At 59.6% G+C, this 56,581-nt stretch carries 54 protein-coding genes and 5 pseudogenes (1 of these 59 cut by a window edge); 46 read left to right on the forward strand and 13 right to left on the reverse strand.

Annotated features, from left to right (window positions below; all coding sequences use genetic code 11):
• The 4 genes and pseudogenes from K289_RS0129865 to K289_RS45580 form a co-directional block, all read left to right on the forward strand.
• Positions 1–349, forward strand: a pseudogene (locus K289_RS0129865) (IS4 family transposase); the annotation flags it as partial.
• Between the two features lie 49 nt (positions 350–398).
• Positions 399–818, forward strand: coding sequence for a M20/M25/M40 family metallo-hydrolase (locus K289_RS45570; RefSeq protein ID WP_371260867.1), 420 nt, complete (start codon positions 399–401; stop codon positions 816–818).
• Between the two features lie 79 nt (positions 819–897).
• Positions 898–2,151 (forward strand): threonine ammonia-lyase, encoded by a 1,254-nt coding sequence (locus K289_RS45575; protein WP_051310935.1) that lies wholly within the window; start codon positions 898–900, stop codon positions 2,149–2,151.
• A 169-nt stretch (positions 2,152–2,320) separates the two neighbouring features.
• A pseudogene (locus K289_RS45580) lies at positions 2,321–2,786 on the forward strand (RidA family protein).
• Positions 2,787–3,017: 231 nt separating this feature from the next.
• On the opposite strand, the gene K289_RS0129885 reads toward K289_RS45580, so the two are convergent.
• The 3 genes from K289_RS0129885 to K289_RS45585 form a co-directional block, all read right to left on the reverse strand.
• Positions 3,018–3,248, reverse strand: a complete 231-nt coding sequence (locus K289_RS0129885) for a hypothetical protein (protein ID WP_027554861.1) — start codon at positions 3,246–3,248, stop codon at positions 3,018–3,020.
• A gap of 464 nt (positions 3,249–3,712) precedes the next feature.
• The gene (locus K289_RS0129890; protein WP_027554862.1) at positions 3,713–4,903 is read right to left on the reverse strand and encodes a 3-hydroxybenzoate 6-monooxygenase; all 1,191 of its coding nucleotides are present in this window, start codon (positions 4,901–4,903) and stop codon (positions 3,713–3,715) included.
• Between the two features lie 28 nt (positions 4,904–4,931).
• Complete coding sequence (locus K289_RS45585; protein WP_051310937.1) at positions 4,932–5,462, reverse strand: MarR family winged helix-turn-helix transcriptional regulator; 531 nt, start codon at positions 5,460–5,462, stop codon at positions 4,932–4,934.
• Between the two features lie 161 nt (positions 5,463–5,623).
• Between K289_RS45585 and K289_RS0129900 the strand changes: the two genes are divergently transcribed.
• The 9 genes and pseudogenes from K289_RS0129900 to K289_RS52480 all read left to right on the forward strand — a co-directional run.
• On the forward strand, positions 5,624–6,691 hold the full coding sequence (locus K289_RS0129900) for an amidohydrolase family protein (RefSeq protein ID WP_027554863.1): 1,068 nt from the start codon (positions 5,624–5,626) through the stop codon (positions 6,689–6,691).
• Entirely contained in the window at positions 6,660–8,021 is a 1,362-nt protein-coding gene (locus K289_RS45590; RefSeq protein WP_035686283.1) for an MFS transporter, read from the forward strand. The genes K289_RS0129900 and K289_RS45590 overlap by 32 nt, the downstream gene beginning before the upstream one ends.
• Positions 8,018–9,106: a maleylacetate reductase gene (locus tag K289_RS0129910; protein ID WP_027554864.1), complete on the forward strand. Its 1,089-nt coding sequence runs from the start codon at positions 8,018–8,020 to the stop codon at positions 9,104–9,106. The genes K289_RS45590 and K289_RS0129910 overlap by 4 nt, the downstream gene beginning before the upstream one ends.
• Positions 9,099–9,947, forward strand: coding sequence for an intradiol ring-cleavage dioxygenase (locus K289_RS0129915; protein ID WP_027554865.1), 849 nt, complete (start codon positions 9,099–9,101; stop codon positions 9,945–9,947). Before K289_RS0129910 ends, K289_RS0129915 begins: the two co-directional genes overlap by 8 nt.
• The gene (locus tag K289_RS45595; RefSeq protein ID WP_051310939.1) at positions 9,944–10,807 is read left to right on the forward strand and encodes a methyl-accepting chemotaxis protein; all 864 of its coding nucleotides are present in this window, start codon (positions 9,944–9,946) and stop codon (positions 10,805–10,807) included. The genes K289_RS0129915 and K289_RS45595 overlap by 4 nt, the downstream gene beginning before the upstream one ends.
• A 26-nt stretch (positions 10,808–10,833) precedes the next feature.
• The gene (locus K289_RS0129925) at positions 10,834–11,277 is read left to right on the forward strand and encodes a DoxX family protein (protein ID WP_063614213.1); all 444 of its coding nucleotides are present in this window, start codon (positions 10,834–10,836) and stop codon (positions 11,275–11,277) included.
• A 33-nt stretch (positions 11,278–11,310) separates the two neighbouring features.
• Positions 11,311–11,436 carry a hypothetical protein gene (locus tag K289_RS52865; RefSeq protein WP_256380020.1) on the forward strand — a complete coding sequence of 42 codons (126 nt, stop codon included), beginning with the start codon at positions 11,311–11,313 and terminating at the stop codon, positions 11,434–11,436.
• Between the two features lie 304 nt (positions 11,437–11,740).
• Positions 11,741–12,589 (forward strand): 3-keto-5-aminohexanoate cleavage protein, encoded by an 849-nt coding sequence (locus tag K289_RS0129935; RefSeq protein ID WP_027554867.1) that lies wholly within the window; start codon positions 11,741–11,743, stop codon positions 12,587–12,589.
• Between the two features lie 246 nt (positions 12,590–12,835).
• A pseudogene (locus K289_RS52480) lies at positions 12,836–12,961 on the forward strand (TetR/AcrR family transcriptional regulator); the annotation flags it as partial.
• Between the two features lie 786 nt (positions 12,962–13,747).
• Here the strand turns inward: K289_RS52480 and K289_RS0129950 are convergent.
• The gene (locus K289_RS0129950) at positions 13,748–14,158 is read right to left on the reverse strand and encodes a DoxX family protein (protein WP_027554868.1); all 411 of its coding nucleotides are present in this window, start codon (positions 14,156–14,158) and stop codon (positions 13,748–13,750) included.
• Positions 14,159–15,054: 896 nt separating this feature from the next.
• Between K289_RS0129950 and K289_RS50785 the strand changes: the two genes are divergently transcribed.
• The 3 genes from K289_RS50785 (at position 15,055) to K289_RS0129965 (ending at position 17,212) form a co-directional block, all read left to right on the forward strand.
• Complete coding sequence (locus tag K289_RS50785) at positions 15,055–15,165, forward strand: hypothetical protein (RefSeq protein ID WP_156918258.1); 111 nt, start codon at positions 15,055–15,057, stop codon at positions 15,163–15,165.
• Positions 15,149–16,078: an alpha/beta fold hydrolase gene (locus K289_RS0129960; protein ID WP_084788770.1), complete on the forward strand. Its 930-nt coding sequence runs from the start codon at positions 15,149–15,151 to the stop codon at positions 16,076–16,078. Before K289_RS50785 ends, K289_RS0129960 begins: the two co-directional genes overlap by 17 nt.
• Positions 16,079–16,387: 309 nt before the next feature.
• The gene (locus tag K289_RS0129965; protein WP_027554870.1) at positions 16,388–17,212 is read left to right on the forward strand and encodes an alpha/beta fold hydrolase; all 825 of its coding nucleotides are present in this window, start codon (positions 16,388–16,390) and stop codon (positions 17,210–17,212) included.
• A gap of 157 nt (positions 17,213–17,369) precedes the next feature.
• Here K289_RS0129965 and K289_RS52490 read toward each other — a convergent pair.
• Positions 17,370–17,634: pseudogene (locus K289_RS52490) on the reverse strand (glutathione S-transferase family protein); the annotation flags it as partial.
• A 199-nt stretch (positions 17,635–17,833) separates the two neighbouring features.
• Here K289_RS52490 and K289_RS45605 point away from each other — a divergent pair.
• From K289_RS45605 to K289_RS0129980, 3 genes are all read left to right on the forward strand, one after another.
• Positions 17,834–18,166 (forward strand): potassium channel family protein, encoded by a 333-nt coding sequence (locus tag K289_RS45605; protein WP_035686288.1) that lies wholly within the window; start codon positions 17,834–17,836, stop codon positions 18,164–18,166.
• A gap of 988 nt (positions 18,167–19,154) precedes the next feature.
• Positions 19,155–19,784 (forward strand): cupin domain-containing protein, encoded by a 630-nt coding sequence (locus K289_RS0129975; RefSeq protein WP_051310943.1) that lies wholly within the window; start codon positions 19,155–19,157, stop codon positions 19,782–19,784.
• Positions 19,785–19,888: 104 nt separating this feature from the next.
• Entirely contained in the window at positions 19,889–21,331 is a 1,443-nt protein-coding gene (locus tag K289_RS0129980; RefSeq protein WP_027554872.1) for an aldehyde dehydrogenase, read from the forward strand.
• A gap of 56 nt (positions 21,332–21,387) precedes the next feature.
• On the opposite strand, the pseudogene K289_RS0129985 reads toward K289_RS0129980, so the two are convergent.
• Positions 21,388–21,801, reverse strand: a pseudogene (locus tag K289_RS0129985) (molybdopterin cofactor-binding domain-containing protein); the annotation flags it as partial.
• Between the two features lie 70 nt (positions 21,802–21,871).
• The gene (locus K289_RS45610) at positions 21,872–22,555 is read right to left on the reverse strand and encodes a TetR/AcrR family transcriptional regulator (protein WP_084788775.1); all 684 of its coding nucleotides are present in this window, start codon (positions 22,553–22,555) and stop codon (positions 21,872–21,874) included.
• Between the two features lie 323 nt (positions 22,556–22,878).
• On the opposite strand from K289_RS45610, the gene K289_RS0129995 reads away from it, so the two are divergent.
• The 12 genes from K289_RS0129995 to K289_RS0130050 all read left to right on the forward strand — a co-directional run bounded on the left by K289_RS0129995 (position 22,879) and on the right by K289_RS0130050 (position 36,259).
• Positions 22,879–24,549, forward strand: coding sequence for an FAD-dependent monooxygenase (locus K289_RS0129995; RefSeq protein WP_084788773.1), 1,671 nt, complete (start codon positions 22,879–22,881; stop codon positions 24,547–24,549).
• A 201-nt stretch (positions 24,550–24,750) separates the two neighbouring features.
• A complete protein-coding gene (locus K289_RS0130000; protein ID WP_027554875.1) occupies positions 24,751–26,478 on the forward strand; it encodes an acetolactate synthase catalytic subunit in 1,728 nt (575 codons plus the stop codon).
• Positions 26,479–26,767: 289 nt separating this feature from the next.
• Entirely contained in the window at positions 26,768–27,319 is a 552-nt protein-coding gene (locus K289_RS0130005) for an NADPH-dependent FMN reductase (protein ID WP_027554876.1), read from the forward strand.
• Positions 27,320–27,413: 94 nt separating this feature from the next.
• On the forward strand, positions 27,414–27,740 hold the full coding sequence (locus K289_RS0130010) for an NIPSNAP family protein (protein ID WP_027554877.1): 327 nt from the start codon (positions 27,414–27,416) through the stop codon (positions 27,738–27,740).
• Positions 27,741–28,249: 509 nt separating this feature from the next.
• The gene (locus K289_RS53140; RefSeq protein ID WP_371260869.1) at positions 28,250–28,660 is read left to right on the forward strand and encodes a helix-turn-helix domain-containing protein; all 411 of its coding nucleotides are present in this window, start codon (positions 28,250–28,252) and stop codon (positions 28,658–28,660) included.
• Positions 28,661–28,967: 307 nt separating this feature from the next.
• Positions 28,968–29,759 (forward strand): alpha/beta fold hydrolase, encoded by a 792-nt coding sequence (locus K289_RS0130020; RefSeq protein ID WP_027554878.1) that lies wholly within the window; start codon positions 28,968–28,970, stop codon positions 29,757–29,759.
• Between the two features lie 128 nt (positions 29,760–29,887).
• Positions 29,888–31,171, forward strand: a complete 1,284-nt coding sequence (locus K289_RS0130025; protein ID WP_027554879.1) for an amino acid ABC transporter substrate-binding protein — start codon at positions 29,888–29,890, stop codon at positions 31,169–31,171.
• Between the two features lie 41 nt (positions 31,172–31,212).
• Positions 31,213–32,076: a branched-chain amino acid ABC transporter permease gene (locus K289_RS0130030; protein WP_198024798.1), complete on the forward strand. Its 864-nt coding sequence runs from the start codon at positions 31,213–31,215 to the stop codon at positions 32,074–32,076.
• Position 32,077: 1 nt separating this feature from the next.
• Positions 32,078–33,061 carry a branched-chain amino acid ABC transporter permease gene (locus K289_RS0130035; RefSeq protein WP_027554881.1) on the forward strand — a complete coding sequence of 328 codons (984 nt, stop codon included), beginning with the start codon at positions 32,078–32,080 and terminating at the stop codon, positions 33,059–33,061.
• Positions 33,019–33,780, forward strand: a complete 762-nt coding sequence (locus K289_RS0130040) for an ABC transporter ATP-binding protein (RefSeq protein WP_051310950.1) — start codon at positions 33,019–33,021, stop codon at positions 33,778–33,780. Before K289_RS0130035 ends, K289_RS0130040 begins: the two co-directional genes overlap by 43 nt.
• A 43-nt stretch (positions 33,781–33,823) precedes the next feature.
• The gene (locus K289_RS0130045; protein WP_245284038.1) at positions 33,824–34,501 is read left to right on the forward strand and encodes an ABC transporter ATP-binding protein; all 678 of its coding nucleotides are present in this window, start codon (positions 33,824–33,826) and stop codon (positions 34,499–34,501) included.
• A 276-nt stretch (positions 34,502–34,777) separates the two neighbouring features.
• Entirely contained in the window at positions 34,778–36,259 is a 1,482-nt protein-coding gene (locus tag K289_RS0130050; protein WP_027554884.1) for an aldehyde dehydrogenase, read from the forward strand.
• 110 nt (positions 36,260–36,369) lie between these two features.
• Here the strand turns inward: K289_RS0130050 and K289_RS45620 are convergent, their stop codons facing one another.
• On the reverse strand, positions 36,370–36,717 hold the full coding sequence (locus K289_RS45620) for a helix-turn-helix transcriptional regulator (protein WP_051310951.1): 348 nt from the start codon (positions 36,715–36,717) through the stop codon (positions 36,370–36,372).
• Positions 36,718–36,802: 85 nt separating this feature from the next.
• Here K289_RS45620 and K289_RS0130060 point away from each other — a divergent pair, with 85 nt between their 5' ends.
• The 10 genes from K289_RS0130060 (at position 36,803) to K289_RS50790 (ending at position 47,342) form a co-directional block, all read left to right on the forward strand.
• Positions 36,803–37,903: an NADH:flavin oxidoreductase/NADH oxidase gene (locus K289_RS0130060; RefSeq protein WP_027554885.1), complete on the forward strand. Its 1,101-nt coding sequence runs from the start codon at positions 36,803–36,805 to the stop codon at positions 37,901–37,903.
• Between the two features lie 120 nt (positions 37,904–38,023).
• Positions 38,024–38,212: a hypothetical protein gene (locus tag K289_RS0130065; protein ID WP_198024799.1), complete on the forward strand. Its 189-nt coding sequence runs from the start codon at positions 38,024–38,026 to the stop codon at positions 38,210–38,212.
• 103 nt (positions 38,213–38,315) lie between these two features.
• Positions 38,316–39,098: a LuxR family transcriptional regulator gene (locus K289_RS0130070; protein ID WP_051310955.1), complete on the forward strand. Its 783-nt coding sequence runs from the start codon at positions 38,316–38,318 to the stop codon at positions 39,096–39,098.
• Between the two features lie 199 nt (positions 39,099–39,297).
• Positions 39,298–39,936 carry an acyl-homoserine-lactone synthase gene (locus K289_RS0130075; protein WP_035686292.1) on the forward strand — a complete coding sequence of 213 codons (639 nt, stop codon included), beginning with the start codon at positions 39,298–39,300 and terminating at the stop codon, positions 39,934–39,936.
• Between the two features lie 59 nt (positions 39,937–39,995).
• Positions 39,996–40,535, forward strand: coding sequence for an isochorismatase family protein (locus tag K289_RS0130080; protein WP_027554889.1), 540 nt, complete (start codon positions 39,996–39,998; stop codon positions 40,533–40,535).
• Positions 40,536–40,662: 127 nt separating this feature from the next.
• On the forward strand, positions 40,663–41,601 hold the full coding sequence (locus K289_RS45625; RefSeq protein ID WP_051310957.1) for an alpha/beta fold hydrolase: 939 nt from the start codon (positions 40,663–40,665) through the stop codon (positions 41,599–41,601).
• Positions 41,598–43,430 carry a nitrate/nitrite transporter gene (locus K289_RS45630; RefSeq protein WP_051310959.1) on the forward strand — a complete coding sequence of 611 codons (1,833 nt, stop codon included), beginning with the start codon at positions 41,598–41,600 and terminating at the stop codon, positions 43,428–43,430. Before K289_RS45625 ends, K289_RS45630 begins: the two co-directional genes overlap by 4 nt.
• A gap of 719 nt (positions 43,431–44,149) precedes the next feature.
• Positions 44,150–45,139: an ArdC family protein gene (locus K289_RS0130095; RefSeq protein WP_027554890.1), complete on the forward strand. Its 990-nt coding sequence runs from the start codon at positions 44,150–44,152 to the stop codon at positions 45,137–45,139.
• A gap of 119 nt (positions 45,140–45,258) precedes the next feature.
• Positions 45,259–47,007 (forward strand): ParB/RepB/Spo0J family partition protein, encoded by a 1,749-nt coding sequence (locus tag K289_RS45635; protein ID WP_035686295.1) that lies wholly within the window; start codon positions 45,259–45,261, stop codon positions 47,005–47,007.
• Positions 47,008–47,192: 185 nt separating this feature from the next.
• Positions 47,193–47,342 carry a hypothetical protein gene (locus K289_RS50790; RefSeq protein ID WP_156918259.1) on the forward strand — a complete coding sequence of 50 codons (150 nt, stop codon included), beginning with the start codon at positions 47,193–47,195 and terminating at the stop codon, positions 47,340–47,342.
• Positions 47,343–47,927: 585 nt separating this feature from the next.
• On the opposite strand, the gene K289_RS52995 is transcribed toward K289_RS50790, so the two are convergent.
• Entirely contained in the window at positions 47,928–48,236 is a 309-nt protein-coding gene (locus K289_RS52995) for a hypothetical protein (RefSeq protein ID WP_371260870.1), read from the reverse strand.
• A gap of 349 nt (positions 48,237–48,585) precedes the next feature.
• Here K289_RS52995 and K289_RS0130120 point away from each other — a divergent pair, with 349 nt between their 5' ends.
• From K289_RS0130120 to K289_RS0130135, 4 genes are all read left to right on the forward strand, one after another.
• Positions 48,586–48,909 carry a DUF736 family protein gene (locus K289_RS0130120; protein ID WP_027554893.1) on the forward strand — a complete coding sequence of 108 codons (324 nt, stop codon included), beginning with the start codon at positions 48,586–48,588 and terminating at the stop codon, positions 48,907–48,909.
• Positions 48,910–49,029: 120 nt separating this feature from the next.
• The gene (locus tag K289_RS47900; protein WP_156918260.1) at positions 49,030–49,830 is read left to right on the forward strand and encodes a DUF2285 domain-containing protein; all 801 of its coding nucleotides are present in this window, start codon (positions 49,030–49,032) and stop codon (positions 49,828–49,830) included.
• Positions 49,831–49,982: 152 nt separating this feature from the next.
• A complete protein-coding gene (locus tag K289_RS0130130) occupies positions 49,983–50,201 on the forward strand; it encodes a helix-turn-helix domain-containing protein (protein WP_027554894.1) in 219 nt (72 codons plus the stop codon).
• Complete coding sequence (locus K289_RS0130135; protein ID WP_027554895.1) at positions 50,191–50,730, forward strand: S26 family signal peptidase; 540 nt, start codon at positions 50,191–50,193, stop codon at positions 50,728–50,730. Before K289_RS0130130 ends, K289_RS0130135 begins: the two co-directional genes overlap by 11 nt.
• A 354-nt stretch (positions 50,731–51,084) precedes the next feature.
• On the opposite strand, the gene K289_RS0130140 is transcribed toward K289_RS0130135, so the two are convergent.
• The 3 genes from K289_RS0130140 to K289_RS0130150 form a co-directional block, all read right to left on the reverse strand.
• The gene (locus tag K289_RS0130140) at positions 51,085–52,620 is read right to left on the reverse strand and encodes an IS66 family transposase (protein WP_027554896.1); all 1,536 of its coding nucleotides are present in this window, start codon (positions 52,618–52,620) and stop codon (positions 51,085–51,087) included.
• A 69-nt stretch (positions 52,621–52,689) separates the two neighbouring features.
• Positions 52,690–53,043 (reverse strand): IS66 family insertion sequence element accessory protein TnpB, encoded by a 354-nt coding sequence (gene tnpB / locus K289_RS0130145; RefSeq protein ID WP_027554897.1) that lies wholly within the window; start codon positions 53,041–53,043, stop codon positions 52,690–52,692.
• Positions 53,040–53,915, reverse strand: coding sequence for a transposase (locus K289_RS0130150; RefSeq protein WP_027554898.1), 876 nt, complete (start codon positions 53,913–53,915; stop codon positions 53,040–53,042). The genes tnpB and K289_RS0130150 overlap by 4 nt, the downstream gene beginning before the upstream one ends.
• A gap of 291 nt (positions 53,916–54,206) precedes the next feature.
• Here K289_RS0130150 and rlxS point away from each other — a divergent pair, with 291 nt between their 5' ends.
• A complete protein-coding gene (gene rlxS, locus K289_RS0130160; RefSeq protein ID WP_027554900.1) occupies positions 54,207–56,171 on the forward strand; it encodes a relaxase/mobilization nuclease RlxS in 1,965 nt (654 codons plus the stop codon).
• Positions 56,172–56,190: 19 nt separating this feature from the next.
• On the opposite strand, the gene K289_RS0130165 is transcribed toward rlxS, so the two are convergent.
• Positions 56,191–56,581: the 3' portion of an RES family NAD+ phosphorylase gene (locus K289_RS0130165; RefSeq protein WP_027554901.1), read on the reverse strand. 200 nt of this gene lie beyond the right edge of the window; only the last 391 of its 591 coding nucleotides appear in the window; the start codon falls outside the window, past its right edge; its stop codon occupies positions 56,191–56,193.

Here is a 56,581-nt window from a genome sequence, read left to right on the forward strand (position 1 = left end):
GTTGCGAACCGCTGAGCGTTTGGTCAATCTGATCGCCGTTTTTTGTATTGTAAGTTGGCGCGTCTTCTGGATGACGATGCTCAATCGTTCCTCACCGAATGCCCTACCGCAGACGGCGCTGACAGATTCCGAACTCAGGCTTCTTGATCATTTGGTGAAAGACAAGGGTGGCGATCGCCCTCGACGGGGTACGCTCTCGCACTATGTCGTCAAGATCGCGCGGCTCGGAGGATACTTAGCCCGAGCCAACGATCCTCCTCCAGGAAATACCGTCATCTGGCGCGGACTATCGCGGCTGACCGATATCGAATTGGGAGCCGCGATCGAGGCAAAGATTATGGGTAATTGAAAGAACGCAGGTACATGGGGGCCAGACCTGGAATGTGATTCCAGCCTTAGTGACAATCCGAGGATCAGCGCGATGCTTCTCGGAATCCGTTCGCGATGCAATTGAAAGCAACGTCAGAAGCATCGTGGAGGCGACAGCCGCGACCTACGGAGCAACAGCCAGCGTCAAATATGAACGGCGTTATCCTGCGACGGTCAACAGTGCGCGTGAAGCGGAACTAGCCGCCTCAGTCGCCGCCGACATGAATACGCTCATGCCCGTTCAGGTTGGCTGCAGGCCGTCGATGGCCTCGGATGATTTCGGTTTCCTGACCCAGAAGGTGCCCGGCGCCTATGTCTGGCTCGGTTCGGGGGATGAGCAGCATGGCGAGCCGCTGCATAGTCCATCCTACGACTTCAACGACAGTATCCTTGAAACCGGCGCTCGCTATTGGGTGCGATTGATGGAACAAGCGCTTTCTCGGCACTAGATGACGAGCGCCTTCGCTCTCGGGATCCAGCTTGCGCTGGGCACCTCCGACTAAAAAACGATATCGGAGTTCGATCGTGATGACCCAAGCTGCAAAAGCACCCCTAGCACGACTGCCTGTCACCCTTCGCGACGTCGAGGCGGCTGCGGACACGCTCGCTGGCGTCGTCAAACGGACAAATTTCGACTACAGCCGAACATTGTCCGACATTGCGGGTGCTAGCCTGTGGTTCAAGTTCGAAAACTTGCAATTTACAGCGACCTTCAAGGAGCGTGGGGCGCTCAATCGGCTCTCGGCTTTATCCGCCGATCAGCGGCAGCGGGGGGTGATTGCAGCTTCGGCCGGCAATCATGCGCAAGGCGTTGCTTATCACGCGTCGCGCCTTTCCGTACCGGCAACCATTTACGTCCCTGTGGGGACTCCGACCGTGAAAATCGAGAACACGCGTCGGCATGGTGCGACTGTGATCGAAGGTGGAGCAACTCTGGAGGAAGCCTCCGCATTGGCCACGAAGCATGGCCGCGACGAACGGTTGACGTTCATCCATCCCTACGATGATCCCCTAATCATCGCCGGTCAGGGGACCATAGCTCTTGAGATGCTCGCTTCGGTGCCCGACCTCGACGTGCTGATCGTACCGATCGGCGGAGGCGGCCTCATTTCCGGCATGGCAGTGGCAGCCAAGGCGCTTAAGCCGGATATCGAGATAATCGGGGTGCAGGCTGCCCTCTATCCTTCGATGTACAACGTCGTCAAAGGAAAATCTCTCCCGATGCGTGGCGATACCCTCGCCGAGGGCATTGCAGTCAAATCTCCGGGCTGGATCACATCAGACATCGTGCGTGCACTGGTGGATGACATTGTTCTGGTGACAGAACGGGACGTCGAACATGCGTTGAGCCTTCTCCTCACGATCGAAAAGACCGTAACCGAAGGTGCCGGAGCTGCTGTCCTGGCGGCAGTGCTCGCCAATCCTGAGCGCTTCAAAGGTCGCAAGCTTGGCCTCGTGCTGAGCGGAGGCAACATCGACACCCGACTCCTGTCGGGCGTCCTCACGCGCCAACTTGCAAGGGAAGGGCGTCTTTCGCAGCTCCGTTTCGATATTGTGGATCGGCCAGGTCAACTGGGCGCGATTGTTTCGGTTCTGGGCAACGCCGGAGCTAACATCGTAGAGGTATCTCATCAGCGCATCTTTACGGATCTGCCAGCCAAAGCGGTGCACCTTGAGGTCGTCATAGAGACCAGAGACCGGTCGCATCTTGCGTCGACCATCGGTCTACTGAAGGCAGCCAATCTTCACGTGAATTTTGACGGCCCAAGGGATGCAAGATGATATGGCTTCTCCCGAGCTGCTCCGAGTGGGCGGCGAACTCGAACCCGGCACATCGTGCCGGGTTCTTCTTTTAAGCAAAGTAGCGAATACTCAATTCGTTGGTGAGTTGCTCTACACTCGCTAGTTCGCTTAGACGCACCACGACATCGAGCAATCAAGGACAAGACAAATGGCCGGCACAGTTGAACAGACTCTCGCGACCTTGTGCATTACTCTGAACGCTCCTCGCGCTCCCGTGGCGAACTATACCGGGTTCGTGCGCACCGGTAACTTGCTGATGGTGTCCGGTCAGCTTTGTTTCGGCGAAGGCGGCAAGCTGGTCGTTCAGGGCAAGCTTGGCGCCGGCGTCACAGTTGAAGAAGGCAGCGCGGCCGCGCGCCTGTGGTGTCAATCTCCTGGCCCAAGCCAAGGCGGCGCTCGGCGACCTCGACAAGGTCACCCGCGTGGTTAAGCTCGTCGGCTTTGTCAATTCCGCGCCGGATTTTCTCGATGGGCCAAAGGTATTGAACGGCGCATCCGATTTGATGGTCGCCGTGTTCGGCGACAAGGGACGCCATGCCCGCACCACCGTCGGCGTTGCAGCGTTGCCGTTGGACGCCGCGGTGGAAGTCGAAGCCATCTTCGAAGTGGCTTGAGCGGAAGCAAACCAGCGGCGCCTTCCTCGCTCGCCCGCAGTGCTCCGGCTTTTGATCCAGTCGCCGACACTCACGGGCATGTTCGATACCGAGAGGGACGACCGCCTGTATGGACGATTGGGCCGCGCTAGCCGTCGCGCGGGCTTGTACGAGAGCGCAACAAAACCCATTTCCCGGCCGTAGCTCAAATGGTGGGTTTTGATATAGGAAGGTTGAAAATCCGTTGTCTTTTCAAGCAGGATTGACTGACACTCTCGCACTCTGGACACCGATGATCGGGCCGAGCTTCTTGGTGAACCATCGCGTTGCGACGGTAGCGCCCAGCATTTTGGCGGTGACCCCGGTCGCGAGGCCGATCATAAGCCCCGATGTTACCCACATCTGCCAGAGCGCCGTCATGTGCGACGCCAACGCCAGGATGGCCACGATCAAGGCAAGCGCCACGGCCACGACGCGACGCACGCCATCTGATCATGCGCGTGGCTTTTCCGATTCGAGTTCAGCCTTTGCGACAGACAGCAAACGGAGCAGCGCATCCGCTATGGCAAGAGGCAATGCGAGTTATTCATCCACTGTGTCAATCGAGGGTTTATTCGGTCGCGTAGCGAGAAACACGATTACTGACTAGAGCGGCGACAGATCGCAATAAGGATCTCAGATACCCGCAGCATCAAATTGAATCGGAAAACAGATTTTCCGCTTCAAAGGAGGAAATCTTAGATGAGCGGCGGAAGGATCGCCTATAAGTTTTCCGGGCGAATGAGCTGCGTTAAGCGTAGGACTGGATGAGATATCGTAGATTTGGTTGGTGTGGGGAAAGGCGGTACCCATCTGCAGGCTTCCAGTTTTTGCCATTCGTTCGGAATGTGGGTCGCCAATAACTCAATGCCGCGTCGCGCTTGGTGCGTGGGACGACGGCGCGCAGGTCAGCGGATCGTCGCAGTTGCCGGGGGCTGGTATAACCACGAGAAGTTCTCGCAGAAGCTTTCGACGTTCATCTGCCGCATCAGATGATTTCGCAACATCGCTTGCGGGCCATCGGCATGATAGACGTAATCGCCGAGCAGGCGTGAGCCCAATTGGACCCGCGCGGTTCGGAGCAGCCGCGTCGTTCGATAGAGCTCGAGCCCGCCTTCGATATCACCGGGCTTTGAGGCGAGCGCATCGCCTAGGCACACGGCGTCTTCGAGCGCCATGCAGGCGCCTTGCGCGAAATATTGCAGCGTCGGATGCGCGGCATCGCCCAGAAGACAAACCCGGCCGTCCACCCAATGCTCGATCGGGTCTCGATCGCAGGTGACCCAGGCTTTCCAGTCCTTGCCGTGATGGATGATGGCCTGCGCGCGCGGATGGATATCGCGAAATTCCGCAAGCACCTCTTCGTGCGAGACGGGCTTTGCCGCGAAGACTTCAGGCGGATTGTTGTGGCAGGTGATGGCGAGGTTGAAGACCTTCCATCCCGAGAGCGGGTAGTGGACGAGGTGGCATTTCGCCCCCGCCCACAATGTCGCGGCGTTCCAACGCAAATTGTCCGGCATCTGCTCGGTCGGGATCACCGACCGGTAGGTGGTGTGTCCGGCCACGCGCGGTTCGCCGTCGCCGAGCATCTGTTGCCGGATCCTCGACCGCAGGCCGTCGGCGCCGATGAGGGCAGAGCCCGTGACGCGCTCTCCGGATTTCAACAGAGCCGTAACGCGGTCGCCGTTCTGGTCGTAGCCGGTGACGTCGCAGTCGGCGCGAAGCGTGATCGCTTCATGGTCCTGGCAGGCGCGGAGGAGGATGGTGTGCAGCTCGCCGCGGTGAACGACGGCATAGGGATTGCCGAAACGCGTCCTGAAATAGGTGGTCAGGTCGATATGGGTGATCTCTTCCGCCGTGACCGCGTCCATCAGCCGCAATTGATCGATGAAGACCGCGATGGAGCGGATCGCATCGCCGAGCTTCAGGCGATCGAAGGCGTGGAATGCGTTTGGGCCGAGTTGAATGCCGGCGCCGATTTCCTGATAGCGGGAGGCGCGCTCGAGAACCGTGACCTGAAATCCCTGCGCCGCCGCCGCGAGGGCCGTGGCCAGACCGCCGATGCCGCCGCCGGCAATGAGAATGCGCTCGTTCGACATGTCTCCTCCTTCTGCGGCTCCCGCCGCATCATTTTGGCGGACGGCCTTTTCCCGGGGGACGTTCCTTGGTCGGCCGCTCCTGCTTCGGCTTGATCAGCCTTGCGACGTCACCGTTTTCGACCTCGGCCTCGAGCCGGTCGAGATTGTCATAGAGCGAGTTGAGCGTCGCCTTGAGCGCCGCGGCATCCTTGCGCGAGAGATCGCCGGTCGCAACGTCCTCGTAATAGGCCGCAACCGGCATGAACCGCTCGTAAAGCTCATGACCCGCGGGCGTCAGCTCCACCTGCAGGCTGCGTTGATCATTCGCGGGCCGCTCGCGCGAGACGAAGCCGGCCTTGTGCATGTCGGCGACGAGGCGCGACAGTGTCGACAAATCCGCCGACGTCAGCGCGCTCAGTTCGACGAGGCGCAGCGGCCGGTCCTGCTCGGCCAGCGCCGCGAGCACGCGGTACATCGGCAGCGTCAGTCCTTCCTTTTTGACCACGCGCACAAACAGATCTCCCATCCGAATGCCCACCCTGGCGAGCAGGTAGGGCAGGGAATTCGACAGTCGATACATGGATTTACCCCCGCAGTCTCGGCGAGCTGAGGGCTTACCTATGCTTCTCCGCGCGGGCAACAGTTGCGTTTGATTTAGTTGCAAATGATATAATCCCATTGACAAGTGTTCTGAAACGGAGTGTTGTCCTTGTCAAGCAGGAAACAGACGAGGTGAGGTCAATGCGGGGAAAGATCGCGCTCGAGGAACACTTCGCCCTCGAAGAGACGGTTCAGGACAGCGCCGGATTTTCGCCGGCGGAGGACTGGGTCGAGCTGAAAGCAAGGCTGCTCGACATCCAGGACCGACGGCTCAGGGAGATGGATGCGCACGGCATCGAGCTAATGCTGCTGTCGCTGAATGCGCCGGCGATCCAGGCGATCCCGGATCGCAATCGTGCGCTGGAGCTCTCGCGGCGCGCCAACGATTTTCTCGCCGAGCAGGTCGCGCGGCGCCCACAGCGCTTTCAGGGACTGGCCGCTCTGCCGATGCAAGACCCGGAGGCTGCAGCACGCGAATTGAACCACTGCGTCACGGCTCTCGGCTTTCGCGGCGCGCTGGTCAACGGGTTCAGCCAGCTCGCGAGCACCGAGAAGGCGATCTACTACGACCTGAAGGAGTTCTGGCCGTTCTGGTCGGAGGTCGAGCGCCTCGATGTTCCCTTCTACCTGCATCCGCGCAATCCGCTCGCCAAGGACGCCGCGATCTATGAAGGTCATCGCTGGCTGATGGGGCCGACCTGGGCATTCGGGCAGGAGACCGCGGTCCACGCGCTGCGCCTGATGGGCTCGGGCCTGTTCGACGCCTATCCGCGCCTCAACGTCATTCTCGGCCACATGGGCGAAGGCCTGCCCTATTCGATGTGGCGCATCGACAACCACAACAAGTGGATGCGTACGCAGAACGTCTATCCCGCAAAGCGGCCCATCGCCGATTATTTCCGCGAGAACTTCTACCTCACGACATCAGGCAATTTTCGGACCCAGACGCTGATCGACGCCATGCTCGAGATCGGCGCCGACCGCATCCTGTTCTCCGCCGACTGGCCGTTCGAGAACATCGATCACGCCGCACTCTGGTTCGACCAGGCCGCGATTTCCGAGAACGATCGCATCAAGATCGGACGCGAGAATGCACGCTCGCTGTTCAAGCTTGCGGGCAGCTCGCCCCAATCTGCCAAAGAGCAGACCAAGACATCAATTTCAGCGGAGGAATCCCATGAGCTTCTCGTCAGAACTCGACGTTCATGAAGAACTGTCCGGCGCCACCGTCGGACGCTCGCACCGGATTCTCGGCGTGCTCATCACGCTGATCACGATGTTTGACGGCTACGACACGTTCAATCCTGCTTACGTCATTCATTATGTCATGCAGCCATGGGGCCTGGTGCCGAGCCAGGCAGGTCTCCTTGTCAGCTCCGGCCTGATCGGCTTCCTGGTTGCGGCGGTCTGCCACGGCATGATTGCCGATCGGTTCGGACGGCGCGGAACGATGCTTGCGGGTCTGTGGATCGTCAACGTCTTCACGCTGCTCACGGCGGTGTTTGCTTCCAGCTTCCTCAGCTTCTGCGCGCTGCGCTTCATGACCGGGCTTGGGCTCGGCGTGCTGCTCCCTCTCGGAACGACCTATATCAATGAGCTCGCGCCGCAACGCGTCAGCAACAAGTTTTCGCTGTGGGGCGTGACGCTGGGCTGGTCCTTGGGCGGCGTCTTTGCCGGACTGGTCGGCGTCTTCCTTACGCCCCTCTATGGCTGGCAGATACTCTATTATGTCGGCGCGCTGTCGATCCCGCTCACCTTCGTGGTTCACGCGGTTCTGCCGGAGAGCCCGAAATTCCTGGCGGCACGGGGACGGTTTGACGAGCTGCGTGCGCTGATGACTAAGCTGCGGCCGGAGCGCGGTGCGGCCTATCAGACGGCTTCGTTTCGCTCGGGCGAGCAGGCGGCAAGCTGGAACACCATCGGTGCGCTCCTGACGCCGCGCTACCGGCGCGTCTCACTCACAATCTGGTTCACCGCATTCCTGACCCTGTTTGCGATCTTCGGCCTGACCGGCTGGATTCCGACGGTCATGATCAAGCGGGGCGAGACGTTTGCGGCCTCGTTCGGTTTCGGCGCGTTGATGCAGGCGACCTCCTTCATCGGCGGACTGGCGCTCGCGACATTGGCCGATCGCAACCTCGGTCTTGCACCACGCTATCTCGGCACATGGTGGATCCTTGGAGGGATTGCCGTGCTCGCGCTGGTCTTCGTCTCTGGCCACGGCTTCAATCTTGCGATCGTCGCCGTCGCCGGCTTCTGCATCATCGGTGCTCAGCACGTCCTCAACAATTTCACGGCTGGCTCCTATGCGACCGACTTCCGCGCGAGCGGCGTTGGCATGGAGCTGGGCGTCGGCCGGGTGGGGGCCATTCTCGGACCTTACGTCATCGGGCTTCTGCAGCAGGCGACGGGTGGTCCCGACGCCGTGTTCTGGGCAATCGGCGGTGCGGCCATCGTTGGAGGGCTCACGATCGGATCGCTCGGCCTGCGGGACGCGGCGATGCCGGCCGCGAATACAATCCCGGCGGAGGCGCAATGACGCCGTTCGTTTACACGGCGCCGGCCGCGCGGGTGGTGTTCGGCTCGGGCACCAGGGCTGCGCTAGCGGACGAGATCCGGACATTGTCGTGCGCCCGCGTTCTGATCCTGTCGACGCCGCCGCAGCGAAACGATGCGGCGCAGCTCGCGGCCGATATCGGTGACCTTGCCGCCGGCATCTTCAATGAAGCCGCCATGCATACGCCGGTCGACGTGACCGAGCGGGCGGTTGCCCGCGCGCAGGAGCTTGCCGCGGATTGCGTGGTCGCGATCGGCGGGGGCTCGTCGGTTGGGCTCGCCAAGGCCATCGCCCTCAACACCGACCTGCCGCAGATCGTGCTGCCGACGACCTATGCCGGGTCGGAAGCGACCTCAATCCTCGGCCAGACCGCGGGCAATGAAAAGCGCACCTTGCGCAGCCCGAAGGTCCAGCCGGAGGTGATCATCTACGATGTCGATCTGACGCTGACACTCTCCGTGCATCAAACCGTCGTCTCCGGCATGAACGCGATCGCACATGCGATCGAAGCGCTCTATGCACAGGACGGTAATCCAGTCACATCGATTCTGGCCGAAGAAGCCATCCGCTGCTTCGCGCGCTCGCTGCCCAAATTGGTTGCATCTCCCGGCGACCGCGACGCGAGGTCGGACGCTCTTTACGCCGCGTGGCTGTGCGGGACATGCCTGAATGCGGTGAGCATGGGGCTGCATCACAAGCTCTGCCACACGCTGGGTGGCATGTTCGACCTGCCGCACGCGGAAACGCACACTGTGATCCTGCCGCACGCCACCGCATACAATGCTCCGGCGGCGCAGGACGCCATGCGACGCGCGGCGCGCGCGCTCGGCGCCGATGACACGGCAGCCGGCCTGTTCGATCTCGCAAGCCGGCTGGGCGCGCCAACCGCCCTGTCCTCGCTGGGCCTGAAGCGCGCCGACCTCGATGTGGCGGCGAGCGCGGCGGTCAAGACGCCGTATCCAAATCCGCGGCCGCTGGCGCTGTCGGCGATCCGCGAACTTCTTGATAACGCGTTCGAAGGTGTGAGACCCGCATCCAGCGCGGACGGGGAGACGCGTCATGCGTGATTTCGACGAGAGCAATATCACCGATGCCGTCATTGACAGCTTGGCGCAGACCAAGGACGCGCGGCTCAAGACAATCATGACAAGCCTCGTCCGCCATCTCCATGACTTCGTGCGCGACGTCGAAATTACCTTCGACGAATGGAATCACGCGATCGATTTCCTGACGCGAACCGGACAGATGTGCAGCGACAAGCGGCAGGAGTTCATCCTGCTGTCGGACACGCTCGGCGTTTCGATGCTGGTCGATGCGATCAACCACCGCATGCCGGAAGGCGCGACGGAAACGACCGTGCTTGGGCCGTTCTTTGTCGCCTCTCGGCCGGACGAACCGCTTGGAGCGGACATCTCGCACGGCGCGGAAGGCGAGCCCTTGCTGGTCGAAGGTTCAGTCTCATCTCCCGACGGCGTGCCGCTCGAGGGCGCGACCGTCGACGTCTGGCAGGCCGATGATGACGGCTATTACGACGTCCAGCGTCCAGAGCTCCAATCGTCCCTGCTGCGAGCACGATTCAGAACCGATAAGCAGGGACGTTTTTCTTTCAAATCGATCATGCCGGCGTTCTATCCGATTCCGGATGATGGACCGGTCGGCGAAATGCTGGGTGCGCTCGGCAGACATCCCAACCGTCCAGCACATATCCACTTCATGATCGCGGCCGAGGGGTACGAGACCCTGATAACGCACATCTTCAATGCCGAAAGCCCGTATCTGGATTCGGATGCTGTGTTCGGTGTGAAGAACTCGCTCATCGCGACGTTCGCCAAGAATGCCGGTAACGGCTCCGGCCGCGTCCTCAAGTATCGCTTCGGGTTAAAGTCGCTGTCGCAGGAGCGGCAATGACGACGAACGCGCTGGCCCGCTTCGAGACGTTTCTCGCGCGAAAGCGCAATGCCGGTCGCTCGGCAGAGGCCATCATTGATGACTTGCGCTGCGAACTCGTTGCGTTCGCTACGACGGAGGAGGTTTCCGAGGAGAAAAGCGCTGATCAGGTATCGGCGCTCGCCTTCGACATGGTCAGGGCCATCGAAGGCGCGGAGGGTACACTGGCCTCGGCGACCAAGTCATGCGGCGAGATCGAGAAGGGAACGTCGATGGCGGCCGAGTCGTCGAAGGGCATGAGCCGTTCGATCGAGCAGATCATGCATGAAGCGGAGTCCGTCTCCGATAATGTCGCCGGGATGGCGCAGAATGTGATCACGGCTGACAGCCATTTTAGCGACCTGACTGAAGCCGTCGGACGTATCGCGTCAGTTGTCGGAATTATCAGAAAGATCGCCAGCCAGACGAATCTTCTGGCGTTGAACGCGACCATCGAGGCATCGCGCGCGGGCGATTCCGGTCGTGGATTCGCCGTCGTCGCCACCGAAGTGAAGACGTTGGCAGCGCAAACCGCCGAGGCGACGAAGGACATCGAGCGGCAGATCGAACAGATCAGCGCAGCGTCGTCAAAGTCGACGGAGTCGGTGAAGGGAATTGACTCGAGCGTTCGCGGTATCCGTCACCGGATCGAAACGATTGCGAGCGCGATCGCGCAGCAACGCGCCCTGGCCGTCGAGAACTCGCTAGCTGTCGAAGGGTGCGCCTCGGAGCTAAGCAAGCTTCGCGATACGGTCGAGGCGATCCGGCGGGGCGCGGGAAAAAATCTCGCGCGCGCGAAACAGCTCAGCGAATCCTTATCGAAACGTCAAATAGACGCGTAACCATGCCACCACAGAAGGAGCCAACGATGTCAGTATCAACAGATCTTCGCAAGTCGGACAACGCGATAGACGGCTCGTGGGTCTTGTTGTTCGCCCGCCTCTCCATCGCGCCCCTGTTCCTCTACAGCGGTATCGGCAAAGTTATGGCGTTCACTGCCACCGCCGCACGTCTCTACGGCGGACCAGACGGCTTTGGACGGGTTCTCGCGGCAGGCTCAATTGCGGTCGAACTCGGTTGTGGTGTGGCGCTCTTGCTGGGTCTATTTGCGCGCCCGGCAGCTTTGATCCTGATCCCGTTCACGATTGCCGCGACGTTGATGTTTCACAATTTCTGGGCTGCACCAGAAGCGCAGGTCGTCGCGCAAACGATCAACTTCCTGAAAAACCTCGGGTTGCTCGGCCTGCTTGCACTTATCGCCAACTACGGAGCCGGCAACCATGCGGTGAGCACCGCACTCAAGCGCGGATAGTGGTGAGGTCCGAGCAACTCGTCGGAGATCAAAATGCTGTTTGCCATCCACGCTACTGACTCTGTCGTAGCTCTGGCTACGCGCCTCGACAGTTTCGATGCCCACAAGGCATTTCTTGCCGATGCGGGCCGATTCGGCATCAAAATAGTGAAGTCCTGACCACTTGTCGCAGACGACCGACAAACCATGATTGGAAGCCTCTTCCTGATAGACACACCTTCTCGATCCGAGGTTGAGGCATTTAATCGGGCCGATCCGTTCTTCGGCGCTAAGATCTAGGAAACAGTGAGCATAACAGGATTTCTGAGGCGGCAAGGCTGAACTTCTACTAGCTCAGTTCACCGTCGGTCTACGCATGCCCTCCTGACGGCCAGCGCCGTATGAGTGCCACTGAGACCAGGCCAACCAGGGAATGCCGCAATCGGCACTATTGCCGGCTTGACTCCGCTGAAAGGGATTTTCGATGAAACCTGTAGTTATTGCCGTTGCGATAACGGGATCTGTGCCTCGCAAGAAGGACAACCCCGCCGTTCCGATTTCGCCTTGCGAGCAGATCGAAGCGACGCATGAGGCCTTCGAGGCGGGGGCAACACTCGTCCACATCCACGTTCGTAACGATGACGAAAGCTCTTCATCCGATCCAGAACGGTTTCGTAGCGTTCAGGAGGGAGTGATCAAGCACTGTCCCGGCATGATCGTTCAGTTCTCGACCGGAGGCCGCGGACGAGATCCGCGGTCACGCGGTTCGGCGCTATTCCTAAAGCCGGACATGGCTTCGTTGTCCACCGGATCGGTGAACTTTCCCAACATCGTTTACGAAAATCATACGGAGCTGGTTCGTAGGCTTGCATGCCAGATGCGAGATCTCGCAATTCGTCCTGAGATCGAAATCTTCGATCTTTCCCACATCTATACGGCGCACGATCTTGTCACCGAAGGTTTGATTGACGGGTCGGTTCACATTCAACTCGTAATGGGCATCAAGAATGCGATGCCCGCGGACAAGCGCGCCCTCGACATCCTGATTGGTGAGGCGAAACTGCTATTGCCCAATGCGACCTGGACGGCCGCGGGTATCGGCCGGTACCAATCCGAAGTGATGGCTTGGGCACTTGAGCGCGGCGCCGACGCGGTGCGAACCGGTTTGGAAGACAACATCAGGATTGGAAAGGAGCGCCTTGCGGCGAGCAATGCGGAACTCGTCGAAATCGCGGTCGAGCAGGTGACCCGCTTCGGACGGCGTCCAGCCAACGCGGAAGAGGCGAGAGGCATTCTCAGAATTCAGGCGGAACCTTCAACGCGTATCAGCTAGTCCGGCGGATGCAAGAACGCTCCACGTTATTGACTGATGAAGTGGGACCAACCTCATCGGAATGGTCGATGATTACGCTTGCGGGCGCGCTCGCTTTCATCATGATTTTGCTCTTGATGGTTGACATCTTGTGGGACCTATCAAAGTCGAGCTTGTGCTTCGAACTAGGCTCTTTCTTGGTGTACTAGGTCCGCACTGTCCACCAACCCAGCGCACGATGCAAAGGGTGGCGCGCCTTCCGAGAAGCGTCGCTCCGCCATTGCAGCTTGGTCAGCCATGGTCGGAGCAATGGTACTGGCCCGCATCGTTGATGATCCGAAGCTGTCAAGGGAAATTCTGACCGAGACGCGTGCGTCGCTGCCGCTGGCTTAGCCGGGCGGTCAGCGCGGCGTCGCGCAACAACCAGGCGGCGTGTGCACAGCGTGTGCACCGGGAGATCAGGAAAAATCTATCGAAAGCAAGTTGGGATTATCGCTCTTCCGGTGATGTGAGGTCGGCGGACGTTTTGGTTGGGATCGCAAGGGGCAGGGCGCTGGCATGCGACCCGAGAGCTGATCGTGCTTCCGGCAAGCAGTGCTCAGTACACGGTCTGCGGAAGGGCCCTTCGGTTCGCCAGTGACGCCTTTCGCGCAGTGAATGATTATGGGACATATCGATCAGCGCGTTTCAGCCGAAGGCGCGTGCCTGAGATGACCGTGAGGACGAATAGCGTCCGACGAGGTCGTTGATCGCTCCTTCCTCGTCTCGATCATCGCGTCACTCGATACGGACGCGCGGATGACTTGGCGGGGCTCAACGAGGCGGATCTCACCGGTAATGGAAGCATGAAGCGAAACCTTGCCGGCGACATTCGGTGTAGAAAGGCCTTTCGTGTGCTTACTCTAGGATGAAGCTGCGGATCTGGTTGGCTTGCGAGGACCTCTCTCTTACAAAGGAGCGCTCTAACAGCCGAAATACCTTGTTTGGGCGTATTTCTCAGCTCTACCAAAGGCGGCGTGTCAAAGGCGTGACGCAATTGCTCCCAATCGGCGACGGAGCTTTGTAGCCGTTCCACCTGCGATGATTTTAACTCAGCCATTGCCGCGCGAAAGATCGAACGACCTCGGCTTGCTAAGAGGCCGCCAATCGCGGTCTTACCGATCATCGTCCGGTCCAGTCCTACATGCTTGCCCGTGCATTCGTCGAACTGGACTTGAGGACGCCGTCGACGCTCCAAGCGCCCGGTCCCAGAAAGATCAAGAGAAAGAAGAAGAAGCAGAACAGAATCGCAGCATCGCCACCGTTGACCACTGGAAAGAAATCTCGGGGCGCGTGAGCCGTGAAATAGGCGACCGCCATTTCCCCGGAAAGGAGGAATGCAACGAACCGAGTGCCGAACCCGATCAAGAGCAGAATGCCGCCACCGATTTCCAACAATGCCGCGAAACCCAGAAGGGATAGTAACGGTACCATTCCGTGGACCGGTGTCGGAAAGCCGAAAAGTTTCTGGGTACCGTGCTCGATAAAGAGCAAACTTACGACAATCCTTACGATCGCAACTACGTGCGGAGTGCGTCTTGTCATTTCCATTCACTGAATCCTTAGTTTGGGAGAGTCCACCTTCGGTGCGTCAGCCCTCGGCGGGGCATCGCGGAGGGCTCACCGGGAAGTTGTTGCGAAGCGGCTGGGCCTTGCTTTCAGGATGCCAATTAGAAATTGCGTCGGACTTGAAGGTTGAGCCAAGCAGTGTCTTGGTCTTTGTATTCGTAAGTCGCGGTCGGCTTCGGAGCAGCGGGTGTGAGGGACGCGGCGCCGGTAAACTTCTGGTCGAGATGGACGTAACCCACTTTGGCCGAGAAGGTCAGATTCTTGACAGGGGTCCGGCGCGTAAAGCAGAACCGCCGCCGAGCCCAGGAAATGGCTCCCAATGATCTTCATGTAAATCTCCAGGTTGTTGCAACTCGCCCCCGATTTTTCTTTCCACGCCAAAGAGCACTTCATCGAATTGAGCCAGTGAGTGGCTTGGCGCGGACGATTCCGCTCCCTAGCGTTTTCACGATAAAATGATGAGACCCCTGCGTAGAGCAGAAACTTGGTACGGTTTTGTACGAAGCGCCTAACTGGCGGACCCAGCGTTGCTCTGGGAGTCACAAATGTACGATGCGCATCCTCGCATGTACGATGGTACAAGTGCTTTCATGGAGCGCGACGTTCTTGCTGATTATTTCTAAGGACCATGAAAGTGCGTCGGCTGCGCAGCGGGACGACACGGTGATTCAGTACGTTTCGTACAGAGTGTTGGTTGCCTGCGTACGCGCAACGGATTAATCAATTTGTTGATTACCCCAACCTCCGGGGAAAATAACGTCCGCTTGGACGTCATAGGTCTCTCGTCTGGCTCCGCAAGAAAGACCAGCCCAGTGGGTCTCAAAAATCGGCAGCGTCTAGGATGTTAACGTTCCGCCGCACTCTCATGCTGGCGCGTCATGTTCCTGCTGGGCGCAGTCGGGTCTGCTATTGCCTGGTTTCTCAGGCGCGAATTGCCGGAATCGCCGAGATGGCTTGTGATCGTGGGGCGCGATGCTGAAGGAGAATGACGTGCGAAGATCTATTTTCCCCCTGGCTATAATAGCGGCGCTGGCGGCCGCGCCTGTCTTGGCGCAGGTCCGTCCCTTTCCGGCCAACTTCAGAATGCAAACGATCCCCATCAATAGCACCCAGATCTTCGTGCGGGTCGGCGGCAAAGGCCCGGCGGTGGTGCTGCTCCACGGCTACGGCGAGACCGGCGACATGTGGGAGCCGCTGGCCGTCAAACTGGCGAGCAATCACACGGTGATCGTGCCCGATCTGCGGGGTATGGGTCTGTCTTCACATCCGTCAGGCGGCTACGACAAGAAGACCCAGGGCGGCGATATTGCTGGCGTACTCGACGCGCTCAAGATCGGCAAGATCGATCTCGTCACCCACGATATTGGCAATATGGTAGGCTATGCCTTCGCGGCGGAGCAACCCGATCGCGTGACGAAGTTCATTTTGATGGATGCGCCTCTGCCGGGAGTGGGCCCGTGGGACGAGGTCCTGAAGAATCCACTGCTGTGGCACTTCCGCTTTGGTGGGCCAGACATGGAAAGGCTGGTCAAGGGTCGTGAGCGAATCTACCTAGATCGCTTTTGGAACGAATTTTCAGCCGACCCAAAGAACTTCGATGAAGCGTCGCGCGAGCACTATGCAAAACTCTATGCAAAACCTGGCGCGATGCATTCCGGTTTCGAGCAGTTCAAAGCTTTCGACCAGGACGCGGTCGACAACAAGGCTTTCCTAGCCAAAGGAAAGCTGCCGATGCCGGTGCTGGCGGTGGGTGGTGAGAAATCATTTGGTCCGCTGATGGCGACCGTGATGCGCGCTGCGGCCACGAATGTACAGGAGGCTGTGGTCCCACACGCGGGACATTGGCTCATGGAAGAAAATCCAAACGCGACCATCAAGTTTGTGACTGACTTTCTGCAATGAGCGCGCGACAGGCGTTCGTTCGTAAGCAGCAATTTAGTATCGTTAGTAGCCGAAGCGGTTCTCGCGCGCTGGGCCCGCCTGGATTTGCCTGTAGATGCGCGGAGATCGAGCTTTACGCCGAGTAAGGAGCACAGCATTGCGCGCGGTCGCTAAGCCCATCTGCAAGGTTGCTCCAGCCTTCGAACCGATAAACGAACCTTTCTCCGCTCTAAGTGGAGTCCGATTTCTCGCGTGTTGGGTTTGTCTCTCACCTAATGTTCGTTAGGACGCGGCGTGCCCGAGAATGATCCATTAACAAGAGAAGCCTCTATGCCCACCATCACCACTAAAGACCGCGTCGAGATCTTTTACAAAGATTGGGGATCGGGCCAGCCGATTGTGTTCAGCCACGGCTGGCCGCTGTCGTCGGACGATTGGGACGCACAGATGCTGTTCTTCCTGAGCCATGGCTTCCGCGTCATCGCCCATGATCGGCGCGGGCACGGCCGCTCGAGCCAGGTGGCCGATGGCCACGACATGGACCACTATGCGGATGACCTCGCGGCGCTAACCGAGCATCTCGATCTGAAGAATGTCATTCACGTTGGCCATTCGACTGGCGGCGGCGAGGTGGTCGCCTACATCGCGCGTCACGGCGAGAGCCGGGTGGCGAAAGCGGCGATCATCGCCGCTGTTCCCCCGCTCATGGTACAGACGCCGGCCAATTCCGGCGGCCTCCCGAAAGAGGTCTTCGACGGCTTCCAGTCGCAGCTTGCGGCCAATCGCGCACAATTCTATCGCGACATCGCGGCCGGCCCCTTCTACGGCTTCAACCGCGTCGGTGCCAAGGTCTCGGAGGCCTTGATCCAGAACTGGTGGCGCCAGGGCATGCTGGGCGGCGCCAAGGCGCACTACGACGGCATCGTCGCTTTCTCGCAGACCGATTTCACCGAGGACCTGAAGAAGATCACGCTTCCCGTGCTGGTGATGCACAGCGATGATGATCAGATCGTCCCCTATGCGAACTCCGCACCGCTGTCGGCCAAGCTTCTGAAGAACGGCACGCTAAAAACCTACAAGGGCTTTCCGCACGGCATGCCGACCACGGAAGCCCCCACGATCAACGCGGACTTGCTGGCGTTTATCAAGGGCTAGTGCGACTTCTCGCCTCTCCTCGCGTGTGGGTTTGCCGTGCACTCGGACCACCAATGTTGCGAGTGCACCGCGGCCGATTCAGGCGGCTTACGCATCGCAGCCGCCAGATGCGCGGCGATCTCAGCTCGGGCCCTTTCCAGCTGGGACCACCTTGTGGCTCACCGACACAACGGATGTTGCACTTGAAGTGCCCAACATAGACGGCGCCGAAACGGATCAGCGTCGTGAATAGCCGGATGCCGGATTCGGTCATCCTGTCGCCGAGCAGGAACCGACAAGCCAATCCAGTGTGTCGAACAGCGGGCCGATTATTTACTCGTAGACTGACTGCGTGGTAGCGAAGCCAGCCTTGTAGACGCCATTGTTAAGCGTATCGTAGACGCGACGTTGATCGCGTCCATTTCGTTGCGTAGCTCGTGCGGTCAGTGTGGTTCACTGAACCTGTATTTGACTACAAGCCGCCGTACTGGCTGAATGTCGGCGGAAATATTTTCTTGGCGGTTGTTGTCTTGGTGGCATCGCTCGCTGCGATGGTCTACGCGACGAGAGATTTGTATAAGAGCGAGAGTATTTCGGCAGCCTTGTTCGGGTTTTTGCAATCTCGGCCTTGGCGCGATTGTCATGATTATCATTCATGCTCAACTCTATGAAGAGTTCTCAATCAACCCAACGATCGATAAGGTGCCGCTGACGAAGCTCGATTACGTCTACTTTTCAATCATCACGTGGACGACCGTCGGTTATGGCGACTTCGTTCCGTCTGCCGCTGAAAGACCCATTGCAGCCGAGGAAGCGCTCTTCGGATTTATCTATATGGGTGCCTATATCGGCTATACGATCAATGCACTCTCCGTCTTGAGCAAGTACGATTACAGCAAAATTCTTTCAGACGATAAGCCAGGTGAGGCCAAGAGAGCTTCGCAAGGCGAGCCGAAGGAGCCGCCGAAGCCGTAAGAATCGGATGGCCCGCTTCAAACGTTAGAGAGTCTGTCGGTTGCATACGGCTGTGGCGCGGTCTTCTTGCCGGACAAATTCGTCGATGCCTTGGCCGGTAGCGCTATAAAAGCGGGAGTGAGCGCTCGAGCTCAACCTGCGCTACGCCATCTGCGATGAGTGACTGCCCTGCAGCTTCCTCAAGGACCGGATCGCAGCGTCGATCCCGTCTACGCCAAAATTCGCAAGCGTCAGGCTGGTGCGAACGGGGATTCCGATAGGCGGACGCGCTCGCCGAGGCCCAGACACGAGGGACCGCACTATTGGTCGTAGCGCGGAAACTTGGTACGGTGTTGTACGAAGCGCCTAACTGGCGGACCCAGCGTTGCTTTGGGAATCACAAATGTACGATGCGCATCCTCGCATGTACGTTTGGTACAATTGCTTTCATGGAGTGCGACGCTCTTGCGGATTATTTCTCAGGGGCCAGGAAAGTGCGTCGGCTGCGCAGCGGGACGACTCGATGATTCCGTACGTTTCGTACAGAGTGTTGGTTGCCTGCGTGCGCGCAACGGATTAATCAATTTGTTGATTACCCCAACCTCCCGGAAAAATAACGTCCGCTTGGACGTCATAGGTCTCTCGTCTGGCTCCGCAAGAAAGACCAGCGAAGTGGGTCTAAAAATCGGCAGCGTCTAGGATGTTAACGTTCCGCCCACTCTCATGGCCAACCCAGTGCTGATCTTGCTCGATGAGGGGACCAAAGAGCTGGTGCCGATGATAACCAACACGGTCGGGCCGCTCATCGCAAGATCGCCAGGGGCGGGGCTGCAGTGCTGCTCTTAGAGCAAGAACTGCCCACGCTGCTTCGATGCGATTGCGGGCTCCAACTGACGAGACATCGCCGATTGCCTCATGAAATCACCAGATGACCCAATGACCAACGGCTGCGCGATGTGACGCAGATGGTTCGAGCTCTGAGACGCAGGAAACAACGGAGAATCTCCAAATGGATATTGGATTGATTGTCGATGGCGCGGCTGTCGCGGCCGAAGGCGCAGCGACATTCGAGCGCAAAGACCCGATGACTTGCGGCGACCCCATGAGCCTCGATCGACCAATTCTGCAAAAGGAAGGAAAAGCTATGCCCCGGAACCAGACGATTGTCGCCCTCGTCACGATCATGCTTGCTGCCCCCGCAGCTGCGCAGCCGCCGGCGCCGCAGCTTCCGAACTACTCCAAGACGCCCTCCGAATTGGCTACGATCGCGCCGACCGGTGGCGTAGGAGGGTCGGGCAACGCCAAGGTCGAAGTAATTACGATCCTGGGCGATCCGTCCAAGCCAGGGCCGTACAGCCAACTGCTGAAAGTCGCGCCCCATGCGACGATTGCCGCACATCATCACGCAGGTGATCGGCTCGGCACCGTGCTTCAGGGCACCTGGATGTTTGGCTACGGCCCAAGCTTCAGCAAGCCTGCGCTCCGAACACTTCCCGTCGGGTCGGTATACACCGAGCCGTCGGGCGCTGCGCACTTCGCGATGACCGGCGACCAGGCGGTCACTGTACTGATCACCGGCTCGGGGCCAACGGATACGGTCTACGAGAACCCCGCCGATGACCCCACGAAGAAGCCGTGAGACGCCGATCCGGAATGCACCTTTACAGATACACGGCCTGCAAACGGATCGCAGCGTAGCTTGTTGTAGGGAGCGAGACGCAGGAAACAACGGAGAATCTCCAAATGGATATTGGATTGATTGTCGATGGCGCGGCCGTCGCGGCCGAAGGCGCAGCGACATTCGAGCGCAAAGACCCGATGACCGGCAAGGTCGCGACGCGCGCTCCGGCAGCGAGCCTGGCAGATGTTAGGAAGGTCGTCGCTGCAGCGGCAAAGGCTTTCGAGACATGGTCGGAAACCGGCCCATCGTCGCGCCGCGCGCTATTGCTCAACGCCGCAGATCTGATGGAAAGGCGTACCAACGACTTCATCAAGCTCATGCTCGAGGAAACTGGCGCGACCGCCACCTGGGCAGGCTTCAATGTCCATCTCGCTGCCGGTATCCTGCGCGAAGCGGCGGCCCTGACGACACAGATTACCGGTGAAGTGATCCCGTCCGACAAGCCGGGCGTCTGGTCGATGACTGTCCGGCAGCCGGCGGGCGTCGTTCTCGGCATGGCGCCCTGGAACGCGCCGGTTATCCTGGGCACGCGTGCGATTGCGGCGCCGCTCGCCTGCGGCAACACCGTCATCCTTCGCTCCTCCGAGACTTGCCCGGGCACGCACCATTTGATCGGTCAGGTCCTCAACGACGCCGGTTTCCCGAAGGGCGTCGTCAACGTTCTGTCGAACGCGCCGCAGGATGCGCCGAAGATCGTCGAAGCGCTGATTGCGAATCCCGCCGTCCGCCGGGTCAATTTTACTGGCTCAACCAAGGTCGGACGCGTCATCGCCATGTTGGCCGCCGAACACCTGAAGCCGGCGTTATTGGAGCTTGGCGGTAAGGCGCCGCTGATCGTGCTCGATGATGCCGACCTCGACCAGGCCGTCGATGCGGCAGCTTTCGGCGCCTTCATGAACCAGGGGCAGATCTGCATGTCGACCGAACGGATCATCGTGGATGAGAAAATTGCCGATGCGTTTGTCGAGAAATTCGCAGCAAAAGCGTCGAAGTTGCCGGCTGGCGACCCGCGCGGACAGGTCGTGCTGGGTTCACTCGTCGATCTCGCACCCGCAGAGCGGATGGACGATCTCATCAAGGATGGTGTTGCCAAGGGCGCCAGAATTGTCGCTGGCGGCAAGCGGAACGGCACCGTCGTGGAGGCGACCCTGCTCGATCACGTGTCGTCCGCGATGAAGATCTACGGCGAAGAGTCGTTCGGGCCCGTGAAGTCGATCATTCGTGTTGCTGGTGTTGATGAAGCGGTGCGTGTCGCGAACGACACCGAATACGGCCTTTTGGCGGCTGTCTTCGGCCGTGACGTGACTCGTGCACTGGCGGTCGCAAAACGCATCCAGAGCGGTATTTGCCACATCAACGGTCCCACTGTCTCGGACGAAGCCCAGATGCCGTTCGGCGGCATGAAATCGAGCGGCTATGGCCGGTTCGGCGGCAAGGCTGTCATCGATGAGTTCACGGAACTGCGCTGGATCACGATCGACGGCCCGCAGCACTATCCGTTCTGACGCAAAATCGCAGTGTGAACTGCCAACGAGCGACGCGGCCAACGTGGCCGCGATGCTCAGACCTCTTCGATCGGTAGTTTTCTGATGCGCCGCCCGGTCGCCGCGAAAATCGCATTCGTCACCGCAGGCGCGACGATCGCGGTGGCAGCCTCACCGAGGCCTCCGGGATCGCCGGTACTCGACACAATGTGGATCTCGATGAAAGGAATCTCGTCGATCCGCATAGGCGGATAGGTGTCGAAATTAGACTGCTCGACGCGGCCATGCTTGATGGTGATTGCGCCACGCAGCGCCGCGGTCAACCCGAAGATCGTCCCGCTCTGCAGCTGCGCGTCGATCATGCTCGGCGTCACGGCTAGGCCACAGTCCACCGCGCACACGATGCGCTCGAACTTGACCTTTCCCTTTGCGTCGACTGCGACTTCGGCGACCTGCGATAGATAGCTGCCGAATGCAAACTGCAGCGAGGTGCCGCGCGCCTTTCCGGCCGGCGTCGGCTGCGCCCACCCGGCCTTCTCCGCAGCAAGGTAGGGCGCGGTCTCACGTCAAGGAAGCTTTCCTGCCCGCTCGGCTAACGCGAGGCCGCCGAGAATTCTGCGTTCTAGCGGTTCCGACTTCCGCCTTCACCGAGTTAGATCGCGGTGCAAAGCCGGCGAATACCCATTCCATAACCTGATCTGCCAAAGCATCCTCGAGAGGGAGGTGTCTGACGAGGAGACGATAGTAGGTCGACCCGTAAATCATGTCGATCGCAAGGTCTGCATCCAAATCCGACGAGATCTCTCCCCGCTGCTTCCCGAGCTCGATTAAAGCCTTTGCTTGGGCGCGACGAAGATCCAGGTAACGCTCTCGAAACATCCGTAAGACATCAGCATCGAACTGACCTTCGGCGAGGATTTCGGCCATTATCCGGCCGACCCGTCCGCGATCCTCTTTATGAATTTGCCGAAGCTGTTTTCGAAGTGCGCTAACGACCGAACCATCCTCAGAAAATTGCAGCTGGCTTGAGACCGTCTGGGAAAAGGCATCAATGACAACTGCCGCCTTGTTCGGCCACCAACGATATATCGTGGGTTTGCCCACACCCGCGGCTTTCGCAATACCTTCGATTGTTAGATCGCGGACGCTGACCTGATTGAGCAGCTGATTCGTTGCCCGCAGGATTGCTAGTCTCGCTTCTTCGCTTCGCGGGCGGCCGCTTTTAGACTTCTTCTCACGGATCATGCTGACTCTGTATTTGAGTGGGACAGGCTCTAGCCCGACAACAGCCATTCGCTGACTCGACCCAAGATCACCAAAATCCAGGATTCCGATCGTAAATACAAGGGGCTTTGGCCTCACCCCTGCGCCGTTCGAAGCGAGCCAACAATCGGTAGCAGCCGACGGGAGACTCCTAGGCGAATTACGAGATGAGGCCTGGCAGACAGCACCAGGCATGCTTTGATTGACTTGCGCTTTATATTACGTTACGTAAAGTATCTAATTGATTGTTGGGTGCTGGGTCGCTTTAGGCCTACAGCGCAAAATAAAGCTGCCGGGAGGAGCTCATGTCCACGGACGTCACGCCAGGTCCGGTTATCATCGTGGGAGGTGGACCGGTTGGTATGGCGGCCGCGCTCGAATTGGCTCGATTTCGAGTGCCGTCCGTCGTAATCGAGCGGCACACTTCGACGGCGTGGCATCCGAAGGCGCGGGTCATCAGCACGCGGTCTATGGAGATCGCACGAGGTTGGGGGTCGGCGATCCACCAGCGCCTGAAAAACATTGATATGGCGGACGACTGGAAGGACCGCATTCGATTTGTCGAGAGCATTGTCGGTCGGCATCCGGCGCAAATTGCAACTCCGGGATTTGTGGGGCCGGGCAGGGACGTGAGTCCGTCAAGCTCTATCTTGTCGTCTCAAGACCTTCTGGAGCAGGTGCTATACGATGGGGGGCTGGCTTCAGATCTAATTGACCTCCGGTTTGGCCATGCCGCCGGACGCGTGCTTCATGGGGGAAGCAAGGGCGATCGTTCCGTTGCGATTGAGATTGAGAATATCACTACAGGAAATAAGGAAGTTTTGGAGGGGGCGGCTCTTCTTGCTGCCGATGGCGTCGATAGCCCAATACGTAGTCAGCTGGGTATCGAGTTGGACGGGGAGAAAAACCTTTATAGCTACATCAACTGCTACTTCCGCGCAGACATAGAGCGATATGTCGACAACCGACGCGCGGCAATCTTCTTCTACGCCAACGGTACATCAACCGGCGCATTGATGCCGCTCGACTCCAAGGGGCGTTGGCTGAGTCAGATCTCGGTCGACTTCGATGAGCCACGTAATCAGGCCGCCGACGAGCGCCAATGCATCGAGGCCGTGCGAGCTGCCGTCGGCGTCGATGACCTTCCGATTGAAGTGCTCTCCATCGGTCGCTGGCGATTCCGTGCGACAACCGCCGCGCGGTTTGTGTCTGGTCGAGTGATGGTCATCGGCGATGCGGCTCATCAGTTGCCGCCAACTGGTGGGTTGGGTCTGAACAGTGGGTTCCGCGGGGTTCAGAACGCGATGTGGAAACTCGCATTTGTGATCAATGGCCATGCAGGTGAGGATCTGCTTGAGACTTATGATGTAGAACACCGTCCGGTTACGCGATGGGCCGCTGACCAGTGTCTGCAAAACGAGCGGGATAATCGAGCCGTTCGGAGCGCCATGATGTCCTCGGGTGATGGCCGCATTGATCTACCCGATATTGATCTTGCTAATCACCGGTACGGCAAGCATTTTGGCATAGAACTCGGATCGTACTATACTTCAACGGCTGTCATTGCAGACGGCACTGCGCCGCCCAACGTTCCGGACGCCTATAAAGACTACAGGCCAAGCGCGCGTCCCGGTCATCGGGCTCCTCACGTGTGGCTCGGGCGGGAAGGACGTCTATCCACCCTGGATCTATTTGGTCCTGGCTTTACGCTACTCACAGGGCAGGATGGCGATTGGACTGCGATCGCGGATGCTGCAGCTAAGCGATTGGCGGTCCCTCTGGGGTGCTACGTCGTCGGTAGAGCGGGCCTCGAAGACCAAGATGGAGCCTTTCTTGCGGCCTACGGCCTCAATCCTGACGGTGCCGTTCTTGTCCGCCCCGATGGGTACGTTGCATGGCGTAAGAGCTCCAGACTGGAGCCGACCGACCCCGCATTCATCGACGCGCTCGCTTCGATCTTGAGCCGGCCCGCGTAGTGCACCTCATCATCTCGCTTACGCCGTGAACTGTTCCGTGATCAGAAGGCAACAGCCTGGATCGCGCACGGAGGAGGGGGCATCGTTTGCAAGCGGGCGAGTTAGCGATGTCCTTAGCTAATCCAGCGGCGTCACGTTGAAAATTTACGAACGCAGCGAAGATAACTTTAGTTTCGCGGACTAATCGAAACAGGGGATGTTATGAATACAGCGACTTCGATCTCCGTATCACGCAGTGATCCGGCCGCGCCAGCCAGCAGGTCAACGGCCGAGCTGTTGCTTGAGTATATGCAGCGAAGCGGGATCACGACGATCTTCGGGCAGAGCATTCCACAACACCTCCTACAACTGGCACCCAAATTCGGTATCCGTCAGGTCTCATATCGGACCGAAAATGCAGGTGGTGCAATGGCGGACGGGTTTGCGCGTGTTTCAGGGGCAATTGGCCTCGTTGCTGCTCAGAACGGCCCTGCGGCAACCCTACTCGTTCCGCCGCTGGCGGAAGCTCTCAAGGCATCGATTCCTCTGCTCGCGATCGTGCAAGACGTGCCACGCCTCGACGCCGGAAAGAACGCGTTCCAGGAATACGATCACGATGCTCTTTTCCGTGGTTGCGCGAAATGGATTGGTCGGGTTGACTTTCCGGACCGGGCTGAGCAGCAAATTGAGGCGGCCATTCGACAGGCAACTAGCGGTCGGCCTGGACCGGTCGTGTTGCTCCTACCGATGGATCTCCTGCGCGAAAAGTCGAGCCTAGCTCTCAAGCGACGTCCGACAATGGCGACCCATCCATTTTCGCGGAGTGTGCCGGCGCCCGAGCAGGTCAAATACGCGGCTGAGGTCATAGCAGACGCCCGCCGACCGCTGCTTGTTGCCGGCGGAGGGGTGCATTTGTCCGGCGCCGCCGAAGTGGTGGCGGCATTTCAGGCCGAGTTCGGCGTTCCGGTCGGTACTACGAACATGGGCAAGGGGGCTGTAAGCGAAGATCATCCGCTGAGCCTTGGCGTGCTCGGTAATTCGATGGGACCTTCAGCGCCCAGTCACGGCATTCGCGACTATGTCAGGTCTGCGGATGTCGTTCTTTTCGTAGGCAATCGCACGAACCAGAATGGCACAGACACCTGGCGTCTGTTCGATCCGAAAGCGCAATTTATTCACATCGATGTCGATCCTGCGGAGACGAACCGGAACTACGATTCCCTCGCCTTGATCGGCGATGCGCGGGAAACTCTCCTTGTTGTGTCAGAGGCTCTGCGCAAGTATCCAAAGCCAAACTTCGAGGACGTTTCGGAGCGAGTCGCGCGTTCCCGCGCAGACGCAAAACTTGAACTTGAGAAGCGGGCTACTCCTGGCAACTCGGGTGTTAAGCCCGAGGCCGTCATGCTTGAGTTGGCAAGATTGCTTCCACCTGATTCGATTGTTGCTGCCGACGCGAGTTATTCGACCAACTGGGTTGCGACCTACTTGCCGGCGCGGAAAGTGGGCAACAGATTTTTGCTCCCGAGGGGACTTGCGGGATTGGGGTGGGGACTACCGATGGCAATGGGAGCCAAACTCGCCAGACCGGACGCCAATGTCGTTGCAGTTGTCGGCGACGGTGGTTTTGCTCACTGCTGGTCCGAACTCGAAACCGCGCGCAGGGAAGGCATCAAGGTAACCGTGATCGTCCTAAACAACAGTATACTCGCGTACCAAAAGCACGCTGAGGAGAAGGAGTTTGGCAAGAGCACGAGCGCCTGTGATCTTGGTTCAGTCGACCATGCTCAACTAGCCGAGGCTTGTGACTGCGTTGGTATCACGGTTCGGACCCATAAAGAGATAGGTCCGGCCATTGAGGCGGCATTCGACTCCAGTCGGCCCGTTGTGATCGATGTCATGACAGACCCAGATGCGCGTGCGCCGGTCTCTCTCTTTGAGAGCGACCATTAAATAGCGCGGCGATCGAGCGGAAGCGCAACGCCAGCGGCGGGCCGTCGTGTGGGATCAGACGCCACATGCCTCAGTCGCCAAAACACTTGACAAGGACATATGAAAACGGTACGTAACGTAATATTGCGTTAGAAGTGCGGCGCTGGTTGCTTTTTGCTCAGAAGAGATCGTCTTCATCTCATGCTCGCAGCTCTACCTCTTGCGAGATCGCACTTCTGTTCTCCCTCACTGGGCCCGGCGGCCCACTGCTGCCGGGCCATTTTCTCTTCCTCTTCCAAGTAGGCGGATCATGGCCCACCACGTTGTCACGCTTGTCGGTAGTCTTCGCAAAGAGAGCTTCTCGCTCAAGATCGCCAATGCGCTCGCTAAGCTTGCGCCCAGTTCGCTCAAGCTCGAGGTTGTCACCCTGCATGGCGTTTCCTTCTTCAACCAGGATTTGGAGGCCACGCCACCTGCCGACTGGTCGGCATTCCGCGAGAAGCTGCAGCGCTCGAATGGCGTGCTGTTCGTTACGCCGGAATACAACCGCGCGATTCCGGGTGTGCTTAAGAATGCTATTGACGTCGGCTCGCGCCCCTATGGCAAGAGTTCATTCAATGGCAAGCCGATCGGCATCATCTCCAACGCGCCGGGGCAACTTGGGGGAGTGAATGCGGCGAAGAACCTGCAAAACATCCTGCCTGGCCTGGCCGGACCGATCATGCAGCAGCCAGAAATCTACCTTAACGCAGTGGGTGATGCTTTCGACGACAAGGGCGAACTCGTCAAAGAGTCGCTCAGAACAGTATTGCAGGCCTATATCGACCTCTTCGCAGTGCACGCCGAAAAGCACAATGCATGACGCAGGTCTGCAATTCATTGAGTCCGCCGCCGCCAGGTGGCTGGCTTGACCTCGCGCGCTCGACCCAAATTTGACGTGATCCGGAGGACTGACAATGATCTACGAGACACGTGTCTACAGCTGTCAGTCGGGCCGACTGTCGGCACTACTCCAGCTCTTCGAGGTGCACACGCTAAAGCTCTTCGAGAAGCACGGTATCAGGCAGATTGGTTTCTTCACCGCCCTGGAGGACGATTCAAGTCAGGAGCTGACTTACCTGCTAGCCTGGGAATCGACGGCGGACCGCGAGCAGAAGTGGGCCGCCTTACTTGGCGACGCGGAATGGATAGCGGCCCGGACCAAGGCTGAGGAAGATGGTGAGATCGTCGAAAAAGTCGTCAGCCAACTGCTGCGGCCAACGGCGTTCTCTGCGTTGACGTGAAGTGCGACGCGACCCCGATGGTTCGGGCAGGCGGAAATTAATCGACCTGCCTCGCGAGCCTTATCGCGCGAGGTGCCTGAGATCAGGAGTTAACGATGACGAGTATGTCCAGCGTCATTGAACTTCAAGATCAGGGAATCCGCAATTCAATCCTCAGAGGCCTACCGCGGGAGGATTTCTCCCACCTCTGGAAATACCTCAAGCCAGTCGTCTTGAAGAAGAGTGAGATCCTGCATGAGCCGAATAAGCGCATAGAGTACGTGACGTTCCTAGAAGCCGGACTCGTTTCGCTTCGAACGTTGGCCCGAGGGAGTGTGCTCGAAACCGCGATGGTCGGAAGCCAAGGCGCCGTAGGCACATGCGTTTTGCTGGGCGCCGAAAAATCGGCGCACCGTTCGATAGTGATAGTGCCTGGCACCGCAGCGACGATACACCTAGACAACCTCAACAAAGTCATGCGAGACCGCCCCGTAATCCGAGAGCGCCTGCTGAACCATGTTCAGTCATTGATGGTGCAAACCGCGCAGACCGCACTGTGTGGCGTGTGCCATCAATTAGAGCCGCGTCTCGCATGCTGGCTATCGCTCGCGTGCGATGCTTTGCAACATAATGTGGTTCCCGTAACACACGAGAACTTGTCTACGATCCTTGGAATGCGGCGTGCCGGCATAACGGAAGCTCTCAATCGCTTTGGGCAAAGTGGCCTTCTACGAAAGACGCGCGGCGTCCTGGAGATCTCCAATCGGAACAAGCTGCAAAGTCGCGCTTGCGTATGCTATCGAATCGTCTCGCGGTTGATCGGCGACCAGCTGAGCGGTTTGACGCCAGATAGGCACGCGCGTTTCGTTGACGGTCAGCGTGCAGCAGATGGTCTAAGCCGATCTCACTCGACGCTCCGACGACTTGGTGCTTCGCAATAAGTGTCCAGACGAGTTTCCGCTTGACATTGCTTCCATTATAACGTTACGTAACGTAAATAATATGGATTGAACCCAACGAGAACATCGATTCAGGGGGCAAACGTTGAAAGCGAAGCGCGTACGCGCGTGCCGCTCGTCACCCTGAGTCGCGCCTTTTATCTTCCGCCGTTCGGGAGCTGGAAACAGAAGTCGCCTCCATGGGCTTCAGGAAACGAGGACATAACGCAGCGCCGGTTAATCCGCCCAGTGGTGCGGAGAGTGGCTTAAGCGAAACAATCGGCTTTGCCGGGTAGGGAGTTGAGGGCGGATGCCGAAAGTGCAGCTTAATGGTGAATCGGTCTTCTATCAGGACACCGGTGGTGTTGGGCCAGTGCTCGCGTTCTCTCACGGGATCCTGATGGATCACGAGATGTTTGCACCGCAAGTGGAAGCGTTTCGCGATCAATATCGATGCGTCTCATGGGATGAGCGATGTCACGGACTTACCGCGGGCGCGAATGCGGAGCCGTTTAGCTACTACGACTCGGCGGATGATCTCGCGGCCGTGCTCAGGCATCTGTCCATCAAGAAGGCTGTCTTGGTCGGCATGTCCCAAGGGGGGTTCTTGTCATTGCGCTGCGCGCTGACCCATCCTGACCTCGTAAGTGCGCTCGTATTGATAGGCACCCAAGCTGGCGTCGACACGGCGGAGTGGAATGAGGCAAATCTGTCTATGATCGCGCAATGGCAAGAGCAGGGGCTATCCCCGGAAACCGCGAACCTGATCGAAAGCTCGATACTCGGAAGTGGTTGGCCCGGGGCGCCGGCATGGCGATCCAAGTGGTCAAACATGAAGGCTCCAAACCTCAGAGAGGCTTTCCGAGCCCTCGTTACTCGCGACGACATTACCGAGAAGGTGTCATCGATCAAGGTGCCCACGCTGGTGATTCATGGCAGTGCCGATCCAGCGATCACTTCCGACAAAGCCGAGTTTTTGGCGTCGAAAATTCCAAATGCTGAGTTAAGGATTGTCGACGGAGCCGCGCACGCTCCGAATCTCACCCACGCGGAGCAAGTAAATAAAGTCATGAGAGCTTTCTTGCAAAGCGCGCTGAGCTAAACGTATCCGCGCGCAGGTTCGAGAGGGTGGCGGTCGCAATTGGCGGCAGCCAGCCGCATTGTTACGCAGTGTGCGTCGCGCGCGCCGATCCTTCAGCCTCATTCAGCCCAAGGTCCAGGGAGAACGGAATGTTTGATCACCGCCGCGCGATTAAGCGAACGTTCGTTAGATATGTCTACGCGCTGTGTGTCTTTGCAGGGGCTTTGTTGTGGGGGCCTCTAGCGAAGGCAACTGAACCATTGCTTGTCGGCTTCGGTATGCCTTTGACTGGATATCTTGCGCTGAACGGCAAGGCGACCCTCTTGGCAATCCAGATGTGGGCAGATGACGTTAACGCCAACGGTGGCGTGATGAGTCGACCAGTTAAGTTGATCTATTACGATGACCAAAGTAACCCAGCGACTTTGCCCGGCATCTACACCAAGCTCGTCGACCTGGACAAAGTCGACGTCATCGTTTCGAGTTACGGAACGCCGCAAATCATTCCCGTTATTCCGTTCGCCAAGCAGCGGGGTCTCGTCCTGATGGGACTTTGCGGCTTCGCTCCAAATGAAGTCTTCAAGTACGACCGATACTTTGCGGCATGTCCGAGCGGTGTGAACCCCGAAGTGGAGATCGGCCGAGGATTTTTCGAAATTGCTGCTTCGCAGACGCCGAAGCCACAGACTATCGCGATTGTTAGCGTCGATACCGAGATGGCCAAATCGACCGCTAACGGAGCACGCGAATTGGCTGCGCGGTACGGCTTCAGGATCGTCTATGACAAAGGTTATCCGGCCAATATTGTGGATCTGACACCGGTAATACGAGCGATACAGGCTGCAAAGCCTGACTTGGTTTTTGTCGCGTCGTATCCGGTCGATAGCTCAAATTTCGTCAGGTCGGTGAAGGAGCTCGAATTTCAGCCGAAGATGATTGGGGGCGCAATGGTTGGGCTGCAGTACGCTGCGGTCAAGGCTCAACTTGGCCCGTTGCTGAATGGTTTCGTGAACTATGAATTCTACGTCCCAGAAACCACTACTGCGTCCCTCGGAATAAAAAATTTCATAGAGCGCTACCAAGTGAAGGCGGCTCAAGCCGGTACTGATCTCCTGGGTTTTTATGCGCCGCCCTTTGCTTACGCTGCCATGCAGATCCTCAAAGAAGCGATCGAGAAGACGACAACCTCCGATATCGCCAAGCTCGATCAAGGTAAGATCGCCGACTACATTCGATCAAACCAATTTGACACGATCGCGGGAGCCATAAGGTTTGGCACGAACGGCGAGTGGCAGACGGCGCGCAATCTCCTCGTTCAATTCCAAAATGTCAAAAACAGCGACCTCGAACAGTTTCGGAAGCCAGGTACCCAAGTGATCCTTTATCCTCCCGCCTACAAATCGGGTCAAATGATCTATCCGTTCGGCCAGTAGGCCGGATCCATCGATGAAGGCATCGGCATTTGGAGTTCTCGGTGACGCTTGTCCTAGATGCGGTTTTATCCGGCTTCTTGTTGGGAGCGTTCTACGCAGCACTTGCAGTGGGGGTTACAATCACCTTCGGCATGCTCGATGTTCCCAACATCTCTCATCCCGCATTTACCGTGTTGGGGGCATTCCTGGTGTTTACCGCGAATCAGACGTTTGGTCTCGATCCAATCCTCGCAGCACTAGTGGTTGCCCTCGCATTCTTCATAGTTGGAGCGGCGCTCTACAAAATCTACCACATAAGCTTCGAAGTTCGGGGGCAAGACCCGCTTAGAGGGCTGACGTTCTTTTTTGGATGCATGTTCATGTTGGAGATGGCTCTCTCGCTCGTCTTTGGTGTGGATATTCGAACAGTCAACGTCGCATATGCCAAAGGCATCCTTAGGATCGGAGACTCGGTCGTTCCGTTTAGGCTCCTGGTCCCAGCGATTGCTTCGCTAGGCCTCCTGTCAGCGATCTATATCGGTCTGCATCGCACGTTCTTTGGTCGCGCAATCCTTGCCGGATCGCAGGACCAATTCGCCCTCCGTTTGATGGGTGTTGATCCAATCAAGATGCGTCAGATAGCCTTCGGAGTTGCGTATGCATCGGCCGCAATCTCTGGAGGATTGTTGATCATCATTCAGCCCGTCACGCCTCTAGCCGGTGAAGCCTTCATCGGAACTGTGTTCGCGATCTGCGTTCTTGGTGGATTGACGAGTACGCTAGGAACGTTGATCGGCGCAGTTCTCCTAGGCCTGTCAGAAAGCATCATTGGCACGTTTTTCGGGCCGTCTTGGGCGCCAGCGGTGGCATTCGGGCTTCTGTTGATCGTTCTCGCAGTCCGGCCCCAAGGCTTACTTGGACGCTAACATGACGATCTCGCGCTTTTGGCTAGGTTGCATCTTCGTGCTGATTATTGGGGTCGTTCTGACGAAGACCGGCCTCAGTCCATATTTGTTCTTCGCAGGATACGTCGTGCTTCAGTATGTTGTGTTGGCGACGGCCTGGAACATCCTCGGCGGTTATGCAGGCTACGTAAACCTCGGAGTCGCTGGCTTTTTCGGAATCGGTGTCTACAGCACCGTCATTCTATCGCGGTTCGGCAGCGCGCCCGTGCCATTAGCGATTATCTTCGCGGCCGTAATCGCAGGGCTGGGAGGCCTCGGTATGGGCTACCTGACGCTACGTCTTCGTGGTGTGTTTTTCTCGATCGCAACGCTTGCACTCACCATCGTTCTACAAACCTTGATCTTGAATTGGGAGATGGTTGGAGGAGCGCGGGGAGTGACCATCGTGGTACCGGCGCAAACGACATTCTTTTCACACTACATTCACTGGCTCTTTGTTTGTGTATTGTTCTTGTCAATACTTGCTGTCGGAACCGCTCGATGGATCCAAGCAGAATGGATCGGGCGTGGTTTGGCAGCCATTCGTGATGATGAGTCTGCGGCGGAATGCGCCGGCGTTCCGACCCTGCGGCTAAAGCTGCTGGCGACAGTGTTGAGTGGATCACTCATGGGGGCGGTAGGAGCGTTGTATCCATTCTACGTGGGCTTCGTGGATCCCCAATCGGCCTTCAGTCTCGTACTGGCAGTTAATACTCTCGCAATGCCCTTGGTTGGCGGCATTCGAGACTGGAGAGGTCCGGTGCTTGGAGCGGCTATCCTCGGGACCACTCAAGTTGTCACGGGCGTAACTTCTTTATCGGCGATTAGTCAGCTCATCATCGGAGGGTTGCTCGTGACATTCGTCGTGCTCGCTCCGAACGGCCTAATGGGAGTTTTCGGCCCGAAGCGTGAGACAGCGGCAAAATGGCCGCAGCTGAAAACGGCATCGAGGAGGACTTCCTCGTGACCGATCCATTACTTGAAGTCATGTCGCTATCCAAGCGGTTCGGCGGGTTCACCGCGATAAAAGACGTTTCGTTTTCTGTGCGACCGGGTGAGCGCATTGGCATACTTGGCCCAAATGGCTCAGGCAAGAGCACGATGACCAATTGCATCACCGGTCTCCTGTCCCATGAGCTCGGCGACGTGCGCTTCAAGGGAGAGAGTCTCAAGAAAGTGTCTGCCCACGGCCGCACCCGCGCGGGCTTGGCGCGGACTTTCCAGATTCCGAAACCCTTCAACAGCATTACCGTGCTCGAAAACATACTTGTTCCTCTTGACTACGTTCAGGCCTCCGACAAGCACGAGGACCGCGTGAGCGCGGCAATAAGGATTCTTAGCCTCGTGGGATTGGCTGGCCACGCTGACGAGGCGCCGATCGGAATGACTCAAGTTGAGCTGCGAAAGTTGGAGCTCGCCAAGGCGATCGCGTCTCAGCCCGATCTTTTGATTGCAGACGAAGCTCTGGCTGGCCTTTCAACGTCCGAAATCGACGAAATTCTCGGCTTACTCTTTGATCTTAATAGCCGTGGAATGGCGATCATCATGATTGAGCACATCATGCGTGCGGTGACTGCCTTCTCGCAACGCATAATCGTGCTCGTTGCCGGCGAGAAAATTGCCGACGGAAGCGTCCAAGCCGTTATGTCCGATCGGAACGTGGAGCAGGCTTATCTTGGCGAATAGTATCCGGATTGAGAATGTTACGGGTGGGTACGGAACTGTGCGCGTGCTCAACAAGGTGTCGATGGTGGTAGACAACCAAGAAACGGTCGCACTTCTCGGCACAAACGGTAACGGCAAGAGCACTTTGATCAAATGCATTATGGGTGTTGTTCGTCCGACGGCCGGGCGCGTACTCATTACGATCGACGATGCGACGTTTGACGCCGCCTCGCTTTCCACGGAAGAATTGATCAACAAGGGCGTATCCTTGGTACCAGAGGGGCGACGATTATTTGGTAAGCTGACCGTCGAGGAGAACCTCCTCATGGGCGCCTATCGTCCCTTCGCACGCCAACAGCGTCACCGCACCATGGACCTTTGCTTTGAAATCTTTCCGGTATTGCGCGAACGCCGCCGTCAACCGGCCGGAAGCATGAGTGGTGGAGAGCAGCAAATGCTCGCTATCAGCCGGGCCATGATGTCGCTGCCCAATATCCTACTGATAGATGAGCCGTCGGTAGGCCTGGCTCCGATAATGGTCCGGCGAATGATCGATAAAATCGCTGAGCTTAAGATAAAGCAAAATCTGACCGTATTGATGGCGGAGCAAAACTTCTCACAATCTATTCATATCGCAGACCGCGGCTACGTTCTCGTTCATGGGGAAGTCGAGTTCGAGGGTAGCGCCGTTGAACTGGCGGAGAATGGATTGGTACGAAAGCTATACCTTGGGCTTGAATGATTTCTGACAGGGCCGACGTGACCCGCGCAGGAAAATGTGGATTGCCGATCCAACAAGCCAAAGTACTTGCTAAGTAGCTGGGCGACCCGCAGATCTCGATCTCGAAATCGCCTATTTGACCCGGGCGCCCAGGACCGGGCCGCTGTCTTTCGATTGAGGATGCTACACGACGGCTTTTTAAGAACTCGCTCAAGCGGCGTCGTTGTTGCGACGCTGCGAAAATGCATTGTGTCGGCAACCAGACAAAGCCTCACCTTGGGCTAGTGGGAGAATTCCGTGAAAACCTATCAGCTTTACATCAACGGCCAGTATGCCGATCCCGCCAATGGCGAGTGGTTCGATTCAATCGATCCCTATCGCGGAGAGGCCTGGGCAAAAATTCCGCGCGGCTCGAAGGCCGATGCCGACAAGGCCGTGAAGGCGGCCAATGAGGCGATGTGGCATGGCCCGTGGTCGAAGATGACGGCCTCCGCGCGCGGCAAGGCGATGCATAAGCTCGGCGATCTCGTCGCCGCAAATGCAGAGCGTCTTGCCGAGATCGAGGTGCGCGACAACGGCAAGCTGATGGCCGAGATGCTGGGCCAGCTCCGCTACCATCCGGAATGGTGGTGGTATTTCGGCGGGCTCGTCGACAAGCTCGAAGGCGGCCTCGTGCCGATCGACAAGCCGGAGACCTTCGCCTACACCACCCATGAGCCGGTCGGCGTCGTCGCGGCGCTCACGGCCTGGAATTCGCCGCTGCTGTTCGTCGCCTGGAAATGCGCCGCGGCGCTCGCCGCCGGTTGCGCCGTCATCGTCAAGCCGTCGGAATTCACCTCCGCCTCTACGCTCGAATTTGCCGCGCTGACGAAAGAGGCCGGCATTCCCGACGGCATCTTCAACGTGATGACTGGCTTTGGGCCCGAGATCGGCACCGAGCTGATCTCCCATCCCGGCGTTGCCAAGATCACCTTCACCGGATCGGATGCGACCGGCGCCAAGGTCTACGAGACCGCCGCGAAGAGCCTCAAGCGCGTCTCGCTCGAGCTCGGCGGCAAGTCGCCCAACATCGTCTTCGAGGACGCTGATCTTTCCGCCGCGGCGGCCGGCGCCGTCTCCGGCATCTTCGCCGCCACGGGCCAGACCTGCATCGCTGGATCGCGCCTCCTGGTGCAGAGCTCGATCAAGGACAAGTTCGTGCAACGCCTGCTCGAGCTCGCCAGGTCCGCCAAGATCGGCGATCCGATGCAATTGGACACCAATATCGGCCCCGTCACTACGCCGGCGCAGTACAAGAAGATCCTCGATTACATCGACATCGCGAAGGGGGAGGGCGCACGCTGCCTCCTTGGCGGCAAGCCGGCTTCCGGCGCCGGCGTCATCGGCGGTCAGTTCGTCGAGCCGACGATTTTCACCGATGTCGATAACACCATGCGGATCGCTCGCGAGGAAGTATTCGGCCCGGTGCTCTCGATCATCAGCTTCGATACCGAAGAGGATGCGATCCGGATCGCAAACGACACGATCTATGGCCTGGCCGCCGGCATCTGGACCCGTGATCTCGCGCGCGCCGTGCGCGTGCCAAAACTGCTGCGCGCCGGAACGGTGTGGGTGAACACATATCGCGCCATCAGCTACATGATGCCGTTCGGCGGCATGAAGCATTCCGGCCTCGGCCGCGAGAGCGGCATCGACGCCGTGCGCGAATATCTGGAAACCAAGAGCGTCTGGATATCGACCGCCACGGACGTTCCGGCCAACCCGTTCGTCATGCGGTGACGGTCTTCAGGGCCATCGCCTTGTTCGATAAGGAACTCAATCAGGCGGGATGTATTGTCGCCTTGCACCTGAGCAAAGAAATTACCGAAGCTACGCACCATCGCGGACGATCAGCGCGACCGCGAGGTTCGATGCCGCCGGAGGCCGCCCGACTTTGCTCGGACTGCCGAGAGGACCGCGTCGAGCAGCCCAGGAAAGCGTTCGTTCAACTCAGCGCGGCGCAGCGCGTTCATGTGAGCGACGCCTTCGTTGCGGGTCCATACGAGGCCGGCATCACGCAACACCCGAAAGTGATGCGACATGCTGGATTTGGGTCGCCCACCATCGAGCGCATTGCAACTGGCTTCGTCCGTTCGCCACAGTTTCTCGACTATCTCCAATCGAATGGGATCGCTCAACGCGTAGAGCACCTGCTCCACGGTCACTTCGTCTATTTTGGGATGTTTGATCGTTCTCACAATCTTTCATGTAGCCGCACTTGCGCTATATTTCAATAGTTCTATTATATTCGAACAATCGTATCGACACCTCTTGGAGTATCCAATGACGACCCTCTTCGACCCCTTCGGCCTCAAAGGCGTCACCGTCCGCAATCGCATCGCGGCCTCGCCCATGTGCCAATATATGGCCAAGGACGGCGTCATTTCGGATTGGCACGGACCACACTATGCAGGCCTGGCGCGTGGAGGCGCAGGCCTAGTCATCGTCGAGGCAACCGCCGTTTCGCAGGAGGGGCGGATCACCCTAGGCGACGTCGGCATCTGGAACGACGCCCAGGCCGAAGCCCTGCGCCCAATCGTTCAGTCGATCAAGGCGGCCGGCGCGGTGCCCGGCATTCAGATCGCACATGCCGGTCGCAAGGCGAGCGCCAATTTACCGTGGGAAGGGGACGACCACATCTCCGATGACGACTCGCGGGGCTGGACTACCATCGCACCCTCCGCCATCGCCTTCGGCGGCGGCCTGTCAAAGCCTCCATCCGCGATGACCAAGGCCGACATTCAGCGCGTACAGCGAGAATTCGTCGCGGCGGCCGAAAGGGCCCGAGATGTCGGCTTCGAATGGCTCGTGCTACACTTCGCCCATGGTTACCTCGGCCAGAGCTTTTTCAATGCGGGCTCGAATCAGCGGAACGACGAGTACGGCGGGAGCGCCGAGAACCGCGGCCGCTTCCTGGTCGAAACGCTTGCTGCGGTACGTAAGGTGTGGCCGGACGATCGTCCGCTCACCGCTCGGTTCGGTGTGATCGAATTTGACGGGCGCGATGAGGAAACCTTAGCAGAAGCCATCGCCTTGGTTGGCCGCTTCAAAGTCGAGGGCCTCGATTTCATCGACGTGAGCATCGGCTTCTCCACCCCCGAGGCGAAGATCCCTTGGGGCCCGCACCTCTTGGTCCAGACAGCCGCGCGCGTGCGTGCCGAAACCGGTCTCCCGGCCTCGACAAGCTGGTTCATCAGCGATCCGGGCAAGGCCGACGAACTGATCCGAACGGGACAATTGGATCTAGTAATGCTGGCGCGGCCCCTCCTTGCAGACCCTCATTGGCCTTATGCCGCAGCCAAGGTGCTCGGCGCTGAGAACCCTGCCTGGGCGACCTTGCCGCCGTCCTACGCCCATTGGTTGGCGCATTATCGCTTGAGTTGATCCTGAAGCTACGCGCCTCCCTCTTATGTCACCTTATGGCGCAAAGCGAACGTGGCTGCAGTGAACCGGCACGGTGAGGGATACATGCGATCCATTATGCTCCTAGCATTGGAGAAGGGATTGAGTACCTGCCCGCAAGAGGCGTGGGCGCTCTGGCACAAGACCGTTGGAGAGTTCATCGCCTTGCCTCCGCATCTGATGCTCTTTTGCGGCATGGCGCTCGGTTATGTGGATCAAGGACATCCGATCAATAGCCTCCGCGCGGATCGTGCCGACTTGTCGGAATTTGCGACTATTAGCGGGTTGTGATTGCGAGGGCGTCGAGAAATCCGCGCGCCGCATATGTTCGTCTCTGGCTGTCTCCCAGCCTGAGACACACTGAAGCCCACCCGCCTTAGGGTGGGCTTCCTTTTTGGCCGAGATCGTCTTCGCGACTTTCTCCAACCCACGGCAGGTGTGGCGCATGAGTTCAGCGGAACGCGCATTCCAGGAGTTTCTCGACGCAATACAAACGGCGAGCGACGAGGCAGCGTTCGAGCGAATTGCAAGACGTGTGACGGAGCGTCTGGGATTCAAATGGTTTGCTTACCTTCGGTTGACCGACAATGCGCCGGTGCTGATCTCTTCATACCCCAGATCCTGGACCAAGCGCTATTTCGAGCTCGGTTATCAAGATCTCGACCCGGTCGTCCGTCGGGTACGTCGGCAGCACGAGCTCTTCTGTTGGGACGGCGAGGGATCGCTTACGATAGGCACACGCCAACAAAGGCGGTTCTTCGAGGAGGCGATGGCGTTTGGCATCACCTCCGGCGTTACAATGCCCATCAGGGGCGGTTTCGGCCGAATCGCCGCCTTTACCCTAGCAACAGACGATCGAGAAATGCGCCCCGAGAGGCTGGTAGGGGAGAGCAGAGACCTTCTTCACCTCCTCGGCCTGTATTTCCACACACATGCGACGACGCGGCTAGATGCCAGCGGCTTGGCCGCAACAGGTGGAGCAAGCGACTTGAGTCCACGCGAACGGCAGTGCCTGGCTTGGGCGGCGCAAGGAAAAACCGTTGCCGACATTGCCGTTCTGACCGAAATCGCGCCGCGCACCGTGACGTTTCATCTTGAAAACGCTCGCCGCAAGCTCAACGCGGCTTCGATCACCCAATGCGTCGCAGAAGCGGTGCGGCGCCGAATGTTGCCTTGATTTTTTTTCTCCTATGCCGAAATTGTAGCAAATTGTTGCAAACTGGATGCAAGCAGCTACCGAGTTTGCGCGTGCATGCGCATTTTTGCCGAAACTTCCTCTCTCTTCCCGCTTTCAGAAAGTCGACCTGCAATATTCTACAGGTGCGCGCATAGGTTGTTTTCGGTCTTGTAGTCTCTCATTCAATCGGGAGATTGCCATGCATGTCATCTCATTACATAGCCGCGACTTCGGTCAGCATCTCGATTTGCTCGCCGCCATGTTTCGCTTGCGCCGCCGTGTGTTCAGGGACCGCCTTGACTGGGCCGTGTCAGTCTCGGGCGATCTTGAACTGGACGTCTACGATGCGCTGAACCCGACCTACCTTCTCGCCATGTCAGGGCAGAGCGAGGTGATCGGCTGTGTGCGGCTGCTCCCATCCACAGGGCCGACAATGCTCAGCGACACGTTTTCATCATTGCTCGACGGGCGGGAGGCCCCCCGTAGCAGCGATATCCTCGAAAGTTCGCGATTTTGCGTCGACACCAAGCTTGCGGCCGAACTTGGCCAGAACGGCCTGAACCGCACGACGTTCGTGCTGTTCGCGGCGATGATCGAGGCGTTGTACGCTGCCGAGGCCCGTTCCATCGTCACCGTTACCGATACCAGGATGGAACGCATCCTCCGCCGGGCGGGATGGCCGCTTGAACGCATCGGACCGCCTCAAGCCGTAGGGGAAACAATGGCGCTCGCCGGGTTTCTTCATGCCTCAGACCAGGCGCTGGCGGCAATGTATCTCAAGGCCGAGGTCACCGGCCCCGTCCTGCTCGAACCGGCAATGGTCCGCGCCGCCGCTTAGGCCGGCGCTCCAACCCGACGGCCTGAAGCAACGAATTATTCCTCGAGACACATGAACTGATGCTTGCAGATCCACGCCATAGCAGGATCGTGCTCGTCAATCCGGTGCGCAGCGTCTCGGCCGGAGTGACGGCCGAGTCGGCTGCGCGCTGGCAGGCGGGCTTGGCGCTGCTGCCCGCCGCCGTCGATATCTTTGGCGTCAGCGTTTTCGTGGTCGGCGAATATGATCCTGAACAGATGCCTGGAGGACTTAAGGATTCGGTGACGTTCCTCGATGTGGATGCCTTTTCTTCCATGTGGCACGATCACCGGTTGGTCGCTCCACTTTCAGCTTCAGACATCGGCGTCATTTGCCTGGCGGGGACCTGGCTTGAGGAAGAGGTTCTCTTTGCGGCGTTGGAGGCGGCAAAGCTCGGATACGACGTACGGCTGCTTGCGGATCTTTGTATCGCTCGCGTTGAAGCGGATTGCGCCCTTGCTCTTCATCGCCTGACGCTGCATGGCGTGCTGACGACGACCGTGCGGCAAACCTTGTTGGAATGGACGCTTTCAGTTGACGACGCAAGCTTGAAGGAACGAGTGAGGCGGCTTCTGTTGTAATCAAGGTACCCACAGGCCTTGGTCCAAGTTGGGGAAGCATTAGGCCGTGTCGAAATCCGCTTGCGTGAGAATCGACACCTCTGTTCCGGCTCGCGCTCGTTCATAACACCGTCGAAGCGTAGCTTGTTTGCTGACGCTGCAGAAACTGGCGGTGGCGATGCCCTATATCGAGTCCGACGGCGTGAAGCTCTATTTCGAGGAACACGGTCGGGGCTATCCGATCATTTTCATTCATGAACTCGAATCGGACTTGCGAAGCTGGGAACCGCAGGTTCGCTATTTTTCCCGTAGCTACCGGTGCATCGCCTACAACGCCCGCGGATATCCGCCCAGCGACGTCCCGGATGATCTAACTTCGTACGGTTGGGAATCCGCTGTGCGAGATGTGGGTCACGTTCTTCGCGGCCTCTCGATCCCGCAAGCCCACGTCGTTGGATCCAGCATGGGCGCTTACGCCGCGCTGCTGTTCGGGTTGCAGTGCCCCGAAAGCGTGAGTGCCATCGTTGCTGCAGGAGCGGGATCAGGCTCGCCACCCTCAGACAGGGAAGCGTGGCTGAAGAAGACGCCGGTTCTCGCCAGAGCCCTTGTGGCACGAGGCATGGATATGATGGCCGACAGAATGGCTCATCATGCCACGCGCATTCAGTTCAAATGCAAGGATCCGAAGGGCTGGCAAGAATTCTTGGATCGGCTCAAGCAGCAATCGGCGCGAGGGATGTCGAACACGCTCCGCCAAGTCCAGGCGCTGCGACCGTCCTTGCATGATTTTCTGGGGGTATTCTCGCAGATGACGATCCCGGTGTTGCTCGCCCTGGGTGACGAGGACGAACCATGTCTAGAAACCAGCCTGATGCTGAAGACCACGATTCCAGCCGCCGGCCTCTGGATTTATCCCAAGACCGGCCACGCCATCAATCTCGAGGAGCCTGCTGCTTTCAACGCACACGTTGAATATTTCTTGAATGCCGTTGATCGCGGGAACTGGTGCCGTCCCGTCTCCGAAACGGCGTCCTCGACCTGCGAAGTGTCCCCTAGTCAATTGCGATCCGCAGGGGTGCTTCCATGAAGCCGAGAGTCGCAGTGTCTCTTTCCGACGGCATGGCCGCACGTCTGGCGGTGGCGGCTCAGCGTCCGGGCTTCAGCAAGTCGGCTGTCGTTGAGGCCGCTCTTGATCATTTTCTGGCCCTCGATGACGAGAGGCCGTCAATCGATCTGCGTCTGAACGCGATCAATCTTCAACTCGAACAGCTCGATCATCATCTGCGAGTGGTCAGGGAGACTGTCGCGCTCCAGGCGCGATTTCACCTCGCTGTCACGCCGTCGATGTCGGGCGCGGCGCTGCGCACCGCCTGTACCCTCGGATCCGAGCGTTTCAACGAATTTGCAGCGCAAGTGGCAAGGCGCGTTCAGCTGCGCACATCTCTCCTGACGGAAGCGCTCGAACGCGTAAGTGGGATTGGCCAGGAGGCTCTCGCGTCGGTGTTCGGAGATGAACAGGCGGGCGCTGGCAACACGGTTTCTCAGCCCTGGGCGCCGGCTCGTGGTGACAAGGCCCTGGACCAATTTCAGGATAATCGAGAGGATAGCGGCAGGTGCACGACGCACGCCGCGACCAAAGACACGGACCTCGGCAGCACGCCACTGAGGACACGACGCTTCTCGGCTCATCTGGCTTTGATTCTACGGGTCTTCCTGCCATTCGTCGCTGCCTACTACCTTTCCTTTCTGTTTCGGACCATCAATGGGACGATCGCACAATCCCTCAAATCGGAGTTTGGTCTGGGCGCCGACGACCTTGGCCTCTTGACCTCGATTTATTTTCTGACCTTCGCGGCTGCTCAGATCCCAATCGGCATCTTGTTGGATCGATATGGTCCACGTCTGGTTCAGAGCTCGGTTCTCGTAGCCGCTGCCATTGGCTCGGCCGTGTTTGCTGTCTCCGATAACTTCTGGCTGCTCCTTGTTGGACGGGCGTTGATTGGCCTCGGCGTCGCCGCAGCGCTTACAGCCGGACTGAAAGCCATCATTCTCTGGTTTCCGAACGACAGAGTCCCACTGGTCAACGGCTTGATGATCATGCTTGGCGCGCTCGGCGCCGTAACCGCTACGGTGCCCGCGGAATATCTGATGTCCTCAATTGGGTGGCGTGGACTGTTCGAGTTCCTCTCAATCGGCTCGGCGGGATGTGCCTTCATCATCTTCCTTGTTGTCCCGAAGGCTACATCGTCGCCGAAACGACCGGGCGAGGGGCCAGCTCATGGCCTGAGGATGGTGTTTGCCGATCCAAATTTCTGGCGCATGGCCCCGGTCTCGGCAACATGCATCGGCACGGCCTGGGCTCTGCAAGGCTTGTGGGCAGCGCAATGGTTCTCCGACGTCGACCGCCTCGACCGACCCGAGATGCTTCAAGGCCTGCTCATCATGGCCGTCGCATCAAGCCTCGGAGCGTTCACGCTGGGCTTCGCCGCTCACAAGCTTCGGCAACGTGGCATCGGCCCGCGCGCGCTCCTTGCATGGGTCGCCCTTGTCTTCTTCGCCGCGCAGCTCGCTCTCATCCTGCGACTGCCATTGCCAACGTGCTTGCCGTGGGTGATCGTCGCTGCAGTCAGCGCAGCGACCGTCCTCAGCTATTCGATTCTCGCCGACTGCTTTCCCAAGGAACTCGCCGGACGCGCGAACGCTGCACTGAATGTCTTCCATATTGGTTGCGCGTTCATCGTCCAGTACGTAACTGGTCTGGTCGTTCAGCACTGGATCCCTCTGGACGGGCACTATCCGGAAATCGCCTATCAGACCGCGTTTGCGCTGAACCTCCTGGTTCAAGTCGTGGCGTGGATCTGGTTCCTCCTGCCCGCATCCTTGTCGCGAAGACAGGCGAGGGTCGCTGCGAGTTAGAGGTTTGAGTTGGTCCATCGCCGACGGTCAAGGCCGGTACAAGCTGGACCAGCTTGCAGTCTTTCGCGCGGAAGGAAAGGCGTTTTCGTATTTCTATGAACAGGCGACGTCCGACCGACGAAGGACTTTGCACTCCGACGTCAAGACAAGCCGGCCAGCGAAGATTGGCGACGACCGTCCATCAAATGCGCTTGGGCCATGTCGCTCGAGATTCGTAAGATGACGCGGAGGATCCAGTGATGCTGCTGCCACCTGAGCGCCCCCGCGTGCGCCAGCGCCCGCAGGCCGGGCTCTCGTGAACCGAGCCCGCAAGGGCGGTCTCGGCCTTCGGCTTCGATCCCTGGCGCAAACATCGCCGCTTCAGAACACTCCGCGTCAGCGTGTGCGCGTCAATCATCGAGCGAAGGTGGAACGCGACTAGCGTCGGCGAAGCAGCAAGACAAGATCTTGCGGAGCCGGCCGCTGCGCGGCCGGCGCATTTTGATGGCCCCCGGAAGGCGGGGTGGGCGGCGCTCCCGTATAGCCCCGAACCGGCGGCCCGCAACCGCGCCCCTTCAAAGTTCGTCCATGCCGAAGGCTTGCGAAGGCGCGGTCCTCCGCTTGCGCTCCGGCCGTTCCGGTGCGGACCGCCTCAGGCGTTCGGGGCTTTCCGGTCGCTCTTCGCCGCCCACCCCGCCTTTCGGGGGCAGGACGCGGAAGAAGAGCGAACGGAGATCATCATGGCCAAGCGTTCAACGCGTCGTCACGCGGCAGAGGCGAAACCAAGCCTCTATGAGGTGATCACGAACAAGATCATCGCGGAGCTGGAGGCAGGCGTCTTCCCATGGGCACGGCCTTGGGGAGTGCCGGGCGGCGCCGATCAGCCCTTCGCGCTTCCCAAGAATGCCGCCACCGGCAAGACCTATTCCGGAATCAACATCCTGATCCTGTGGGGGCGGCTGTTCGAGGTGGGCTACACTTCGGGGCGGTGGCTCACCTTCCGCCAAGCCACAAGCCTCGGCGGGGTGGTGCGCAAGGGCGAGCACGGCGTCACCGTATGCTACGCCGATCGCTTCATTCCCAAGGGCGAGCAGGGCAGCACGGACAGCCCCAACCGGAATGAAACGGAAAAGGAAGAGGCGGCTATTCCCTTCCTGCGCCGCTATACCGTCTTCAACGTCGATCAATGCGACAATCTGCCTGAACACTGTCTTGCTCGCGCGCCCGCCTTGCCCGAGCGCGAAATCGTGCCGCAGGCCGAGGCGCTCGCGTTCGCGACCCGTGCAGACATCCGCATCGGAGGCGCACAGGCGTTCTATAGACCGTCGACCGATACTGTCCACGTCCCGCCGCAGCCCGCTTTCTTCGAGCAGATCAACTATTACCGGACCCTGTTTCACGAGCTTGGACACTGGAGCGGCCATGGCAGCCGCCTCAACCGTGACCAGTCCGGCGCGTTCGGCTCGAAACTGTACGCGAGCGAAGAGCTGATCGCGGAACTGACGGCCGCTTTTGTCTGCGCCGCGCTGTCGATCAAGCCGACCGTGCGCCATGCCGACTATCTGGGATCGTGGCTGAAAGTCCTTCGAGAGGATAGCCGCGCCGTCTTTCGCGCCGCCAGCAAAGCCTCAAAAGCCGCCGACTTCCTGCTCGCGTTCGGCGCGTCGGCATCGCTCGCCCCAACCGAGACCGAGCCCAAATCGTCAGACCTCGCACCCTGCGTGCCTTGAGGCTCTTGCGGCGCAGCCGCACGCCCCTCGCGCGTACCGCAGGCGGCCTCTCGACACCGGGCTCTTCGAAAGGTCGCTCCCAACCCATTGAGCCCTTATCAAAGACAAGGACTCTAACCATGGAACTGCGCAATATCGCTCTCAGCGACCTCAGAATAGCAACCGTCAACGTCCGCCACAGCCGGAAAGCGCAGGATGTCTCCGACATCCTGCCTTCGATCCGCGCCCGCGGCGTCCTTCAACCCTTGTTGGTCCGTGCATGCGGCGATGTTTTCGAAATCGTCGCGGGACGGCGGCGTTATTTCGCGGCGAGCCAGGCCGCAAAGGAGCAGGGCGTCGCGGTTGAGGACGTGCTTTTGCCGTGCGCGGTAACAGCCGAGGATGGCGACGCGGACGCGATGGAAGCCTCCCTCATCGAGAACGTCGCGCGCGCACCGATGGACGAACTCGAAGAGTACGAAGCCTTTGCAAAACTGTTGAAGCAGGGCCGGCACGTCACTGATATCGCTACGACTTTTGGTCAGACCGAACGCTACGTCAAGCAGCGCCTTGCGCTGGCTGGTCTGCATAGCGCCATCAAGGATGCCTATCGCAACAGTGACATCGAAGCCGAGGACCTTCAATTGCTCAGCTCCGCCACACGCCGGCAACAGAAGGACTGGGTCGCAGCCTTTCAGGCCGAAAGCGATCCACAGAACGACGGCGAAGGAGCGCCACGGGGCTCTGAGCTGAAACAATGGCTGTTCGGCACCGAGCAGATCGTAACAACAACGGCGCTGTTTCCGCTCGACGCGTACAAGGACGACATCATCGCCGATCTGTTCGGCGATATAAGCTATTTCGCCGATGTCGACGCGTTCTGGGCATTGCAGAATGCTGCCATCGCTGGCGTCAGGGATGAACTTGCCGCCAAGGGCTGGAAGGTGACCGTGCTCGACAAGGGAACGCGCTTCCCAGCATGGCAGTATGATGAGGCCGCGATGGAGGACGGCGGCGAGGTCTTCATCGAAATCCGCGCGAATGGCGAGGTGGAGGTCCACCAAGGCTATCGCGCGTACCAAGATGCGCAGGATGGCGACAATGGCGCACGGGACGGCAATGGCGAGGAGGCGCAAGCCAGAGCGCCCGCCGCGAGAAGTGAGTTGACCAAGGCCGCCGAAAACTATCTGGCTCTGCACCGGCACGCCATCGTCCGCGCCGAGCTTCTCGCCCATCCGGCCGTGGCGTTGCGCCTTGCCGCTGCCCACATGATCGCAAGCTCGCCGCTCTGGAGCGTCAAGCCCGATCCGCAGCGCGCAGAAAAGGAAGCCATTGCGGACAGCGTTGCAAAGTGCCCGGCCCAGGCGGCGCTTCGCGCAGAGCAGAAAGCGGTGCTGGACCTCCTGCAACTGGAGAAGAGCTACTCGGGTACGCTCACGCGCGGCAACGGTGATGCCCATACCGCCGCAAGCCTCTTTGCCCGGCTCCTTACGTTACCGGACGAAGTGGTGTTGCGGGTCATCGCCCTCGTGATGGCCGAAACGCTCGCCGCGGGTTCGGCGCTCACCGAGGCCGCGGGCATGGTGGTCAAGCCCGAGGTGGCGCGGTGGTGGAAGGCCGACGATGCCTTCCTTGATCTCATCAGGGACCGGACCGCGATCAACAGCCTTCTGTCCGAGGTCGCCGGCAAGGGCGTTGCCGACGCGAACGTGTCGGAGCCCGGCAAGGTCCAGAAGAAGATCATCCGCGACTGCCTCAATGGCGAGGGAAGGCTGCGCGTGGATGGATACGTGCCGCGCTACATGGCGTTTCCGATCGGGCATTATGATCAGAGCAAGACGCTCGAAATCGCCACGACCTCAGACGCCATTAAGGCCTTGTTTACTTGAGTCTGGCGCAAACGATTCGGGCGCGGCGGCTTGCTCCGCGCCCGAATTGGGCCTTGCCGAGTCGCCAAAGAGTCAACCGCCGGACTCCCAAATTTAGGCGATAGCGCCGCCCGCGACTCGCCCTATAGCTCCGTTCAGAAGAGAGCCAGCCCAGAATAGGCGTGCACCACCTCTTGGAGACGAAGATGGCGCGCCCGACGAAACTGCTGCCCGATCCATATGCCGCGACGCTCAAGCGCATTTGCCTGGCGCAAGCTGTCGTGTGTGTTTCAACGCTGACATCGACCGCCGTGCTGCTGTCGCACGTCGTGGCGGCGATGAACGGGTCGCATTAGCGCATGATCCGGATAAGGATGCCCTCGGGCTTGATCTGGAGGATCACGCGCAAACAAAATGGGGAGGGGCCTGCCTGGCCGGGCTTCGATAAGGCCTTTAATACCCATGCGACCTGAAAATTGAAAAGCCGAACCCGACGGCGGATGCACGCCTCGTGGTCCGGCTTGTTAATTGAGCGTCGCTGAAACACATCAAACCGCGGCAACATCAGCTCGCGAAGGCAAACCGCACGCACCTTGATGTGTCTCAGAAAAGTAGGGTCGGCAGACCTACTTCTTCTTGGCGGTCTTTTTCTTCGCCTTCTTCGCCTTTGCCTTCTTTGCTTTCTTAGCCATGTAGCCCTCCGTGTCCCATGTTCAATGCAGGTCGAGCATCGACGTGCATGAACGAGAGCGTACACCACAATCGCAAAATTGATACTGCTCGCTTCGAAGAGGGTAAACGGCGCTCGCATGTCGCGCTCTTTTGCGTAGAGAAGAGTCGCTTGGCGATGCGTTGGCGCTGGCTCCGCTCTCGAGAATATCCGAGCTGGCGCTGACATGAGGCTGCGCCGTCAGTGTCAAGGCTCTCGCCTTGCTCTCGCATCAACCCGCCGACGAGAGAATAGTTCTCGCGGACCGCTTTCGCTCAGGCCGTGTCTTGACAGTCCGCCGGATTTTTAGATCAGGCAAACACGCTGTCATCGTCCTCGCCAGCACCTCCCGAGATTGGAAGAGCTTGCGCCGACCGAACTCGGGCGCAGCGGGCGACAGGCTCACATAGCCCTTGCGGCTGTTCTCGCCGCGGCGGACCAACCCCTCACTGACCTCCAAACCCTGGATGATGCGCCGGCAATCGGGATGGGTCTCGGCGGCCTTATCGCCGCTCGGGATGATGTCGATGTCGGCTCGGATCGAGGCGGCCCTGAGCTGGCCCTAGTAGCTGCCATCGTCGTTCTTGGTGACGTATCCGATCGATATGCTCTGCCTTTCCTTCCGTTGAGCGGGTCCATCCCCTCACGCGTGGCGAAGAGACCTATGGGAAGCGCCCCGCCTGCAAAACCCTCGCTGCCAGCTTTTTTCCCCGCCGGACGAAGAGGTCCGGCTCCTCGCGGCCGCTGCGCTTCAAAAAAGCTGTCTGCTCAGGTGCTCCGCGTTCGCTTCGCCCCGCGAGGTGCGGGTTCGAAGGCGTTCCGCATCCCATCACGGTCTTGCCATCGCGAGGGGATCGGCTCCTCGCGAACAACGAAGAGAGGACAAGACCATGACTGCGATCGGATACGTCACCAAGAATGACAACGGCAGCTACAAGGGCCAGCTCAAGACCGTCTCGATCCGGGCCGACATCGACATCGTCCCGAACCGCGACAAGACCGCCGAAACCCACCCCGACTTCCGCGTCCTGACCCAAGGCGTCGAGATCGGAGCAGGCTGGATCCGCCGCGGCGAGAACAGCCGCAAGGAATATGTGAGCCTGTCGCTGGCGGCGCCCGAGTTCGGTCCGCGCAAACTCTACGCCAATCTCGGCAGAGCCGCCGGCCAGGACGATGACAGCGTGTTTGCTCTGATCTGGAATCCAGCAGACTAACGCCAAACGGCCTCCGCGAAAGCTCCTCGCGGAGGCCGTTCTCGTGCCGGATTCGGCGGCCATGACGGATGCCGGAAGAATTCTCCGTCGAGGCCGCGATTGAATTGCTACTGCACTTCGTTGCCGAGCAGCCGCGCAGACGGTCACGCCGCGCCCTGCAGTCCCGCCGGGTATGATGGCGGCGATTGGGCGTGGGAATTCTTGCGCCGAAACCAGGATTATATCGCCGACTGGCGCTGCTCGGTCCCGCGGCACCTGCCGTACATCACGCTCAAGGACGGCACGCAGTTGTTGCGGCTCAGGCGACGATATCCCCGCGCCGAGAAATGGGGGCTCCATGCCTTTCCCGATCCGAAACTATGCGCGCACCAGGCGCCCGCGTTCTGGCATGCCAAGGCCTTGAAGCGCGTGGTCCGGCTGAATGCAGGGAAGGTCGACGAGGCCGAACAGGGCGTCCAACAAACCCTTGCCGACTTCAGGGCGGATCGCAGGGCAGTGATCGGCGTCGATGGCACGGCTCTTGTGCTGTTGAAGAGAAGGGGAGTTCACGTAGCCCTCGATATTCGCGGCCTTTCCGTGCTCACCGCGCCCTTTGAGCCGGCCTATGAAATGCGCGGCTTGACCGACATCCCTGCCCAAGCCGAGCTCTTGAAGCGCCTTCACCGCTTCACAGAGCCAGCTCCTGAAGCCGTTGGAGACGTGCCGCCCCCGGTCGACGAGCGGCTCCATCATGCGCTGATCGCGCTCGATGAAAGCCTCAAGGGCAAAAACTACCGGCAAATCGCGATCACCATCTTTGGAGAGAAAAAAGTTGCTGAGGAATGGCTCGGACATAGTCAATATTTGAAGGACCGTACGCGGCGGCTTGTCGCCAAAGGCACCGAATTGATGAAGGGCGGATATCTCGACCTCCTGGGCTAGCCGATTCTGCTAGTCTGCCTTGACCACATTGGCCTGCTCGGGATGGCGAAACCGGGCCCGTCATCTTCGCCACTCCCCAAATCGCTCCCGATCTGACGACGTTGCTTCTTGCACCCGCGGCTCTCGTGGGATGCGAAGAGGAGCGTTTGCGTATGACGAAAACTGAAGAGAATGCGGCAGAGGAGCCGTTCCTCACCACAATTGAGGCCGCCGCCTGGCTGAGGCTCACCAAGAACACGCTCGAGAAGATGCGGGTGCAGGGCCGGGGGCCAGAATATCGCAAGCACGGACGCTACGTCCGCTACCACATCGAGGACCTCGTCGACTGGTCAAAGGCGAACAAGCGGAGGTCGACCTCCGATGCGGACTGATCGCATGCCGTCATGGCAATCGCTTGCCACCCTCTCGGCGATGTGCGCCGGCATCATCGCCATGTTCATGTCCGCGGCGGTCGAGCCGCCGCTCCTGATCTACAATGCCTCGGGCAGCGCGCCCCTCGGTTTCTATTTCGTGGAGCAGAAGCTGCCAGCGCGCGGTGAACTTGCGGTCTTCAATCCGCCGCCGGCGATCGAGCTCATGATCATCGGATACGACGTGCTGCCCGCCCGGGTGCCGCTGATCAAGCAGATCGCGGCCGCCGGCGGCGACGAAGTCTGCCGCGCCAAAACGCCGATCGATGCCGTCTCCGTCAATGGAAAGATCGTGGCTGAAGTCATGGAGAAGGACGGAAACGGGCGGCCGCTGCCATCATGGGAAGGCTGCATGAGGCTCGTCGAGGGCGAGTTTTTCCTGCTGCAGCCGCATCCTCGTTCGTTCGATTCGCGGTATTTCGGGCCGGTCATGCGGTGCGATGTTGTGGGTGTGGCGCACCCGATCTGGACGTGGAATCCGGACGGGTAGTGGTCCCCTCATTGCATTCCTCAGTTGAGCTAGTCGCCGCCGGCCGCCGCGCCGCGAGATTTGTCGCTCACGGGGCAAAAGTACGCGGAGGAGCGCGATATTGACGCGATGATATCATGCGGGCGATGCCTTCGGCCCGCGCTCTACTCGTCGCTTCGCTCCTCACCGAGCCACCCTACTGGGTGTCTCGGCCCTTCGGGTAACGATCGCTATCGCGGGCAGGCGCGATTGGAGGATCCACCGCAATGGGCCGAACTGCATGTTGTCGCTAATCGCCGCGAGTACCGAGAGCTTGGAAGTTGGGCCCTGGGAACCAGCGCAGGAGCCGTAAGCGTCCGGAGCTTGCACCTGGCCTCATCCCTTGACAGGATTTTCGACTTTCCAGGCCCACGGCAGCAGTGCGTCGAGGCGGTTGATGGGATGTCCGTCGACCATCCGCGTGAGCACGTCGCGAAGATAAGTGTAGGGCTCGACGTCGTTCAATTTGCAGGATTCGATCAGCGAACAGAGCACCGCCCAGCGTTCCCCGCCGCCGTCGCTCCCGGCAAAAAGGTGGTTTTTACGCCCGAGCGCCACGGGACGGATCGCGCGTTCGACCGGATTGGTGTCGAGTTCAATACGGCCGTCATGCAGGAAGCGCGTCAGCCCATCCCATCGCGAGAGCGCGTAGCGCATCGCTTCGGCGAGCTTGGCGCGACCGGGCAGCAAGGGCAGCTGCGTCTCCATCCAAAGCCGGAAGCTATCGACGAGCGACCTCGATAATGACCGCCGTGCGGCCAGTCGATGCGCGGGCGATTGACCGCGGATTCTGGCCTCGACGGCGTAGATTTCGCCGATCCGACGCAGTGCTTCCAACGCCAAAGGCGCACCGTCAGCCTCTGCAATTTCGTAAAACTTGCGCCTTGTATGAGCCCAACAGGCCGCAAGGATGATGTCGCCGTTGCCGGTCAACCGCTCGAAGCCGGCATAGCCATCGACGTGCAGGACGCCCTTAAAATGCAGGAGATGCGAGGCGGGGCGCTCGGCCTTTCGATCCGGCGCGAACAGGTAAACCGCTGCCGGCGGCGCCGGTCCACCCCAGCCGCGCTGATCGCGGGCATAGACCCACAATCGCCCGGTTTTCGTCCGTCCTCGGCCTGGATCGAGCACAGGGATAGGCGTGTCATCGGCAAAGAGATGGTCGGAAGCGAACAGGTTTTTGCAGAGTCGTTCGTGCAAAGCTTCAAGCCACCAGCAGGCGCCGCCCACCCAGCCAGCGAGCGTCGAGCGCTCCAATTCGACGCCGTGACGCGCAAAAATCTGCGCCTGGCGATAGAGCGGCGTGTGGTCACAATACTTGCTGACCAGCACCTGCGCGAGCAGGGCCGGAGTGGCCAGTCCGCCCGCGATCGGCCGATCGGGAGCAGGGGCCTGGGTGATGGTTCCACATGCCCGGCAGGCGTATTTCGGGCGGCGGATACGAACGACGCGCAGCTCGGCCGGCACCCAATCCAGCATCTCGCTGACGCTCTCGCCGATGGCATGCAAGGCGCCGCCACAGCACGCGCAGATCTCGCTGCCGGTGCCGAGAACGATCTCTTCGCGTGGCAAATGATCGGGCAATGATTTGCGTTTCGGCGGTGCGGCCGCAGAGGGAACAGGTGTCGCAAGAGCGTCCGGATTGGTCTCGGCAACCGCCAGATCGGTGTCCAGATCTTCAAATCCCAGCGCGAACTGGTCGGCGTCGAGACGCTCGGAGCGACGCCCATATTGCGCGCGCTGAAGCTGTTTGATGATCAGACGGAGGCGCTCGATCTCACTGTTTCGATGCTCGATGAGTGAGGCGATGTCGCGGACCAGACGATGCAGAAGCGCTGGATCGGACGGCAGATTGTTGAGGTCAAGCTGCATATCCGATTCTACTCGGACAGGCTGATTCGAAGAAGCGGATTCGCTATATTTTAAGGGGTTTTGGCGCTCTCAGCCTGCGATCGCAGGTCGCCATCGACGCTCCGGCGTGCGCCAGTCGATGCCTTCGATCAGCATCGCCAGTTGCGCCGGCGACAACGTAACCGTGCCGCCTGGATCGCTCATTCTGGGCCAGATGAAGCCGCCCTGATCGAGCTTCTTGCTGAACAGACAGAGCCCGTTGCCGTCCCAAAACAGGATCTTCAGCATACTCGCCCGCTTGCCTCGGAAGGCAAACAGGTGGCCGGAGAACGGATCCTTCTTCAATGTTTCCTGGACGATGGTCGCGAGCCCGTCGAGGCCCTTTCTCATGTCGGTGTAGCCCAGAGCCAGATGCACTTTCACGCCCGCCGGAACAATCATCATGGTGCGGTCTCCCGGTCGGCGACGTGTCGACGGACGACGTCCGGATCAGCGTCAGTGGGTGCGAAGACGCGCCGCCCGTCGGGCAGTTCGACCGCGACCATGCCATCCGGCGGCTGCAACAGATTATGGAGAACGAGGGGCGAAGGACCGTCCGACGCTGCGTTTGCGACCTCGACCCGAGCCAATTTTGAACGCTTGTCCTTGCCGAAGCCGCGCTCGGCGCGCCATCGGAACAGCACGCTGGTGACGATCCGATGCCGCCGCGCCACTGACGATACCGTCTGTCCTGTGCGCTCAACTTCGAGCACGATCGCCAGCTTTTCCGCGGCAGTGAAGTTGCGCCGGATCGACTTCGCGGGTGTTTCCACGTCGCCAACCCCCGGCGTTGTCAAGACCGATTTGCTGTCCGTCTCCTTAGCACTACCCTTAGCACTAGTGCTTATTTGCGCCCGGGCACTCGGGTGGAGCTGCGCTCGCCAGTCGATTTCCACCTCGTTGGCATCGATCAAATCGCGCCACCGCTGCAGGCCAAAACGCGATATTCCATGGGCCTTGGCGTACGCTCGCACGCTCACTCCGGACCATGTCATCGCCTCGACATGCATGGCCCAGAACGCCTGGACGGCACGGCTGCGCGCGTCGCTGGACAGCTTGAGAGGTCGCCGCAAACGGCGCTCCTCACGCTTCAATTCGGCTTGTACTCTAAGGGCTTCCGCATCGACGAGGACGCTCAGCCAGCGCGCAAAAGTGCCCTGATCCAGGCGATGCTGACGGCAATAACTGCGCCGGCTGAGACCGCTTCTACGCCACGCCTCGATGTGCACCGACCACCAGGTTCGGCGCGCTCTGTTCTCATATTGTTTCCGCCCCACAAGAGATTCTCCATGCTGCAGGAAAATCCAATATGGAACGGCGAGGCATTCTCGAAAGACGTGCGAGAACCGGACGCTTACCAGGAGCCGAGCGGGAGGGCAAGATTAAAGCACTGGCGCCTGACGCCGGCCAAGTCGTTGTCTGCACATCCAAGATTTAGCGCCGCCAAGGCGCGCAGTGTCGCCAAACCGGGCTTACCGCCATGATGGTCCTGCTTGATTGCGTCTGCGTCTTGGCAAGCGTCCGATGGCTTCACATATCGACCGCGTTCCTGGAACGCGGACCGGCGCATGCAAGAGATCGATGACGAATTCGAAGTGAAGCTCGGGCGGATCGGCAATCGCAAAGCCAAGAAAGCAACCAGCTATCTTCGACGTGTCCGACAGGAGGCGCAAAAGGCCGGCATGGGCTCGCGGCGAGCCTCCTCGTTTACGGGCGGTCGGATCGGCCGCGGCCATGCTCACGGCACGACGCTCGCCGGACGCGCCCGAATGGCAGGCCGGCGGCGCGTCGTGATCAAGGCGCGGATCGTGCGCATCAAGGCCGGCGATACGGGCGCCGTACGAGCGCATCTGCGCTACGTTCAGCGCGATGGCGTGACGCGTGATGGCCAACCGGGCGACCTCTATGGCGCCAGCGATCGCGCCGATGGCAAGGCGTTCACCGAACGAAGCGATGGAGATCGCCACCAGTTCCGGTTCATTGTCGCGCCCGAGGACAGTGCGCAGCTCTCGGAGCTGAAGCCATTCGTCCGCGACCTGATGCGCCAGATGGAACAGGATCTCGGCACGAAGCTCGACTGGGTGGCGGCTGATCACTTCAACACGGGGCATCCGCATAGTCACATCGTGATCCGAGGCAAGGATGATCAGGGAAATGATCTCGTGATTGCCCGGGATTACATCACCCATGGCTTGCGGGCGCGGGCGGCAGACCTCATCACCCGCGAGCTTGGTCCTGAGACGGAGATCGAGGCCGTCCGCAAGCTTCAGCAGGAGGTTACGGCAGAACGGTTCACGCGCCTCGATCGAGCCATCCTGCGCGATGCGACGGACGGAGGTCTCGAGCTCGCTGCGAAGCCCGCAAGGGATCCGGTCTGGCACGCCACCCGAATGGGCCGGTTGCGGACGCTCGAGAGGATGGGGCTTGCGGAGGAGAACACCCCCGGCAACTGGCAGATCGATGCGGAGCTTGAGGCAAAGCTGAGGCGGCTCGGCGAGAGGGGCGATATCATCAAGACGATGCATCGGGAGCTGGCCACGGCGGGCATTGCACGGGCCGCCGGCACCTATGCGATCTTCGACCCGGAGCGGGCCGGTCAGCGACTGGTCGGCCGCGTTGTTGGCGAAGGGTTCGCGGATGAGCTGAGCGAACGTCGCTATGTGGTGCTTGATGGCGTCGATGGGCAAACGCACTATGCCGAGATCGGTATGCTTGCGTCCACTGAAGAGCCGCCCGTCCGAAATAGCCTCCTTGAGCTCAGACCTCGCTCCGCTGAGCCGCGTGAGATCGATCGGACTATCGCAAGAGTCGCTGCTGCCCGGCAGGGCGTTTACAGCGAACGCCTGCACCGGGATTACGATCCTCAGGTCTCGGGTGAGTATGTCGCTTCCCACGTCCGTCGGCTGGAAGCGATGCGGCAGGGTGGGATGGTAGAGCGGCTTGCCGATGGCCACTGGAAGGTCGGCGAGGATTACCTTGACCGGGCGCTTCGATACGAAGCGCTGCATCGTTCGCGTCAGCCGGTTCGAATCTCGGTGCTGTCATGGCAGAGGTTGGAAGACCTGCCGCAGGCCGCGGGCGCGACCTGGCTCGATCGTCAACTCTTGGCGAAGACGCCCGAGACTCTGGGGCCGACCGGGATGGGCGCGGAAGTCGAGGTTGCGCTGCGCACGAGGCGCCAATGGCTGATCGAACAGGGGCTTGCGCGCGAGCAGGAAGGGCAGGTGCGCTATGCGCGGGACCTCTTGCGGACGCTGGAGGGCCGTGAGCTCGCCCGGACGGCAGCGGACATATCTGCGCGAACGGGGCTGGAGCATATCGAGGTGAAAGCCGGCGATAAGTTGACCGGCGTCTATCGCCGCATGCTGACGCTGAACAGCGGCCGGTACGCGCTGGTCGAGCGGTCCCATGATTTCGCGCTGGTGCCTTGGCGGCCGGTCTTAGAGCGCGCGCGCGGGCAGATGGTTACAGGCAGTGTCGGCGGGGAGGGAATCTCGTGGTCGATCGGCATCAAGCGCGGTCTGGGTCTCTAGGAGCGCTCGGCGAACACTATCAGCTTGGAGCGAGTCCAACCTTGTATCGTCGCGCGAGCTGCCAGAACCAATCCTGATCCAGATTGGTTTCGCGGTCGATCTCCCGGATCGAGTCGCGAGCGCGGTCAAAGATAGCGAAGCAAAGAGCTTCGTCGTCGTGGCGCGCGTAGTAAGCTATGCCGTCGGGACGAAGGGGATGTTCGAACAGTGCTTTCGACCAGGCCTGCGGCGCATCGTAGGGGAGCCCTCCGTGAACGACCTCGGCCGTGGCGCCTAGTATGGCAAGGGAAAGACCCGCGAACCTGATCAGCTTCAAATCGGTCGTAATCTCGAGGCGAGCGTAGGCTTTCCGCCGAAGTAATCCTGGATCAATCAGAGTCTGTCCTGGGCGGCGCAAGAACGTTTCTGCG

The sequence above is a fragment of the Bradyrhizobium sp. Cp5.3 genome, from assembly GCF_000426265.1.
Classification (GTDB): domain Bacteria; phylum Pseudomonadota; class Alphaproteobacteria; order Rhizobiales; family Xanthobacteraceae; genus Bradyrhizobium; species Bradyrhizobium neotropicale.

Bases quoted from the DNA above. Each gene is read 5' to 3' on its own strand.
- K289_RS45590 (WP_035686283.1), top strand. From the start codon at position 6,660: ATGAGCTTCTCGTCAGAACTCGACGTTCATGAAGAACTGTCCGGCGCC.
- K289_RS0129935 (WP_027554867.1), top strand. From the start codon at position 11,741: ATGAAACCTGTAGTTATTGCCGTTGCGATAACGGGATCTGTGCCTCGC.
- K289_RS52865 (WP_256380020.1), top strand. From the start codon at position 11,311: ATGCTGTTTGCCATCCACGCTACTGACTCTGTCGTAGCTCTGGCTACG.
- K289_RS45595 (WP_051310939.1), top strand. From the start codon at position 9,944: ATGACGACGAACGCGCTGGCCCGCTTCGAGACGTTTCTCGCGCGAAAG.
- K289_RS0130010 (WP_027554877.1), top strand. From the start codon at position 27,414: ATGATCTACGAGACACGTGTCTACAGCTGTCAGTCGGGCCGACTGTCG.
- K289_RS50790 (WP_156918259.1), top strand. From the start codon at position 47,193: ATGGCGCGCCCGACGAAACTGCTGCCCGATCCATATGCCGCGACGCTC.
- K289_RS0129995 (WP_084788773.1), top strand. From the start codon at position 22,879: ATGTCCACGGACGTCACGCCAGGTCCGGTTATCATCGTGGGAGGTGGA.
- K289_RS0129975 (WP_051310943.1), top strand. From the start codon at position 19,155: ATGGATATTGGATTGATTGTCGATGGCGCGGCTGTCGCGGCCGAAGGC.
- K289_RS45605 (WP_035686288.1), top strand. From the start codon at position 17,834: ATGATTATCATTCATGCTCAACTCTATGAAGAGTTCTCAATCAACCCA.
- K289_RS0129910 (WP_027554864.1), top strand. From the start codon at position 8,018: ATGACGCCGTTCGTTTACACGGCGCCGGCCGCGCGGGTGGTGTTCGGC.
- K289_RS0130025 (WP_027554879.1), top strand. From the start codon at position 29,888: ATGTTTGATCACCGCCGCGCGATTAAGCGAACGTTCGTTAGATATGTC.
- K289_RS0130135 (WP_027554895.1), top strand. From the start codon at position 50,191: ATGCGGACTGATCGCATGCCGTCATGGCAATCGCTTGCCACCCTCTCG.
- K289_RS0129915 (WP_027554865.1), top strand. From the start codon at position 9,099: ATGCGTGATTTCGACGAGAGCAATATCACCGATGCCGTCATTGACAGC.
- K289_RS0129960 (WP_084788770.1), top strand. From the start codon at position 15,149: ATGCTGAAGGAGAATGACGTGCGAAGATCTATTTTCCCCCTGGCTATA.
- K289_RS0129980 (WP_027554872.1), top strand. From the start codon at position 19,889: ATGGATATTGGATTGATTGTCGATGGCGCGGCCGTCGCGGCCGAAGGC.
- K289_RS45635 (WP_035686295.1), top strand. From the start codon at position 45,259: ATGGAACTGCGCAATATCGCTCTCAGCGACCTCAGAATAGCAACCGTC.
- K289_RS0130000 (WP_027554875.1), top strand. From the start codon at position 24,751: ATGAATACAGCGACTTCGATCTCCGTATCACGCAGTGATCCGGCCGCG.
- rlxS (WP_027554900.1), top strand. From the start codon at position 54,207: ATGCAAGAGATCGATGACGAATTCGAAGTGAAGCTCGGGCGGATCGGC.
- K289_RS0129950 (WP_027554868.1), bottom strand. From the start codon at position 14,158: ATGGAAATGACAAGACGCACTCCGCACGTAGTTGCGATCGTAAGGATT.
- K289_RS0130075 (WP_035686292.1), top strand. From the start codon at position 39,298: ATGCATGTCATCTCATTACATAGCCGCGACTTCGGTCAGCATCTCGAT.
- K289_RS53140 (WP_371260869.1), top strand. From the start codon at position 28,250: ATGGTGCAAACCGCGCAGACCGCACTGTGTGGCGTGTGCCATCAATTA.
- K289_RS0129925 (WP_063614213.1), top strand. From the start codon at position 10,834: ATGTCAGTATCAACAGATCTTCGCAAGTCGGACAACGCGATAGACGGC.
- tnpB (WP_027554897.1), bottom strand. From the start codon at position 53,043: ATGATGATTGTTCCGGCGGGCGTGAAAGTGCATCTGGCTCTGGGCTAC.
- K289_RS0129965 (WP_027554870.1), top strand. From the start codon at position 16,388: ATGCCCACCATCACCACTAAAGACCGCGTCGAGATCTTTTACAAAGAT.
- K289_RS45630 (WP_051310959.1), top strand. From the start codon at position 41,598: ATGAAGCCGAGAGTCGCAGTGTCTCTTTCCGACGGCATGGCCGCACGT.
- K289_RS0130035 (WP_027554881.1), top strand. From the start codon at position 32,078: ATGACGATCTCGCGCTTTTGGCTAGGTTGCATCTTCGTGCTGATTATT.
- K289_RS0130080 (WP_027554889.1), top strand. From the start codon at position 39,996: ATGCTTGCAGATCCACGCCATAGCAGGATCGTGCTCGTCAATCCGGTG.
- K289_RS0130140 (WP_027554896.1), bottom strand. From the start codon at position 52,620: ATGCAGCTTGACCTCAACAATCTGCCGTCCGATCCAGCGCTTCTGCAT.
- K289_RS50785 (WP_156918258.1), top strand. From the start codon at position 15,055: ATGTTCCTGCTGGGCGCAGTCGGGTCTGCTATTGCCTGGTTTCTCAGG.
- K289_RS45575 (WP_051310935.1), top strand. From the start codon at position 898: ATGACCCAAGCTGCAAAAGCACCCCTAGCACGACTGCCTGTCACCCTT.
- K289_RS45585 (WP_051310937.1), bottom strand. From the start codon at position 5,462: ATGTATCGACTGTCGAATTCCCTGCCCTACCTGCTCGCCAGGGTGGGC.
- K289_RS0130120 (WP_027554893.1), top strand. From the start codon at position 48,586: ATGACTGCGATCGGATACGTCACCAAGAATGACAACGGCAGCTACAAG.
- K289_RS0130060 (WP_027554885.1), top strand. From the start codon at position 36,803: ATGACGACCCTCTTCGACCCCTTCGGCCTCAAAGGCGTCACCGTCCGC.
- K289_RS0130020 (WP_027554878.1), top strand. From the start codon at position 28,968: ATGCCGAAAGTGCAGCTTAATGGTGAATCGGTCTTCTATCAGGACACC.
- K289_RS0130095 (WP_027554890.1), top strand. From the start codon at position 44,150: ATGGCCAAGCGTTCAACGCGTCGTCACGCGGCAGAGGCGAAACCAAGC.
- K289_RS0129890 (WP_027554862.1), bottom strand. From the start codon at position 4,903: ATGTCGAACGAGCGCATTCTCATTGCCGGCGGCGGCATCGGCGGTCTG.
- K289_RS0130040 (WP_051310950.1), top strand. From the start codon at position 33,019: ATGGCCGCAGCTGAAAACGGCATCGAGGAGGACTTCCTCGTGACCGAT.
- K289_RS45610 (WP_084788775.1), bottom strand. From the start codon at position 22,555: ATGATCCGTGAGAAGAAGTCTAAAAGCGGCCGCCCGCGAAGCGAAGAA.
- K289_RS0129900 (WP_027554863.1), top strand. From the start codon at position 5,624: ATGCGGGGAAAGATCGCGCTCGAGGAACACTTCGCCCTCGAAGAGACG.
- K289_RS0130130 (WP_027554894.1), top strand. From the start codon at position 49,983: ATGACGAAAACTGAAGAGAATGCGGCAGAGGAGCCGTTCCTCACCACA.
- K289_RS0130005 (WP_027554876.1), top strand. From the start codon at position 26,768: ATGGCCCACCACGTTGTCACGCTTGTCGGTAGTCTTCGCAAAGAGAGC.